The organism is Hydrogenoanaerobacterium saccharovorans (assembly GCF_016901815.1).
Lineage (GTDB): Bacteria > Bacillota > Clostridia > Oscillospirales > Ruminococcaceae > Avimicrobium > Avimicrobium caecorum.
In genome coordinates, this window is the sequence record NZ_JACSNR010000003.1 from 57,400 (window position 1) to 115,070 (window position 57,671).

The window sequence follows — 57,671 nt, forward strand, 5'->3', positions numbered from 1 at the left end:
ACCTCCATACCAGCTCTCTCAAGAGCAAGGTCAATACCACCAATTCCACTAAAAAATGAGGCAACCTTCATGTTGCAGTCCCCTTTCCCTGACTGTTTTCTCTGATGATACGGGACGCCTCCATAAGGGCTGTTCGACGTACAAATTCACTGTATGAGGAGTACTCTTGAAGAGCGGCAGCTCTTTTAAGTTTATCGAGCTCTTCCTCGCTTACCCGAATACTCATAGAAATTGTCTTCTTCATAGGATCACCTCCCAGGGTATATTACTGCTTCTGTACTACATTGTCAATACTTTCGGCCACGCAATAAAAATTAATACACAACAATTTCAGCTTACAAAATAAAGCTTCCTTTTTATTCTTTTGGAGAGAGCAGCCCCAGGCAGAACCCATTGAATTCCGCATGCGCTCCTGCTAAAATTTAAGTAGAGAAGCCAAACACCTCACCAATCAAATCCAGAATCATGACGGAGGGTCAGCTATGCGTTTCAAGAATCAGGAACTCCTTACATCCGCAATCCTCTATCTGTTTCCCTGGACCGGCAGCCTGTTCGGCGGCTGGTATCTGGTCGAAGGCATCCTGCCATCCCATCGCTATGAAATCCCCGCTGCCGTCCTCACCCTTCTCTGGGCCTATGGGGCTTATCCGCTCTACTGCCGCATCGCCGCCCGGAATGGCCTTGACCCGGTGCGCATGACCGCCTTTTATATCTGCCCGGGCGTCCTCGGCGTGATGATGGCCTCAGTCTGGCTGTTCGCCCGACTGCCTTTCCTGAACGCTCTCTTTTCTGTCCTGCCGCCGTTCCTTTCCCTGATCTTCTGCATCACTCTCGGCAGTCTTTGCTGGTTTGCCCCAGTGGCCCTGTTCGTCAGCCGCCGGACCGCGTCCCGAAAGGACTGACCTCCCTTTCTGAGAACACCTCTGCCTCCTTGTCTGCCGCCATATTCCTACAAAATAAAAAGCCGCTGGTCAGCGGTCTTTTTCTCACTTTATCTTTTTTCGCTCCACACCCACAGAGTTTCGCCCCAATCCACACTGTCCGGCGAGTCAAAACCGCACACCACCGTGTACCCGGGCTCCGGCGAGATGGTCAGCCGGGTACCGCCCTCGCTGTGAAGGGGTTCTTCGGTCACAGAGGCAATCCCCTCCGCCCCGGCACAGGCCGCAAGGAACTCCGCCGGCAGTCCCGGCTTCACCTTCGGCAGCAGGATCTCCCCCGGCTCCCCGGGCTGGAAAGCCTCCGGCAGCACCACTTCGGTACTTCTGGGGTATCCCTCCCAACCGGTGGTCCCGGTCACCGCAAAGCGGAGGGCAATCCTCCCATCGGTCACCTCACAGTCCCCGAAGCGGTGCCGGTACTCCACCGAATCCCCCACCATGCCGTACCGCCCCGGGACACAGAGGCTGTTTTCGGCGGTGACTTCCCCCGCAGTCAGGGAGTAGTCCACGCTGTCCGCAAAGGTGCGGGTATAGTACTCACTTCCGTCAAAGACAATTCCGTCGGTAAAGAAAATCCGCACCACTGCCGGGTCGGCAGTTTCCTGGATCTCCCGAATGCTGAGCCGCTGCCAGCAGCCCAGATCCACCAGTGAAAACTCCCCGGTTTCCTGGTTCTCCGCCAGGATCACCGACCCGATCTGATGGGGGCCGTACCAGTGATTGGCCCAGTACAGAACTGTATCCCCCAGTCTGCAGCAGCTGTACCCGTCCGCAAAGACCGGGCCATTCAGGAGATCCTGTCCGCCCAACTCCTGCAGAGCGCTGTCCAGCTGTCCGGCGGTGGAGGAAAAGTCCCCCGCCGGCTCTCCCACGCACCCGGCGCAGATCAGCACCGCCGCCAGAATCGCCAGACCCAGCCGCATATTCCGCATCATCGTCCCCGCCCCCATTCTCTGGCTCCAGTATAGCAGAAACCCTCCCCATAAAAAAGACCGCCCCCGGGAAGTTCCGGAGGACGGTCCGCAGAAGAGAGGATTTATGGAAAAAGTCAGCTGTGAATCACAGCCTGTACTTTCCGGCGAACGATCAGCGCTATGACAAAGGCCACGGCGGAAATGGCACAGACACCCCGCCGAAAATGTCCCCAGCAGGCTGTTTTTGTCTGCGCACTCCAGGGAGGGCGCTGTCTCCTGCCCCGGGAGAATCCCTCCGCACCCTCCCTCTCCCGCCAGCTTTCTTGACAGGGGTTGGGCGGGAATCCTATAATGAAGGCATCCGGAGCGTTGCCACGGGGGATTCTGTGCGCCTGAAACAGGCAGAAAGCGCATCTGCGTCCCCAGGAGAAAGGAGCTGCTATGATGAAACATCGGATTTCCGCATTTCTGCTGGCTGTCCTGCTGGCTGTGACTGCCGCGGGCTGTTCCGCCCAGGAGCCGGAGGATTCCGCCGGACTGCCGGAGAGCAGTGCCGGAACCGCTGTGCGTTCCGAAGCCTTCTATCCCGCCGAAGCCGGGTACACCGACTTTGACGGCTCGCCGATCCAGGGCTGGTCGGGCTGGAACGCTGACGGCACCTTCACCTTCCAGAACCGCAATACCCTCACCACCCTGAGCCGGGAGAATCAGGTGCTGGAGACCATCACCCTGCCGGAGGAGGCTCTCCCGGGCAGCGAATACTCCCTGGACCGGAGCGACGACTATATTCTGACTCTCAGCAATCCCGGCAAAATGAATGAATCCTATGGCGCCGTCTATTATACCGACAGCGGAACGGTCTGCCTTGCCAACCTCACTCTCTTTGACCGGCAGGGGAATCTGGTCCGGCAATACCCCCGCAGCCAGGTCTATGGCTATGACGAAAACGATCAGAAGATCTGTCTGCTGCCCTGTCCTGAAGGAGAGGAGGTTGCCGAGGTCTATGGGCTCGGCGGCGCAATGCCCATCTACTGGCTGGACGGACATACCGCCATTTTCGATTGTCATTCCTTCATTATCTTCTATGACTTTGCAGCCGATTCCGGGCAGGTCCTGGACGATATGAATGAAATCGCCGCCCAGTTCGGCAGATTCAGCACCTACTGCGGAAGCCAGATGGGCGGTGTTGTGGACGGTACCTATTACTATCTCACCCAGCGGGGGACCGATCCCATCTCCGGGTATACCCTCTGGGCAGCGGATGCCGATGGCGCCCGGGAACTGCTGGACGGGCAGCGGTTCTGGCACCTGTTCGCGGCGAAGGACGGCCTGGTGCTGGTGGACGACATCGACCCCGCCGACCCGGAATCGGACAGCCGGGTCTGGTATCTCCCCACCGGCAGTACCCAGCCCACCCTGGTCTGGAGCGGCGATTTCTCCCTGTACATTACAGAAGCGGATCAGATCGCCTTCATCAGCTGGGCCTGGTCGCTGGACAGCAGTGTCCTTTACAGCTATGACCCTGTCACCGGCACTCTCTCCTCCCGGGATCTGGGGGAGTGCATCCAGATAAACAGCCTCTTTACCCTGGTGCGGGACGGTTCCCTGCGGTACTACTACTCGCAGTACAAGGACGGGGAACGCACCAGCTGGGTCTATGATACCGCGACAGATACCACCACGCCCCTCACCCGCTTTGACGGGGGTCTGTATGTCTCATGGCTGAGCCCGGGCGGGCGGTACTGGGCCGAACAGGACCCATCCACAGATGATCCCCGGCTGCGGGTGAGCCGCTGGGAGTACTGAGCCAAAAATCCACCCCCTGCGCAAAAAGGCCCTCCGGCTTCTGCCGGAGGGCTGTTTTTTTCTGCTATTCCCGCTCACCGGCTTCCCGGCGTTCGCTGAGCTGTTCCAGGGTCTCCGGGTCCAGAATCCGGATATGACCCCGGCGGATGCGGATCAGCCCCTGGGCCTGCAGACGGGCACACACCCGGGTCACCTGTACCCGGGAGGCATTGATGGCACTGGCAATCTGCTGCTGGGAACAGTCCACCTCCGGCACTTCCTTGCCCTGGGTATAGAGCAGCAGAAAGTGAATCAGCCGGGTGGTCACGTCCCGGATGGTCTGTTCCCGGGCATCGTAGCACATCAGCCGCAGCACATTCCCCACATAGACCAGCAGATCCTGCCACAGACCCGGAGCTTCCTCCGCCAGCCGGGCAATCTCCTCCATAGTCACCGGAATGGCCCGCACCGGAGCGGCAGCCCGGGCTGTGATCACCGCCTCCTGACTGCCCATGCCGCTCAGACTGTCCAGATTGAACAGGGTGTTCACCTCATGGATGCCGATAAGCCGCACATACCCATACCGATTGGCTGTGTAGATCTCCACCGATCCCTCCACCAGGAAGTACAGGGTCCCCACCGGCAGTCCCACCATATTGAAGATGTGTCCGGTGGGATATTCCCGTACCGGCAGCCGGGCAAGGAACAGTTCCCGGTACTGCAGCAGGGAATCCCGCAGAATAAACTGGATGGAATTTTCCGCTGATCTGTCCATGACGGTCCTCCTTTGGCACTTTTCTGATTTTCATTATAAAACTTTCCCGTGGGTATCACAAGATACAGATTGACTAAAATTTAACAGATATACTGAAGACAGTGACGGGCCCAGGATAAAAAACGCAGTCCACCGCAGCCGGCCGGGGCGGTGAAGCAAAGGCCCGGAAAATCCAAAGGAAACTCAGTCAGTAAGGAGGAATCCCTTTATGTCCAAGCTCTTTCCCCATCTGTTCACACCGGGAAAAATCGGCAGTCTGACCCTCAAGAACCGTATCATGAAGGCACCGCAGTCGTCCGGCATGAGCAATATGGACGGTACTGTCAGCGAACGTCTGGTACGGTATTACCGGCAGCAGGCCGCAGGCGGCGCCGGCATGATCATTGTAGAATACGCCTATGTGGATGACATCGGTGCCAAGTCGGCGCACTGCCATCTGGGTATTTCCAATAACGAACATATCCCCGGTCTGGCCTGGCTGGCAGAAAATATCCGGGAACAGGGTGCGGTGCCCGCTATCCAGATCGAACACTGCGGACGCCAGAAGTTCCTGGGTACCCAGCCCATCTGTGCTCCGTCGGCAATTCCGTGGCCCAAGCTGTGGGATCAGTACGGTGTCCAGGCTGTGCCCCATGTCCTCACCATTGAGGAGATCCAGGACATTGTCCATGCCTTTGGCGATGCCGCTCTCCGGGCCAAGCAGGCCGGTTTTGAACTGGTGGAGATCCATGGTGCCCATGGCTATCTGCTCACCAACTTCTTCTCTCCCACCACCAACCACCGCACCGATCTCTATGGCGGCAGCCTGGAGAACCGCATGCGCATCTATGTGGAAATCGTCCGTGATGTCCGCAAGAAGGTCGGCCCCGACTTCCCGGTGACCATCCGTCTGAGCGGCACCGACTATGAGCCGGATGGCTTCCCCATTGAAGATACCATCGAACTTGCCAAGGTACTGGAAAAGGAGGGCATTGACGCCTTCCATATCTCCGGCGGCGACCATCACACCATGATCCATCAGGTATCCCCCATGGCTATTGATGTCTGCCACAATGTCTGGGCAGCCGAAGCCATCAAGAAGGTGGTCCATGTACCGGTTATCGCATCGGGCTCCATCACTCTGCCGGAATATGCCGAAGAGATCATCGCCTCGGGCAAGGGTGACTTTGTGGGTCTGGGCCGTCCGCTGTGGGCTGACCCCGAATGGCCTCTCAAGGCTATGGAGGACCGTCCTGAGGATATCCGTCCCTGCATCCGCTGCAATGAGGGCTGTCTGGAACGCACCTTCTTCAACTTCAAGGCCATCACCTGCGCTGTGAATCCCACCATCAGCCGGGAAGGCGAACTGGATCTGAAGCCCGCTGCCAAGCCCAGAAAGATCGCCGTAGTCGGCGGCGGCCCTGCGGGTATGGAAGCCGCCCGGGTCTGCAAGCTGCGCGGACATGAAGTCACCCTCTTTGAGGAAAAGGAACTGGGCGGCCTGCTGCATGAGGCATCGGTGCCCGAATTCAAGTCGGATATCCGTCCTCTGTGCAAGTACCTCATCACCCAGATTGAAAAGCTGGGCATTCCGGTGGAACACAAGAAGGCCACTGCCGCTGATCTGGCTGGCTATGACGCTGTGATCTGTGCCACCGGCAGCCGTCCGATCCTGCCCGGTGTTCCCGGCATCGACAAGCCCGGTGTCATGGACGCCCTGGAAGTGCTGAACGGCGCCCGCAAGCCGGAAGGCAGAATCGCTGTCATCGGCGGCGGTCTGGTCGGTACCGAAACTGCCCTGCACCTGGCGGAACAGGGTATGCACACCACCCTGGTGGAGATGCTCCCGAAGATCATGAACGGTGTAGCTGCCACCGACCAGCTGGCCTACTCCGAACGCATTGCCAAGGCGGATATGGAAGTCTGCACCGGCACCCGTCTGGTATCCATCGGCGACGGCGAGATTACTGTATCCGACCACACCGGTACCCATACCATTCCGGCGGACAGTGTCATCATTGCCATCGGTCTGAAGGCACAGGACAGCCTCTATGGAGAACTGTGCGCCCAGGGCAAGGAAGCCTATCTGGTGGGCGATGCTGTTCACCCGGGCAAGATCTTTGATGCCTTCCACACTGCCTATCGTGTAGCCTGGAAGATCTGAGTTGTCATATCCTCTCTTTCTCTTTCCCGGTGGAAGCGGTGCTTCTTCCCTCTTCTGCCGGACATACAAAAAAACGGAGCCAGCCGGCTCCGTTTTTTCATTTCCTCCGGGCATCAAAAAAGAGCGAAGCCGACTGGCTCCGCTCTTTTTTCTTTATGGGGCAGGGATTTACTTCATCTCAATGAGCTCATATTCCCGGCTGCCGATGCCGATCTTCTCCGCATGGGCCAGACAGGTCTTGTACTCCGATTCGGGAGTGGAGTTCTCAAAGTGATCGTGATGATCGCAGAAGCCCTCCTTGTGCATGTTGTCATAGAGCTGGCTGCCCGGCAGCGGCTGCTGACGCAGGCAGGCATCCACACAGGCCTGATCCAGAGCCAGCGGGTCAAAGGAGCAGAACATACCGATATCCGGCAGGATGGGTGCGTCATTCTCCGGATGACAGTCGCAGTTCGGGGAGATGTCCATCACCAGCGAGATATGGAAGCCCGGGCGTCCGTCGATGACTGCCTTGGTATACTCTGCCATACGGCAGTTGAGTTCCTTGGTGGCAGCGTCATTGGCAAAGGCAATGGCATCGAAGTTGCAGGCGCCGACACAGCGTCCGCAGCCCACACAGTTCTCGGTGACAACCTGCATCTTGCGGGTGGCCTCATCAAAGTGCAGACCATTGTTGGCGCACTCATGCAGGCAGCGCTTGCAGCCGCGGCAGGCATCGGCATTGATTACCGGCTTGCCGTTGGAATGCTGTTCCTTCTTACCGGCACGGCTTCCGCAGCCCATACCGATATTCTTGATGGCGCCGCCGAAACCGGTCATCTCATGGCCCTTGAAGTGGCTCAGGCTGATGAAGATGTCAGCGTCCATCACAGCACGGCCGATCTTGGCAGCCTTGACATATTCGCCGCCTTCCACCGGAACTTCCACATCATCGGTACCCTTGAGGCCGTCGCCGATGAGAATCGGACAGCCCACCGTCATGGGAGTAAAACCATTTTCCCAGGCACAGTAGAGATGTTCCAGCGCGTTTTTCCGGCTGCCGGGATAGAGGGTATTGCAGTCGGTAAGGAAGGGCTTGCCGCCCAGGGACTTGACTACATCTGCCACCGCACGGGCATAGTTGGGACGCAGGAAGCCCAGATTGCCCAGCTCACCGAAGTGCATCTTGATGGCGACAAACTTGCCTTCCATATCGATCTGATCGATACCGGCAGTGCGGATCAGACGCTGGAGCTTGAGCGGGAGACCTTCTCCGAGCTTGGCCCGGAAGTCGGTATAATAAACCTTGGATTTTTCCATTGTGATCCTCCTTTTACAGGAACAGAACAGTATTGAGTACAGGAAATAGTATAGCATAAATTTTGCCAAATCTCAAATTCTTCCCATTCGACAAACGGGGTTTTCCCATGGTACAATAGAGCCGGAAAAACCCCTCCCGACCGCCCATTCTGAAAGGAGCAGACCCCCATGCGGATTCTCATCTCCCCCGCCAAACAGATGATTCCCGACCCGGATACCCTGGCGCCGGTTTCCCAGCCCCGGTTTTTACCGGAGGCCCGGCTTCTATTGGAAACCCTCCGGCAGAAATCTGACCGGGAACTGCAGTCCCTCTGGAAGACCAATGATGCCCTCACCGCCGAGAATATCCAGCGGGTGCGCACCATGGATCTCACCCGGAACCTGACTCCGGCGCTGTTCTGTTACCATGGCATCCAGTATCAGTATCTGGGGCCATCGGCACTGGAGGACGCTCCCCTTGCCTGGCTCAGCGAACATCTGCGCATCGGCTCAGGCTTTTATGGGCTGCTCCGGCCCCTGGATGGGATTGTGCCCTACCGGCTGGAGATGCAGGCCCGGCTCCGGGTGGAGGACAGCCGGGATCTCTATGCCTTCTGGGGAGATCGTCTGGCCCGGGCACTGGCAGAGGAAACCGACACGGTACTGGACCTTGCCTCCCGGGAGTACAGCCGGGCGATCCTCGATCCTCTGCCCGCTTCGGTGCGTGTGATCCGGTGTGTTTTCCTCAGCCGGAAGCCGGACGGCACCCTGGCGGAAAAAGCTACCCTCTGCAAGATGGCCCGGGGACGGATGGCACGGTTCCTGGCAGAGGCGGGACAGGCGGACCCGGACACCCTCCGGGCCTTTGACGGCATACACTGGGAATATGCGCCTGATCTCTCGGAGCCGGACCGGCTGGTCTACCTGGAAAAGCCCTCCCGCCCCGGCACACGCCCCGCCTTTGAATGGTAGCCCCTGCGGGGAGCAGTTCCTTGGCAATCCCCGAAACTGAGGGGGATGCCTTGGTTTTTATGCCCCGCATAATTTTCTGACCCAGCCGCGTGCATATGACCCGTGCATTTCCCCTGGTTATGCGCGCGATCTGCGTCCAGGCTCAGCCTGGGGCGGCGATTCCCTGGCGATCCCCGGAACTGAGGGGGTATGCCTTGGTTTTTCACCCTCGCACAGCTTCGGGTGAAAAAAAATGAATAGTGAAAAGTGAATAGAGAATAGTTTCGGTGTGCCTGCGGCACGGATTTGAAATATCCTCTTCGAAGCGGCGCCTCTCTGCGCAAAAAAGCGGCAGGAAATCCTGCCGCTTTTTTGTTCTGCTGTTGCGCCCACTGGAATGATCTGGTAGAATACAGACAGGCGTTGCCATACGGTTGGCGGTTTTCCCCCTTTGATTCCTGAAGGGGTGATGCTTTTTGCCCCTTCTTTCTTGGGAGGGGGTGATGCTGTGGAATACATAACCTTAATCCTGATTATCGTTCTGTATACCATTATTGCAATAAAAAAGTAACCGCCCAATCTCCCCAGATCACGGTTACTTTTTCATAAAAACCTAAGGGGATAACCGTCACCGGCAACGCCCTTCTTTATATTTATTATACACCCCTGAGCAGATTTATGTCAATCGCTGGAACATCTCCATAAAGTAAAAGCGGCGGTACAAAACCGCCGCTTTTTATTGTTATTCTCCGGAATTGCCGCCCAGTACAATTTCCCCGTGTTCCTTTTCATAGGCCTGAATCGCATCACGAATCAAAATCAGCACCTGACTGTTGGCGCTGCGTCCTTCATAATCCGCCAGAACATGGAGTTTATCCAGCATTGTTTCATCAATTCGTATGGAAAAGCTCTTTGTAGCCATAATAAACCTCAAATGCAGTTATTTTGCATTCATTTTATATCTATTATGTGCTATAATAGGGAAAATAGATACATAATGCGTTCAAAATATGTTTATGAGGTTTGTAATGAAAGTGGCAGTTGTAGGGTCAAGAGGACTGCATGTGGAAGATCTGGGGCGTTATCTGCCTGCGGATACCACCGAGATCGTTTCCGGCGGAGCCGTCGGAGTGGATACCTCTGCCCGGGAATATGCACTGGCGCACGGACTTTTGCTTACCGAGTTCCGCCCGGACTATTCCCGTTACGGACGCAGTGCGCCCTTGCGCCGCAACCGTCAGATTGTAGATTATGCCGACCTGGTACTCCTTTTCTGGGACGGTTCTTCCCATGGCACCCGTCATGTGCTGAACCTCTGCCGCTCCCTCTCCAAACCGCATCGGTTGTTTTCCCCTGCGAAGCTGGGGCAAGTGAAGAGTGAATAGAGAATAGTGAAGAGTTTCGGTGTGCCTGCGGCACGGATTTGAAAAATCCTCTTCGAAGCGGCGCCTCTCTGCGCAAAAAAGCGGCAGGAAGTCCTGCCGCTTTTGGTTTATGGAAATGCCCTGCCCATTGACATAAATCCATTCCGGAGTGTATAATGGGTATAAAGAAGGGCGTTGCCGGTGACGGTTATCCCCTGCTGTTTACGGAAAAAGTAACCGTTGTCTTGCAGGATGGGCGGTTACTTTTTTATTTCTACAATGGTGTATAACACAATGATAAGAATCAAAGCTATGTACTCCATAGTATCCACCCCCTCTAAAATGCGGCGCCAGGGGTTTGTGGATGGCATAGCCTGTGCAGCCGCATTTTTCCACAGGGGGCTTTGCCCCCTATGTGGCGGAGGCTTCCGCCGCTGCCGCTCTGAAAGCCTCCTGTTCACCCCCGCAGAGGAAGGCGGCAGATGCCCTCCGGCCTGCCGCCTGCGGCACGGACTTGGGAAGTCATATCGGAAAGCCTTCACAGAATCGCACATCAGTACGCAAAAAAGCGGCAGGATTTCCTGCCGCTTTTCGCTTTCTATCAGAACCGCCCCGCGGGCACAAATCCCGGGCATCATTTCCCACTGTGCGCGCGGAACTGCGTCCAGGCTCAGCCTGGTTAGGCCTTGTAGACTTCGCCGCCCTTCATAACGAAGCAGCAGCGGGTCATGGCAGTGATGTCCTCCATGGGATCGCCGTCAAAGGCAACCACATCAGCAAACTTGCCGGCCTCGATGGAACCGATGTCGTCCCACTTGCGCATGAGCTGGCTGGCGGTCTTGGTGGCAGCGGTGATCGCCTGAGCCGGGGTCATGCCGTTTTCACACATGAGCTGGAACTCATAGGTCTGCTTGCCGTGGAAGTTGAAGGGAGTACCCGAGTCAGTACCAAAGGCGATCGGGATATTCTCCTCCAGGCAGCGGCGGAAGTTATGGCAGGCACGGTCATAAACCTGCTTGGCCTTGGCAATCATCCAGTCGGGAGAACCGATCTCCTTGCCCTTGGTGATGATGCGCTCGGCAGCGATCAGGGTGGGAACCAGGGTGGTGCCATGCTCCTTCATCAGCTCGATGCCCTCTTCGTCCATAAGCATGCCGTGCTCCACCGAAGTAACACCGGCACGGATGGCATCCTTGATGCCGCTGGTGCCATGGGCATGGGTGGCAATGGTCATGCCGTACATCTTGGCAGTATCGCAGATGGCCTTCATCTCCTCGAAGCTCATCTGCTGGGCGCCTACGGTAGTACCCAGGCTCATAACGCCGCCGGTGGACATGTACTTGATGAAATCCGCGCCGTGCTTGATGTTGTAACGCACAGCCTTCATCATCTCAGCCGGGCCGTCGGCAGCATAGCCGCTCATGAAGGCATCGGCTTCGATGTAGGGGTTGTAATGGCTGTCCGCATGACCGCCGGTGGACGAAATGGCACAGCCGCTGACCATCATACGGGGGCCGGGGATCTCGCCGCGGTCAACCGCATTGCGGATGGCCACATCCAGGAAGCCATGGTCGCCGCAGGCACGGATGGCAGTAAAACCAGCCATCAGATCGCTCTTTACATTGTTGACGGCACGCAGGGTGGCATCACCCGAGGTCTGGTAGGGAGCAGTACCCATGGAGCTGCCCTCGCCGTTGGAAGCCAGATGCATATGGCAGTCGCAGAGGCCGGGAGTGACAAACTTGCCGGTGAGATCGATGACCTCACAGCCGTCAAACTTGGCTTCGGCAGCGGGCAGGACCGCTTCAATGCGTTCGCCGTCGGTATAGATCACAACATTTTCCCGGACAGTGCCGGTGGTGGAGTCAAACATCTTGGAGCACTTGATTGCTTTTTTAGCCATGGTGGATTACCCTTTCCTTTCTATCTCAAAAAGCGGGAACTTGCCGCTCTGGTTGTATCTCTTCCAAAAAACCGGTCTTACTTGACGCAGGGCTGACCGTCCTTCTTGTAAACCTCGCCGCCCTTCATAACAAAGGTGCAGCGGGTCATGGCGGTGATGTCCTCCATGGGATCTCCGTCAAAGGCTGCGATGTCGGCATACTTTCCGGCTTCGATGGAACCGATGTCTGCCGACTTGCGCATCAGCTCACTGCCGGTCTTGGTGGCAGCGGTGAGAGCCTCAGCCGGGGTCATGCCGTACCGGCACATCAGCTCAAATTCATAGGCCTGCTTGCCATGGAAGTTGAAGGGAGTACCCGAGTCGGTACCGAAGGCAATCGGGATCTTCTCCTCATTGCAGCGCTTGAATACGCCGGTGGCATGGGAGAATACGGTGTTGGCCTTGGCAATGGCCCAGTCGGGAGTACCGATTTCCTTGCCCTTGACTACAATGCGTTCGGCGGCGATGAGGGTGGGTACCAGGGTGGTGCCGTATTCCTTCATCAGCTCGATGCCTTCCTCGTCCATCATCATGCCGTGTTCTACCGAGGTAACACCGGCACGGATGGCGTCCTTGATGCCGCTGGTGCCATGGGCATGGGTGGCAATGGTCATGCCATAGAGCTTGGCGGTATCACAGATGGCCTTCATCTCCTCGAAGCTCATCTGCTGGGCGCCTACGGTAGTACCCAGGCTCATAACGCCGCCGGTGGACATGTACTTGATCATATCAACGCCATGCTTGATGTTGTAGCGCACAGCCTTGACCAGTTCGTCCGGGCCATCGCCGATGGCAGGAGCGGTGTTCATCTCATCGTTGAGATAGGGGCTGTAATGGTCGTCCGCATGACCGCCGGTGGTGGAGATCGCCGCACCCGAAGTCATCAGACGGGGGCCCCAGTGTTCGCCGCGGTTGATGGCGTCACGGACAGCCTCATCCGCAAAACCGTTGCCGCCTACTACACGCAGGGAGGTAAAACCAGCCATCAGATCGAGATGCGCTGTCTTGAGGCTCTTGAGAGTCCAGTCCGCGATGGTTTCATAGGGCTTGGTGACAGCGGGATTGGCTTCGCCGTTCATCGAAAGATGTACATGGCAGTCGCACAGGCCGGGAGTGACAAACTGACCGGTGAGATCAATGACCTCATAGCCATCAAATTTTGCTTCCGCGGCGGGCAGAACGGCTTCAATTCGTTCGCCGTCGGTGAAGATGACTACATTTTCCCGGACGGTGCCGGTGGTGGAGTCGAACATTTTCGAGCATTTGATCGCTTTCTTTGCCATAGTAATACAGACTTCCTTTCCCTGGTTCCGATGAATCGGCACATAAATTTCTGATTAAAAAAAGAGGCCCAGCCGGCAGGTTTTTCTGCCAGATGGTCCTCTGATTTCCGGATATGGGTTTGACGAGAGCCCCGGTTCTGAACTGAAACCGGACTTTGGGGATTGCTGCGATGCGGGTAAAGCAATAAAAAACAGCTGCCTGACGGGAGTGTGAGGTACTTTCCCCATGGGAAAGAGACCTCCGGAACATCTCCGTGAAGCTGCTGCCGCGGTAGTTTCATAGAATAATCGGAGCTGTCCGCCCATCGAACCGGGGGGGACAGACGGTATGGCTTTACCGGCAACCTTCGTCAGAGAACCTATTCAGTTTGGGACAGCTTCTCACTCGTAGAGCCAGCCCTGTGACGACGACGATAATGTCAGTAATGCCGCTAATGTCGCTGACGCTCATGCTGTCCACCTCCTGAAAATGGGTTCTCCCGGCTAAAGACGGTTGTGTTTTTCCGCTTTATCAAGTTAAGCCGTGAAGTTTGGTTTTATTATCCGCCTATTCCGGACATTTGTCAATACAGATTTTCGGATTTGTGGGATTTTATACAATTTATGTAAATTCACCGGGCTATTTGTGAATAACTTCCGTCAATTTACTAAGTGAACTTCTGCGAAAATAAAAAAGCAGCCGCCCATCTCCCAGAAAATAGCAGCTGCTTTTTTGTAACTAACCGGGGACAACCATCACCGGCAGCGCCCCTCTTAATGCCCATGATGCACCCCGGGGCAGGTTTCTGTCAACGATCGGAATCCTGCTGATTTTGGACTTCCTCCACCGCCGCCCGCACCGCAGCCACCACAAAGGCGGAAAAGGTGGATTCTTTCCCCCGGATCAGCTCCTCCACCTGGGCAATGAGTGTATTGGGAAAGCGGATATTCTTGTTGGTAGTGGGCGGTACAGACGGGATCTGAAACGCCATGCTGATTCCTCCTTGCGGTATTTCTTCCCTGCCAGTATAGCCCAGTGAAAATAAAAAGTCTGCACTGCATTTGCAGTGCAGAGCGGTTGCGCCATAAGGAATTTTCTGGTACAATGCAGACAAGGCGTTGCCATACGGTCGGCGGTTATCCCCTTTCACAACTGAAGGGGTGATGCTTTTTTGCCCCTTCGAACAGAGGGGGTGGATACTATGGAGTACATAGCTTTGATTCTTATCATTGTGTTATACACCATTGTAGAAATAAAAAAGTAACCGCCCATCCCTCGCAAAGATAGCGGTTACTTTTCGCAACTTTTAGGGGGATAACCGTCACCGGCAACGCCCCTCTTTATGTTTATTATACACCCCGGAGCGGATTTATGTCAACGCCCAGGGCCTTTCCACAAACCAAAAGCGGCAGGAAATCCTGCCGCTTTTTTTGCATAGAGAGACGCTAAGCCGGAGAGAATTTCTGAATCCGTGCCGCCTGCGGCACACCGAAACTCTTCGTTTTTCTCTATTCCCTTTTCACTTGCCGTTAAGCAGGCAGGCGCTTGAGGGTTTCGAGCAGCACAGTGCCGGCAATCTCAGCGGCAATGGCCTCATTCTCCTTGTAGGTGTTGGTAGCCTCATCATCGGCATTGTCCGAGATGCTGCGGATATTGGCAATCGGCACACCATAGATCCTGGCGATCTGTGCCATAGCCTGGGCTTCCATATCGATGCAGGCTGCATCCGGGAAGGGCGAAAGCAGCTTTTCCTTGAGCATGGAATCGGTGATGAACATATCGCCGGTGATGGTCGGACGCACTACATACTTCCAGCTGCGGTCGGTGATGGATTCACAGGCAGCCTTGGCAGCTTCGATGACCTCGGGGTCATACTCATAGTTGGATACAAAGGGGAAGTACCGTCCCATAATGGAGGGGCCTACATCATAGGTGGTGGAGCTTACGCCGATCACCACATCACCCACATGGACATCGGGCTGAATACCGCCCGCTACACCCACATTGATCACCTTGTCCACAGCGAACTTGTCGATGAGCAGCTGTGCGGTATGTCCGGCATTGACCTTGCCTACACCGCAGGTCACCAGAACGATCTGACGGCCCTCATAGCTGCCCTCATAGAAGTGAATCTCATGGAGGACAGTTTCCTTCTCAATGGTCATATTCTGCTTGATCTTTTCGATCTCCACCGGCATGGCGCCGATAATTCCGTAACGCATACGCACAGTCCTTTCTGTCAATCAGTTGTATATATTCAGTATACCCCATAAAAGACCTCCGGCGCAAGTATTCCCCGGACGGAAATTTCCCGGGAAAAGCCTCTCCCCGCCGCTTCCTTCCCGTGATAGAATAGGAGTGGATATTTTACCAGTAAGGGAGATTCTGCGCTATGAAACATCTTGCCCCTGCCTATTATGGAGCGTTCACCTGTCTGGCGGACCGCTGCCGGGATAACTGCTGTATCGGCTGGGAAATCGGCATCGATCCGGACACTGCCGCCTTCTATGACAGCTTCCCCGGCGAAACCGGCGACTGGCTGCGCAGCGGCATCACTCCGCCGGGAACTGACCGCTGTTTCCTGCCCGATGCCGGGGGACGCTGCCGGTTCCTCAATGAAAAAAACCTCTGTACTGCCTATCTCCGGGTGGGGGAACAGGCCATGGCGGAGATCTGCCGGGAACACCCCCGCTTCCACAACTGGTACGCCGATGTGCTGGAAACCGGCCTGGGGCTCTGCTGTGAGGAAACAGCCCGGCTGATCCTCACCACCCCGGGGCCGTTTACCCTGACCGGACTCCCCGACTGCCCGGACGAAGCCGAGGAGCCCGACCCCTTCCTCACAGTACTCCGGACGGTGCGGAAGATGGTGTTCCGATTTCTGGAGGACCCGGCGCTTCCCCTTGCCGAACGGCTCCGGCGGCTCACCGGCCTGGGCTGGACACTGCAGCATCACCTTGCCGACCCCGCCGGACTGCCGGCGCTCTGCCGGGAAACCCTCGCAAAGCCCGCTGCCCTCTCCCCCCTCACCGAAGCGGACGGACGGGAACTGCTCACCGCCGCCCGGGAACTGGAACGGCTCTCGGACGAATGGGAGGCACTTCTCACCCTTGGGGAATCCACCCCGTCCGCCTTCCTGTCCCCCAGCGCCGGCCCGGAGGAGGAAGCGGAACTTTCACGCATCGGGGTGTATCTCATCTACCGGTACTTCCTGCCCCTGGCACTGGACGGCGACCTCTGCTCTCCCCTCTGCTTCCCCGAAGCGGCTCTGCGGCTGATCCGGGGGCTCTGGCAGCGCGGCGGCGCAGTCCAGCCCACCGAGCGGCAGCGCATTGCCCAGCTCTTTTCCAAGGAGATCGAATACAGTGAAGAAAACCGGGAGGAGTTCTGTCAGGCAGCGCTGAGCTGGTGTGCCCGGCAGAGCCGTCCCCATCAGGAGGTATGACCCATGGCAAATCCCAAACGACCGCCCAGCCGGGAAGTCCGGCGGCTGCGGGAGGAACTGCGCCGGCTGATGGAGCGCTGGGACGCGGTGATCCGGCGGGGCGCCGAACTGGAGCGTGATCTGGCTCGGGGGCTTGCCCAGCTCCGGGAGAGCCGGGCGGCGGAGACCCTGCGGGAGATCCCGGTGACCCAGGCGGAACACCCGGACGGCGCCATCCGCACTGCCGCCCTGGAAAAGGCGGGCATTCACACCATGGCGGAGGTGCTGGGCTATTCCCGGAAGGAGCTGGTGGAGATCCCCGGCTTCGGGGAGACCAGCGCCGAACGGATTCTGGATGCCGCCGACCGGATGCTGGAAGCGGCCCGGCAGTCGGTGCGGCTGCATCTGGGTCAGGACGACCCCGCTGCCCTGCCGGTGCTGCGCACCGTCTACCGGGCTCTGCGGGAGCGTCCCATGGCGGCGCAGGCTGCGGAACAGGCCGGGGAACTCCGCAGCCGTGCCAAGGTGCTGGAACAGGAATCCCTGCCTGCCAGCGGATTTTTCCGGTGGCTGTTTGCCTCCCGTCCCCAGCGGGAACGGGCCGCGGCGGCAGTGGAGGACATCCGGGCTCTGCTGGAGAGTGAAACCGCCCGGCAGCTTGCCCGGTGGGAACAGGAGTCGGCCCAGGCCGATGCCGCCGGGGAGAGCGAGATCCTCCGGGAGTTTGAAGAACAGGCGGCAGCCTACTATACAGCGGTGGAGGACATCACCGGCACCAGTCTGCCGGACACCGCTGCCCATGGCGCCCTGAGTGACGAACTCATCCAGGCGGTGGAATCCTTCCCGCTGGACACCTCCCGGCTCAGGGTGACCCTGCGCCGGTACCAGACCTTCGGCGCCAAATATGCCCTCTGCCAGAAACGCACCCTCATCGGGGACGAGATGGGTCTCGGCAAGACCATCGAAGCCATTGCGGTGATGGCGCATCTCGCCGCCCAGGGCAGCGGGAAATTCCTCATTGTCTGCCCGGCGGGCGTGCTCATCAACTGGTGCCGGGAGATCGAAAAACACAGCTCGGTGCCGGTGCTGCGGCTCTATGGCGATGACCGGGAGGAGCTCTGTACCCGGTGGCTCTCCGAGGGCGGCGCCGGTGTGACCACCTATGAGACCCTTCAGCGTCTGCCGCTGGAAGGGCTGGAACACCTCGACCTGCTCATTGCCGACGAGGCCCACTATGTCAAGAACCCCGAAGCCCGGCGCACTGCCGCCCTCACCGCCCTGGCACAGAAGGCGGAACGGGTGCTCTACCTCACCGGCACCCCGCTGGAAAACCGGGTGGAGGAGATGTGCTTCCTGCTCTCCACCCTCTCGCCTGAAACAGCCGCCAAAGCCCGGGAGCTCTCGGATATGGCGGGAGCGGAGCCGTTCCGGCAGGCCATTGCGCCGGTGTATCTGCGCCGGCGGCGGGAAGATGTGCTCACCGAACTGCCCGAGCTCACCGAAGTGGAGGACTGGTGCGAACAGACCCCAGCCGAAGCGGAAGTCTACCGGCAGGCGGTGCAGGCGGGCAGTTTCATGGCGATGCGTCAGGCGGGCTGGAGCAGTACCGATACCGGCAAGGCCCGGCGTCTGCTGGAGCTCTGCGAGGACGCCGAAGAGGACGGACGCCGGGTGCTGATCTTCACCTTCTTCCGGGATACCATGGCCCAGGTGCGCCGTCTGCTCGGCGACCGCTGTCCCGGCGAGATCCATGGCGGTGTTTCTCCGGAGGAACGCCAGCGGATTCTGGACGAGTTCGCCCACAGTCCGGCGGGAACGGCTCTGTGCTGTCAGGTGACTGCCGGCGGTGTGGGGCTCAATATCCAGGCCGCCAGTCTGGTGATCTTCTGCGAACCCCAGCTCAAGCCCTCCACCGAAACCCAGGCCATCTCCCGTGCCTACCGCATGGGACAGACCCGGTCGGTGCTGGTGCACCGGCTGCTCACCGAGGACACAGTGGACGAGGCCATCACCGCACTGCTGCGGCAGAAACAGGCGCTCTTTGATGAATATGCCGACCGTTCTGCCGCCGGCGATGCCCAGACCCGCACCGAACAGGAGTGGATCACCCGGACGGTCGCCGGGGAACAGGCCCGGCTGGGGCTGGTCCCCGCACCGGAATCCCCTTCTCCTTCCAACTGATCCGACATACAGAAATCCCCCGGAGTTTTTGTGTTCCGGGGGATTTTTTGACGCGGAGTTTTCCACCAAAGGCCGGGGAAAGAGTGGAAAACTGCCGGAGACTGAGCCCTCTGCCCCAGGGTCCGGAAAAAAACGGAAATTTTCCTCTTGCAATTCGGCAGAGAAGTTGTTATAATCGACTTAAAATTTTAGCGCTGTAACGCGTGAATAAATGAAGGAGGTAATAACACATGAGCGAACTGCTGAACCAGGCGAAAGCCCTTGCTCCGGAGATCGTGCGGTGGAGAAGACACATTCACGAAAATCCGGAGGTCAGTGCTGTCCTGCCCAATACCTGCGCCTATGTCACCGCCGAGCTCCGCAAAATGGGGTATGAACCCTATCCCGTGGGCGGCGGTGTTGTAGCGATGCTGGATGGGCAGCCGGATGGCAAAGTGATCCTGCTGCGTGCCGATATGGACGCGCTTCCCATGGCGGAGGAGTCAGGCGAGCCTTTTGCAAGCAAGAATCCCCATGCGGCGCACACCTGTGGACATGATACCCACACGGCTATGCTGCTGGGTGCCGCCAAGCTGCTGATGGACAATAAAGAGAAAGTCAAGGGCCGGGTAAAGTTTATGTTCCAGCCTGGTGAAGAAGGTTACAACGGCTGCAAGAATATGATTGCCGATGGTCTGCTCGAATCGCCTCATGTGGATGTTGCCTTTGGTATGCATTCCGCTTCGGCTTCGGATTACAAGACCGGAACAGTCCTGTATTCCCCCGGCAGCTATGCCGCTTCGGCAGATGCCTTCAAGGTGACGGTCCATGGCAAGGGCTGTCATGGCGCCCGTCCCGAAGAGGGTATTGACCCCATCAATATCATCACCCATATCCATCTGGCGCTCCAGACCATCAACAGCCGGGAACGCAATCAGAAGGAACCGCTGATCCTCACCATCGGACAGATCATTGCCGGTGATGCCTGCAATATCATTCCGGAACGGGGGTATTTCACCGGTACTATCCGTACCTTCAATCAGCAGGTACGGGAACATGCCAAGCGCCGGTTCATCGAAATCGTCAACGGCATGTGTGCCACCTTCGGCGGTCACGCGGATATTGAGTGGACCACTGAAATGGCGCCCACCATCAATGATCCGGCTGTGACTCCGGAACTGCTCGGCTATATCCGGGAACTGGTGGGTGAAGAGAATATGGCGGAAGTTCCGGCTTCCATGGGTTCGGAGGACTTCTCGGAGGTACTGCTCAATGTACCGGGCAGCTATCTGAACCTGTCCTTCGGCTCAAAGGAGGAAGGATACCTGTTCGGCGGACATCACCCCAAGATCCGCCACAATGAGGACGCTCTGCCCATTGGTTCTGCCATCTATGCGCAGGTAGCCATCGAATGGCTCCAGCACAATAACTGAGCGGGATTTTTCCCCTTGAATTCCCCTGGTACTCCTGCTATAATAAAGTAGCTGACGCAGAGCATCGGAACCTGTTCCGGTGCTCTGATTATGGGCCTGTAGCTCAGATGGGAGAGCGTACGGTTCGCATCCGTAAGGTCGCCGGTTCGATCCCGGTCAGGTCCACCAAAAACGCGGCGCACAGATTTCGATTAGCGAAGTTTGTGCGGCCGCGTTTTTTTCATAGGGGGATTATCCCCCTCTTGACGCTGTTTTTCTCCGCCTTCGGCTCACAAAAAACAGCTGTCACCCCCTTAGAGGATAGCGGCAGATGCCTTTCGGCCTGCCGCCCCTGCGGGGGGATCAGTTTCCTGACGACCCCCGATGGCTGAGCGGGCAGGCGGGCATCTTTTTCCCTCTCACAGCTCAGTTCCAGAGGAATCTCACACCCCGGCAAACCCACCTCACTTTCCGGGATTGCCAAGGAATTGCTCCCCGCAGGGGCGCTTCGCTCAAATGTGGTAGGAACCTACGGTTCCCCCACAAACGCCCCCTCCCTGAAATGCAGTGCGGGGGTCTGGTGATTGGCTCTGTCTGTGCGGCCGCGTTTTTTTCATAGGGGGATTATCCCCCTCCTGACGCCGTTTTTCTCCGCCTCCGGCTCACAAAAAACAGCTGTCACCCCCTGCGGGGGATCAGTTCCCTGGCGTCCCTCGTTAATCACGAGGGCAAGCGGAAGCTTTCTTCCCCCACATAGCCCCACCCACCGGGCACAAGTCCGCTCTGAATTCCTGCCGCAGGGGCACACCGCACCCCGGCAAACCCGCCCCGCTTCCTGGGAACGCCAGAGAACTGCTCCCCGCTAGGGGGGTTGCGTCTTGTCCGCTTTTTACTATAATAAAAGTATCAGTCGTTTTATCCATTTGTATTTTCACAGGAGAGCTCGATATGGCCTATATTTCCCTCAATCATGTAGTCAAGCGGTATCAGATGGGCGAAGTCACCATCACTGCCGCCGATGACATCACCTTTGATATTCATAAGGGACAGTTTGTGGTGATCGTCGGCCCTTCCGGCGCCGGCAAAACCACCGTCCTCAATATCCTGGGCGGCATGGATTCCTGTGACGGCGGCGAGATCTGGGTGGACGGACGGGAGATCAGTCAGTATACCCCCCGGCAGCTCACCGAATACCGCCGGCATGACATCGGCTTTGTATTCCAGTTCTATAACCTGATCCAGAACCTCACTGCCCTGGAAAATGTGGAACTGGCTGCCCAGATCTGCCGCAATCCCCTCCCTGCCGAGGAAGTGCTCCGGCATGTGGGACTCGGGAATCGGCTGGGCAATTTCCCGGCCCAGCTCTCAGGCGGTGAACAGCAGCGGGTCGCCATTGCCCGTGCCCTGGCAAAGAATCCCAAACTGCTGCTCTGTGATGAGCCCACCGGCGCCCTGGATTATGTCACCGGCAAGGCGATCCTGGGGCTGCTTCAGAATACCTGCCGGCAGCAGGGTATGACGGTTGTGGTCATCACCCACAATTCTGCCATTGCCCCTATGGCGGATCAGGTGATCCATATCAAGAATGGTCGGGTGGATCATATCGAGGAAAATCCGGTCCCCCGTCCGGTGGAAGAGATCGAATGGTAATTTCCGTTCTGTACGGAAAGGAGGTGCGTCCATGAAGCTGTTTTCCCGGTTCACCCACAACCGGCTGATTACCGATGCCCTGCGGGAAATCCGTGCCACCCGCAGCCGGTTCCTGTCCATTCTGGTGCTGTCTGCCCTGGCGGTGTGTTTTCTGGCGGGACTGCGTGCCACTGAACCGGATATGAAAAACAGCGCTGACCGCTATCTGGACAGTCTGCGGCTCATGGATCTGCGGGTGGCTGCCACCCTGGGACTCACCGATGAGGATATCGCCCTATTGTCCGAACAGCCGGGAGTCCAGCTCTGTCAGGGCGCCTATACCATTGACGCCATGGTGAAAACCGGCGAAAAGGATTCCAATGCCAAGGTGCTCTCCTATACTGAGGAGATCAACTGTCCCGAACTGCTGGAAGGCCGCCTGCCCCAGACCCCGGAAGAGTGTCTGGCAGAACCCCGGTTTTTGCAGGAAACCGGGCTTTCCATCGGGGATACCATCACACTGGATACCGGCACCGGCGACTATGAGGACGCCCTCACCGGCACACAGTTCACCATTGTGGGCACTGCCAATTCCCCGCTCTACATCGGCGTGGAGCGGGGCTCGTCCACTCTGGGCACCGGCAAGGCGGAATACTTCCTGCTGCTGCCCATGGAGTCCTTTGCCATGGAGAGCTATACCGATGCCTATCTGCTGGTGGACGGCGCTGCGGATCTGATGACCTATTCGGACGAATATGACCAGCTGATCCAGTCGATGACCGACCAGCTCGAACCTCTGGGAGAAGAGCGGGCGGCCCTGCGTGCCCAGACGGTACGGCAGGAGGGTCAGGAGAAGATTGACGAGGCCCGGCAGGAGCTGGCAGATGCCGAACAGGAACTGGCGGACGCCGAACAGGAGCTGGCAGATGCCCGGCAGGAACTGGACGACGGCTGGGCGGACTATGCCCAGGGCCAGCTGGATTATGAGGACGGCCTGCAGGAGTACCGGGACGGCGAACAGGAGTACCAGGACGGCCTGGAGGAATACAGGGACGGAAAAGAGGAACTCAAGGACGGCGAAGAGGAGCTGGAATACGGCTGGGAGCAGCTGCAGGACGGAGTCCGGCAGTACAATGACGCCCTTGCGAAGTTTGAGGCGGGCAAGGCGGAACTGGAAGCCCGGGAAGCTGAGTGGGAAGCGGGGCTCACCCGCCTGCGGGAAGAACTGCTTCCGGCGCTGGAACAGCTCCTCCCGGGAACCGACCTGCCCGACTACCCGGACAATGCCGCCCTGCTGGCGGGACTGGCGGGAAGTGACGGCGCTGTCATCGACAGTGCCCTGGACAGTGCCCGGGATCAGATCTCGGCGGGGATCACCGCCCTGGAAGCCCAGCTCGGGGAACTGGCCCAGAGCGATTCCCAGACGGTACAGCAGCAGCTGGACGCTCTGACAGCGCAGATTGACGAACTGAATGCCCAGCTTGCCGCCCTGGACCCTGCTTCTCCGGAATATGCGGAGCTCTTTGATCAGATCACCGAGCTCACCGGACAGGCGGCGGCCCTGGAAGAGGCACTTCCCTGGCTGCGGCAGCTGGAAGGCCTCCGCAGTCAGCTGGAACAGCTCTGTACCACCGATCCCGAGGGCAATTCCGTGCCCATCTCCTCGGCAGTGATCCTCACCGGGGACGCGGCGCTCACCGCGGCCCGGCAGGAACTGGCAGCCGGTGAAGCCGAGCTGGCAGCTGCCAAGGAAAAGCTGGACAAATCCTATGACAAACTCATCGAAGGCGAAGAGGAGCTGGAACTGGGCAAGGAAGAACTCAAGGACGCCTGGGATCAGCTTCAGGACGCGGAACAGGAGCTCATTGACGGCTGGGCGGAACTGGAGGACGGACGGCTGGAACTGGAGGACGCCAATCAGGAGCTCCTGGACGGCGAAGCGGAATACGCCGATGGTCTGGCGGAATATCTGGACAAGAAGGCCGATGCGGAAACCGAGATCGCCGATGCCAGAGCCGAACTGGAGGACGCCCAGTATGAACTGGACCATCTCCGGGAAAGCGAGTGGTATATCCTCGACCGGGATACCAATATGGGCTTTGTAAGCTTCTCCATGGACGCCGACCGCATGGGCAATCTTGCCAGCGTCTTTCCGCTCATCTTCTTCCTGGTGGCGGCCCTGGTCTGCCTCACCACCATGACCCGTATGGTGGAGGAACAGCGCATTGCCATCGGCAGTCTCAAGGCACTGGGCTATTCCAAGGGCGCCATCGCCATCAAGTATGTGGGCTATGGCTTCCTTGCCAGCACCCTGGGATCACTGCTGGGTCTGGCAGTGGGTCTCACCCTGCTGCCCTGGATCATCTGCACCGCCTGGAAGATCATCTATAACTTCGGCCCCATCTATTACGGCCTGGAACCGGCTTCCTCCATCACGGCCTGTCTGGCGGCGGTGGGTACCGTCACCCTGTCGGCCCTGGGAGCCTGCTTCAGCACCCTTGCCGCTGTGCCGGCCCAGCTCATGCGTCCCAAAGCCCCGCCCATGGGACGGCGCATTCTGCTGGAACGCGTTACCCCCCTCTGGCGGCGGCTCTCCTTCAACTACAAAATCACCCTGCGCAACCTCTTCCGCTATCAGAAACGCTTCTGGATGACAGCAGCCGGCATCGGCGGCTGCGCGGCGCTCATTGTCACTGCCTTCGGCCTGCGGGATTCCATCATGTCCATCATGGAGCTGCAGTACAATGAAATCTATCATTACGATGCCATTGCCGGACTGGATCACCCCACCGGGGAACAGTGGGACGAGATCTCTGCCCTGCTGGACAGCCATCCGCTGGTCTCCGACTGGACTTCGGAGCACACCGAAACGGTCACCGCCGAATCGGATGCCTATACTGCCGATGCCTCCCTGGAAGTGGTAGCGGACAGCGAAACCCTGGAACGGTTTGTGGATCTCCGGCACCGCACCGATTCCGATCCGGTCACCCTGCCGGACAGCGGAGCGGTCATCACCGAAAAACTGGCTCAGCTGCTGGATGTGGAGCCGGGGGATACCATGATCCTGGACGGCGACAGCCGGGTGGAAATACAGGTGGCAGACATCACCGAGCACTATATCCAGCACTATGTATATCTTTCGGAGTCGGCCTATGAGGAGGTATTCGGACAGGAGCCGGAACAGAATGCCCTGCTGATCCGCTATGCCGGGGACGATGCCTCCGAACTGGATCAGGAACTGGTGGCGCTGGACGGCATCTCCTCCCTGACCCGTACCGAGGATACCCGCCGCACCTTCGGCACCAGCCTGGAAAGTGTGGACTATGCCGTGGCACTGATTATTGTCTGCGCGGCGGCCCTGGCCTTTGTGGTGCTCTATAACCTCACCAATATCAATATCACCGAGCGGCTCCGGGAGCTGGCTACCCTCAAGGTGCTGGGCTTCTATGACGACGAACTCTCGGCCTATATCTACCGGGAGAATGTGATCCTCACGGTGCTGGGTACTCTGCTTGGCATGGTGCTGGGCAAACTGCTGCACCAGTGGCTGATCCTCACCGTGGAGATCGACCTGCTCATGTTCGGACGCACCATCTCTCCCACCAGTTATCTGTGGGCAGCCCTGCTCACAGCAGTCTTTTCCCTGACGGTGAACCTCTTTGCCCACCGCAAACTCAAGAAACTGGATATGGTGGAGTCGCTCAAAACGGTGGAATAATCCCCATTCAGATTGCCCAGATACGGAGGAACCTGCCATGACAGTATCAGAATATCCCATTGCCTTTGCCGGGGCGGAGGCCTATACCCCGGAGATTATTTTCCCGGCGCTGACCCGTGCGGTGGAGGCAAGCGGCTTCACCCGGGAGATGGTCGCCGGACGGCGGGTGCTCCTAAAACCCAATCTCCTGATGAAGCGCCGTCCCGAGGAGGCCACCACCACTCACCCCCTGGTGGTGGAAGCGGCAGCCCGTCTGCTGCTTGACTGGGGCGCCAGTGAAGTGATCATTGCGGACAGTCCCGGCGGGCCCTATACCCGTCCGCTGCTGCACAGCATCTACGAAACCTGCGGCATGACCGCGGCAGCCCGGCAGAGCGGCGCCCGGCTCAATGAGGACACCGGCTTTACCACCCTGCGCCGGGAGGAAAACCGGCTGGTGCGGGAATTTTCCATCATCAACCCGGTGATGGAGGCGGATCTGGTGGTGTCGGTGTGCAAGCTCAAAACCCACAGCATGACCACCCTGTCCGGCGGTGTGAAGAACCTGTTCGGGTGCATTCCCGGCCTGCAGAAGCCGGAGCTGCATCTGCGCTTCCCGGAAAAGACCGACTTCGGCGAAATGCTGGTGGATCTGGCCCTTACAGTGAAACCGGCCCTCACCATTGTGGATGCGGTGGTGGGCATGGAAGGGGACGGCCCCTCGGGCGGCAGTCCCCGGAAACTGGGCTTCCTGGCTGCCTGCCAAAATCCCTTCCTGCTGGATCTGGCCCTCTGCCGGATCATCGGTGTCACCCCGGAAAGCGTCCCCACCATCGCCGCCAGCCAGCGCCGGGGGCTCTGCCCTGAGGACGCCGACGCCCTCTCCCTGGCGGGCGAGGTGCAGTTTGCCCGGCCGGTGCCGGGATTTGTGCCGCCCCATGCCAAGTCGGTGGACTTCCTCAGCCATACGCCCCGGCTGCTGCGCCCGGCGGTGAGCCGCCTGTGGGATCATCTCACCCCCCGCCCGGTGATCCGCCGGAAGGACTGTGTCGGCTGCGGACGCTGTGCCGAGAGCTGTCCGGCGCATACCATCACCATCGTAAGCGGCAAGGCGCAGATCCGGTACGACCGGTGCATCCACTGCTACTGCTGCCATGAGATGTGCCCGGTGCGTGCCATCGATATCCGCCGCACCCGGTTCTTCGACCTCTGACGCCAACCAGAAAAGCGGACGCCCCTCCCGGGACGCCCGCTTTTTTCATGGGGCGGAGTTTTCCACCCCTTTCCCCTTTTCCACCGGGAAAGGCGCCCGATAACTTTATCGCATAAAAGCGATAAAATTTGTGCTTGCATTTTGCCCCGGAGGTTGCTATAATGTTCCCATACCCAATACCACAGTTTTTCCGGAAAGCGGAGCTGTGGTTATAAAAATCCCGGTTGCTTTCGCGATTTTAATTGCTAAAGCACCACGACAAAACAGGAGGAACCAACCATGAAAGAACTGCTGGAACAGGCCGAGGCTCTAAGCGGCGAACTGGTGCGCTGGCGCCGTCATATCCATGAAAACCCCGAGGTAGGAGCGGATCTGCCCGATACCTGCGCCTATGTCACCGAGGAACTGAAGAAGATGGGATATGAGCCCTATCCGGTGGGCGGCGGTGTGGTAGCCATGCTGGACGGTGATCCGAATGGCAAGGTGATCCTTCTGCGCGGCGATATGGATGCCCTGCCCATGGAGGAGCAGTCCGGCGAAGCCTTTTCCAGCAAGCGTCCGGGCAGGATGCATGCCTGCGGACATGATACCCATACTGCCATGCTGCTGGGTGCGGCAAAGCTGCTCATGGACAACAAGGACAAGGTCAAGGGCCGGGTCAAGTTCATGTTCCAGCCCGGTGAAGAGGGCTACAAGGGCGCACTGCACATGGTCGAGGCAGGTCTGCTGGAGAATCCCCATGTGGATGCTGCCCTGGGTATGCATTCCCAGTCTGCCAGTGACTATCCCACCGGCACCATCATGCACACCACCGGCCCATCGGCAGCTTCGGCAGACGGCTTCAAGGTGATTGTCCATGGCAAGGGAGCCCATGGCGCCCGCCCCGAGGACGGCATCGACCCGGTGAATATCCTGGCGCATATCCTCATTGCGCTGCAGACCATCAACAGCCGGGAACGCAACCAGCAGGAGCCGCTGATCCTCACCATCGGACAGCTCATTGCCGGCACAGCCGAAAATATTATCCCCAATGACGGCTACCTCACCGGTACCATCCGGGCGTTCAATCAGGAGGTGCGGGTGCATGCCAAGCGCCGTCTGGAGGAGATTTCCAAGGGAATTGCCGCCACCTTCGGCGCCACCGCGGAGATCCAGTGGTACACGGAATTTGCCCCCACCATCAATGACCGTGCGCTGATAGCAGAACTGGACGGCTATGTCCGGGAACTGCTCGGGGACGACCGGGTGAAGATCACCGAGCCCCAGATGGGTTCCGAGGACTTCTCGGAAGTGATGCTGCGTGTACCGGGTGCCTTCTTCAACCTGAGCACCGGTTCCAGAGAGGAGGGCTACCTCTTCGGCGCCCACAATCCCCAGGTGCGTCACAACGAAGCAGCCCTGCCCACCGGCAGTGCCGTCTATGCCTACACTGCCATGCGCTGGCTGGAAGAAAACTGCTGATCACCCCCTTTCCGATTCTATATAAGTCCGGGGATTCTCCTTGCCCCGGGCGCATCAGCGGCTGTCCGTTCTGCGGACAGCCGCTTTTCTGTTCCCCGGGCATATAAAAAACCGCCCTGCATCGTGGCAAGGCGGCAGTCTCTCCCCCTTGCGCATGGGCGGTCACCGGAACCGCCTGTCACACGCTCTCCGGCGCTTTAAGCTGCGAAATTCTCCCCTTTTTTCCCGCTCTTTCGCTTTCATGCGTGAAAAACGCAAGATGTATTCTGTCCAAAAATTCCCCTGTCCGTCCGGTACTATTGCATCAGCTTTGAAAATCGTCCCAAAACCCATTGACAACCCGCGCCGGGTGCTTTACAATGCTACTATGCTACTACGCTAAAGCAAATCCACAAATCAGGAGGAATCAGTTATGAAAAACGCAATGTCCAAACGCCTGACCGCCCTATGTCTGGCGCTCTGTCTGGCACTGCCGCTGGCAGGATGCTCTTCCAAGGAGGAGTCCTCGGCTGCCAACCGGCTGGAAGCCATCAAGGAGCGCGGTTATATCGAAGTGGTCACAGAACCCTATTTTGCTCCCATGGAATTCATCGACCCCACTAAGGAGGGGGACGAGAAATATGTGGGTGCGGACATTGAACTGGCTCACCATATTGCGGACGAACTTGGCGTAGAATGTCACATTATCCCGCTGGATTTCACATCGGTGCTGTCGGGTGTTACCACCGGCAAGTATGATATGGCGATTTCCGCTCTGGCCTACACGCCCGAACGGGCGGAGGCCATGGAGCTTTCGGACGGCTATTACTACGGCACCGAAGATACCGGCTATGGTCTGATGGTACGCACCGAGGACCTGGCTGCCATCACTTCGGCGGACGACCTCGGCGATAAGACGGTCGTTGTCCAGAGCGGCTCCATTCAGGAGAGCTTCCTCAATGAACAGGTGCCGGCTGTGGGCGAAACCAAGCGTGTTTCCGCCACCACCGACGGCTTCCTGATGGTACAGGAGGGCAAGGCGGATGCCATTATCACCGCCATCAACACCGCCCAGCTCTATCTGGATGCCAACCCGAACTGCGGCATGAGCATTGTGCCGGACTTCCGGTTCGTGGAGGACGAATCCACCAAGGGCACCCGGATCGGCGCAGCCAAGGGCGAGACCGAACTCATTGAGGAGGTCAACCGCATCATCGGCGAAGTCCGGGAAGAAGGGCTTTACGATCAGTGGTATGAGCAGTATACCGAGTACGCCCGGAGCCTGGGCATTCAGTAATCAAGGAAAGCGGTAACAATCCATGTGGGAAAATATACTGAAAATTTTGCAGAGATACGGCGATGTCTATCTGGAAGGACTGGCAGGCACGCTGTGGATCGCCGCCCTGACCGTGGTAGCCGGTACAGTCATCGGCATTATCCTGGCGGTGTTCCGTCTGGGCAAGTGCCGCCCCTGTGAATGGTTTGTCCGGTTCTATATCTGGATTATCCGGGGCACTCCCAGCCTGCTGCAGCTCTATTTCTTCTATCTGTTCCTGCCCAAGGTGCTGCCCATCGAGATCTCCGAGACCGAAAGCGTTGTGATCGCGCTCATTATCAGTGCCGGCGCCTATGTCAGCGAGATTATCCGGGCGGGCATCCAGGCAGTGGACCCCGGTCAGACCGAAGCCGCCAGCTGTCTGGGACTCTCCCGGGCACAGACCCTGCGGTTCATCATTCTCCCCCAGGCGGTAAAGAATATCCTGCCGGCTCTGGGCAATGAGTTTGTAAATATGATCAAGCAGGCGTCCCTGGGCTCCATCTTCTTTGTCAATGAGCTCACCACGGCGTACCGTACTGCTTCGGCTGCCACCTTCCTGCCCATCGAATCGCTGATTATCTCGGGTGTGATCTATCTCTTTGTCACAACCCTGTTCACCTGGGTGGTTCAGCTGGCGGAACGCCGGATGGCGGTTTCCGCTGCCTGATCCCCCCCTTCCAAGTCGAAATACCCGGAGGAATTTTTCTCCGGGATTTTTCGGAGTGTAATAAAAATTCAGAAAATAAGCAACAATCCGCCGCAAAATCTGCAATTTCCGGCGGTAGAATGAAACCAAATCAAAGGAGCTGACTGTATGACTGATCTGGAACTGATCCGGGAATCGGTGGCAAAACACGCCGCGAAGATTCTCGACGCCAACGACCGAATCTGGGATTATGCCGAGCTTGCTTTCCATGAGCACAAGTCTGCCGAGCTGCTCTGCCGGCTGCTGGAAGAGGAGGGCTTCACTGTCCAGCGCGGGCTGGCGGAGATCCCCACCTGCTTTACCGGCACCTACAAGAAGGGCACCGGCAAACCGGTGATGGGCTTCCTGGGGGAATTTGACGCCCTTTCGAGCCTGAGCCAGCAGGCAGCCCTGCCGGAGAAATCCCCGGTGACTGCCGGAGCTCCCGGACATGGCTGCGGACACTGTGCCCTGGGCACCGGGTCGCTGGCAGCTGCCTTTGCCCTCAAGGACTATCTGGACGCCACCGGCGAGGACGGCACTGTAATTTACTTCGGCTGTCCGGCTGAGGAAGGCGCCGGCTCCAAGCAGTTCATGGCCCGGGCCGGACTCTTTGACGATGTGGACTTTGTCTACACCTGGCACCCCTCCACCATCAATGGGGTGGAATCGGTGCAGTCCAATGCCATCATGGGCGCCAACTTCCGCTTCAAGGGACGCACCAGTCATGCGGCAGCTTCGCCCCATCTGGGACGCAGCGCCCTGGACGCCGTGGAACTCATGAGCGTGGGCTGCAACTACCTCCGGGAGCATGTGATCCCCGAGGCACGCATCCACTATGCCTATATTGACGCCGGCGGCACTGCCCCCAATGTGGTGCAGGATCATGCCACTGTGCGGTATGAAGTGCGCACCCCGTTCGTAAAGGATCTGCGGGAACTCTTTGACCGGGTGGTAGATGTGGCAAAGGGCGCTGCCCTGATGACCGGCACCACCCTGGATGTGGAACTTGCCATGGCCTTTACCGAATATGTGCCCAACAAGGCACTGGGCGCCATTGCCAGTGAAGCCATGCAGGAGGTGGGCGCTCCCAGGTGGGACGAGGCCGATTTCCAGCTGGCACGGCAGTTCCTCCTGAGTTATGACCCCGAGACCCGGGCTGCCATTGAGGCAGAGATCCGCCGCACCTATGGCGACCGGGCCGAGGCAGTGCTCCAGCGTCCGCTGGCCACCGATGTGATCCCCTTTGACCCCTCTGCCATCCGGCTCCAGGCCGGCTCCACCGATGTGGGTGATGTGGGCTATGCCGCTCCCACCCTCAACCTGCTGGTTGCCACTGCCTGTGTGGGCAATGTGGGTCACTCCTGGCAGATGACTGCCCAGGCCTGCAGCCCGCTGGCACACAAGGGCCTGCTCACCGCTGCCGAAGCCATGGCGCTGTCGGCAGTGCGTACCAAGCACCGTCCCGATGCCATCGCCGCTGCCAAGGCGGAAGTCCTGGCCCGCAACGGCGGCAAGTATACCTGCCCGCTGCCTGACTCGGTCAAGCCGCCTCTGGATACCTATTGATTTTCCCTGATATGTTCTGAGCGGGGGTTTTTCTTTCCTTTCTTTTTTCTCACCCGCTTTTTGTCCCGCACCGCAGGTCCGGTTCCTTTTGGCAGGGCCTTACCTCTCTGCCCCTTCGCTTCTCCGGTTCTGCGGTGCTTTCTCTTCCCTTTACCAGACCGTCCCATTCTATACCCGGGGACGGTCTGTTTTTTATGCCCGGTGACTGTCCGGCAGGGTCAGCAGAGTGATCCGCCGCCGCTCCACCCGGAGAATCCCCTCCTTCTGCATTTTGCCCAGTTCCACCGTCATGGCACTGCGGTCCACCGCCAGATAGTCCGCCAGCCGCTGCCGGGTGAATCCCAGCTCGAAACTGGCACTCCCCGCTGCCCGGGCCCGGTCCGAGAGGTATTCCATCAGCCGTCCCCGGATGCTGCGCTGGGACAGGATCGCTGCCTTGCGGCTCATCTCCCGGGTACGGGCTGCCAGCAGGGCCAACAGATTCCGCTGCAGCCGCTGATGGAATCCACAGGCCTCACAGCAGCCGGTCATCAGACGGTCGGGACGCAGCCACAGGATACGGCAGTCCTCCGCTGCCACCAGGTCATAGGGCAGTTCCACCCCCTGCCCCGCAAAGACCTCCCCGAACAGCTCACCCGGTCCCAGCCGGGCCATGAGCGTTTCACTGCCCCAGTAGTCGGTGCTGAGAATATCCACCCGGCCTTCCAGCACCAGTCCCATGGCGGCAAGTTCCTCCCCGGCATGGGCCAGCAGTTCCCCCTTCTGTGCCGGACTTTCCCAGCCGCCGACGCACCCCAGCACCGCCTGACATTCCTCCTCGCTAAGCCCCGCAAAGAGCCGGTATTCCGATAACATTCGGTTTTCCATGACAGTTCTCCGCTTTTTGTTGGAATTCCAACAGAATTTCTATAATAATTCTACTATACTGAAACTGCACCAATCAAGGGAAAGGACGGATTTTATGCGCAGAAAAGACCGTGAAATGCCCGAAGCCTTCGGCTGGGCGGTAGCAGACAAATGTGAGTGGGCGGTTCTGGGATTGATCGACGCCGATGGCGAAGTCTATCCGGTACCGGTCACCATTGTCCGGGAGGGCAGCCGGGTGTATTTCCACTCGGCCCAGTCCGGCGAAAAGGTGGAGTGTCTGCGCCGGCACCCCCGGGTGAGCCTGTGCTGCATCGGGGATACCAACCGGGGCGCATTCGGGAATTTCACCACCGAGTATGAATCGGCGATCCTCCGGGGTCAGGCGGCGGAAGTCACCGACCCCGAAGAAAAACAGCGGATTCTGCGGCTGCTCTGTGAGCGGCATACGCCGGAGCTCATGGAGAAATTTCCGTCCGAAGCGGCCCGGAGTCTTGGGCGCACCGGAGTATGGTGCATTGAAACCGAAACCATCACAGCCAAACGCAAGCGGTACGACAGTGCCGGCGTGGAGCTCAAATACCAGAGAGAGGAATAGATTCTATGATACGCAAGATCATTACCATTGATTCCGAACGCTGCAACGGCTGCGGCCTGTGTGCGGCGGCCTGCCATGAGGGAGCCATCGGCATGGTGAACGGCAAAGCTGTGCTGCTCCGGGAGGATTACTGCGATGGTCTGGGGGATTGTCTGCCGGCCTGTCCCACCGGAGCCATCACCATGACCGAACGGGAAGCCCCGGCCTATGATGAAGCGGCAGTGGCAGCGCATCTGGCAGCCCGCAAGCCGGCGGGAGGCTGTGCCGGAGGCGGTTGTCCGGGCAGCCGCAGCCAGACTTTTGCCGCACCGGCAGCGGAAGCTCTTCCGGCAGAGACCTGTCTGGGACAGTGGCCGGTGCAGCTGCGTCTGGTTTCGCCGATGGCAGGGTTCTTTGACGGAGCGGATCTGCTGCTGGCAGCGGACTGTTCTGCCTTTGCCCGGGGGGATTTCCATGCCCGGTACATGAAAGGCAAGGTGACCGTCATTGGCTGTCCCAAGCTGGACCCGGTGGATTACAGTGAAAAGCTCACCGAGATCTTCCGGCTGCACAATATCCGCTCGGTGACCCTGGTGCGGATGGAAGTGCCCTGCTGCGGCGGCCTGGAGCGGGCGGTACAGAAGGCGCTGGCTGCCTGCGGACGCCCGATCCCCTTCGAAAGCGTCACCCTTTCGGTACGGGGCGAGATCCTCTGATAAAAAAAGGAGCCTCAGGGCTCCTTTTTTTGCTGGGACGGGGAAAGATTCCGCTATGCAGCCGGGCGCATTTGGGCTATAATAGCCTTGGAACCAAAGAACCGAAAGGAGAATTCCCCATGACTGTAAAAGAACTGGAAGCGGCGTTCACTGCCGCTGCGGAAAATACCATGCAGAAAGCCGAGGCCCTGGGGCTGGATTCTGCCTCGCTGCGTGCCCAGTGTGAAAAGCACGGTGCGGCTGCCTGTCTGAAGCGGTGTATCCAGCGGGGCCAGGAGATCCCCCTCTCCCGGGAGCTCACTGCCGCCGGTCAGACCGGCCTGCGCCTGGAAGCCCTGGCAGTGGAGAGCCGCTTTGCCGAGCTCTTCACCGATGAGGAGATCAATGCCTGCCTGGAACGCCTGATCGAAGCCGGCTACTACAAAATCTAACCCCTGGCGGGGAGCAGTTCGCGCGCTTGGGCTGTGCGGATGCCTCACTCTGGCGCACGCAGCCGGGTTGCGATAGCATGCCGGGGTTTCTCTGGTGCCCTGGCGGGGAGCAGTTCGCGCGCCGCAGGCTGTGCGGGTGCCTTACTCTGGCGCACGCAGCCGGGTTGCGATAGCATGCCAGGGTTTCTCTGGTGCCCTGGCGGGGAGCGCTGCAAGTGAATAGTGAAGAGTGAACAGTGAATAGCTGCGGTGTGCCGCAGGCGGCACCGATTCAGATACTCTCTCCCCCATACAGACGGCGGGCCGGATGGCTTTGCCGTCTTTTTCTATGGGGAACCTAGCTGTGCGAGTGCCTCTGGTGCATGCAGTTGGGACAGCAGAACTGTGCGGGACCAGGAAATGTCTGCCTGTTTCACACAGCTATCAGGGGTCGCCAGAGAACTGATTCCACCGCAGGTGGCGCCAGAGAACTGCCTCCACCGCAGGTGGCTTTACCGCTTTTTATCGACAAAATCTTTGGATGGGTGTATAATAATACTGTCTGCTGCCGGGGATTCCCGGCTCTTGATTCCAAACAAAGGAGTGTCACGCCATGAAGTTTTCCATCTCCCCTGCTGTATTTGAAAAGCTCCCCACTGCCTGCTTCGGTGTAGTGGCTGTGCTGGATGCTGTCCCCTCGCCTGAGGCTGACGCAGCCATTGCCGCCCGTCTGGCTGAGGCAGTCACCGACTGCCAGGCTGCCCTTGCCGGCGTTGCCCTCAAGGAATCCCCGGAGATCCTGCCCTATCGGGAGGCCTTCCGTGCCCTGGGACAGAACCCCAACAAATACCCCTGTTCCATCGAAGCCCTGCTCACCCGGATTGCCAAGGGCAAGGGTATGCCCTCCATCAATACGCTGGTGGATCTGGGCAATGCGGTATCGCTGCGGCACCGTCTGCCCATCGGCGCCCATGACATCGCCACCTTCCGGGACGGTGTACTGGAGGTGCGTCCGGCGGTGGAAGGTGACCGGTTCCTGCCCTTTGGCGGCGGCGAACCGGAACTCCCCGATCCCGGCGAAGTGGTCTATGTATCGGGCGGCGAAGTGCGTACCCGGCGCTGGACCTGGCGGCAGAGCGAAACCGGCAAGATCACGCCCGAGACCCGGTCGGTACTCTATCCGGTGGATGGCTTCCTGGATCACAACCGGGAAGAAGTGCTGGCAGCCCGGGACGAACTGGCAGAGCTGGCAAAGACCCTGCTGGGTGCGTCGGTGACCGTGGGCTTCATTGACCGGGACCACCCCGAGTTCTCATTCTGATTTACCCCTCCCAAACACGATCCCCTGTCCCGGACTGACCGGACAGGGGATTTTTTGTGTCCGGCACACTTTATCACTGCACTGTGTCAAAATATCCGGCAGCTGTGCTATAATAAAGAAAAGGAGGGATTTTCATGCCCCTATGGATTCTGTTCTTTACAGCGCTGACTCTGGCGCTGCACAGTGTTCCTGCCGAAGCTCCCGAGCCGGAGCCGTCCGCCCCGGGAGCCAGTGTTCCGGCGATCCGGGCAGAGCCATCACCCCGCTGGGCGGAACCTCTCCCCGCCGTCCGTCTGCCACACAAAAAAATCCCCCGCCTGCCGAAAAGCCCGGTCAAGGCGGGGGATTTGGTTTTTTATAAAAGTGCGGGGGTTACCGGTGCAGATGGCGGCGCATCCAGGCCCGCAGGGAAATGGCGGTATCGGTGAGCTTCTTGCGCAGGGGGCTGTAAATGTAGTCAAACTCTCCGGCGAGTTCGTCCATACTGCCCCGGAAGCCGCTCTTGAAGCGATAGAGCCCATACATATGGGAATTGGGGTCCAGATTGCCCGAAACGCCCTGGAAGTCATAGACAGTACAGCCGGTTTCCACTGCCCAGCGGATCATCTCCCACTGCATCAGATAGTTGGGCATGACCTCCCGGTCGCTGTTGTCCGAAGCGCCGTAGACATAGCAGGTCTTGCCGGCATAGTTGGTGCAGACCGCTCCGGAGATCATCTTGCCCTGATAGTATCCGGCATAGAGGCGGACATTCTCTCCCAGTCCCCGGAGGAACTTCACAAAGTAACTCCTGGGGCGGGTGGAAAAACCGTCCCGTTCTCCGGTGACCTGCATGATGCGTACAAAGTCATCGAGGGCTTCTTCCCCGACTACCTTCACTTCCACACCTGCCTTTTCCGCCTTGCGGATATTCCGGCGTACCCCCTGGGAGAAGTTTGCCAGAAGGGCAGCTTCGTCCCGGCCCTCCAGATAGAGCCGGTAATTGAACCGGGCCTGAATCCCCTCAAAGCCATCCGGGCCATAGCTGTGCCGGAAGCCCAGCTTCTTCATCTCGGCGATGAATTCACTGTCTGCCATGGGAATATCCGGGTCCATTTTGAACTCATGGGCATGGACCTGTTTTGCCAGCTGATCCACTCCCGCCTTGAGGTCGGCAATGGTCTCCCAGTCATGGGGGTCACAGATGGGGCCCCGGGGCGCATAGAGCAGCGCGGTATGCAGCACCGGGATCTTCTGGATCAGCACTCCCATCGAACCCTTGATCTTTCCGTCTGCGTCCCGGGATACCACCGCGGCATAGTCCCAGTTCTCCTTTACCAGCCGCCACCGGGGGGATTGGGTAAACTCTCCCCGGGGGTGATGGGCTACAAATTCTTCCAGTTCTTCATAGCGCTCCGGCGCCAAGATCTCCACTGCCGATCACTCCTGTCCCATTGATACACTCTATTCTATCATATTTTGCCGGGTCTGGGAACTGGTTTCCCCGGTCCGGCCCGATGCAGGTTTTGTAATATTTTATCGGAATATTACAAATTCACAGGATATTCCCTGCGCTTCCCGCATTCCAATCTGTATTATAATTCTATTATATTCTGATTTGTATGGTTTGGTGACCCTTGTTCTGTATTATTTCACTGGAATATTCCGATTCGTTATGAAAAGATCCCCGCCTGCTGGAACAGAGCTTTTGCCTCCTCCAGACGCAGGTTCCGTACCCGGTGCCGCCGCCGTCCCTGGGAATGGGTGTCCAATAACAGGTCGCAGTTCCCACGGAATGCCTGGAACAGACTCTGCCGGAAGGTCACTCCCACCACGCTTGCCCCGGGAATCACCACCGTGTGAAGATAAAACCGTTTGGAATATCGCAGCGTAAAATCACCATTTGTATATCCGATCCCTGAGGACTGCCAATCCAGCACCCGCACGATCAAGAACCAGATTGACGGCAGCAAGGCCGCCAGGGTGAGCCAGCCGGTCAGGGGCTGCCATTCCCTCCAGAGCTGTCCCAGCAGCCAGCCTCCAACGACCGAACCGGTCATGGCAGCCAGAGCCGGGCCGGTGAACCGCAGAAAGGAACGCTCAGCCGGACGCACGGTGAGCGGGCCGGGCAGAAACTCCGGGAGCAGTCCCCGGAGCAGAGTCGGGAGCTGTTCGGTGCGCACCACCGGGATCACCGGCAGGAGGTCCTCCTGTTTCCGGGACACCCCCACCGCATGGAGATACACCGCCCCCAATCCCAGCAGACGGGACGCGGCAGTTTCCCGGATCTGGACGAACCGGATGCGGTCCGCCTGCACCAGACAGCTGCGCAGGGTAAAGAGTCCCCGGTGCACTTCCAGTACCCGTCCGGTGCGGACGGTGAGGAAGTTCTTGTTGCGGAGGAACTCACTGAGAAAGGCCACACTCCACCCCAGGGCGGCAGTGATTGCCAGCATGGCAGCCGCCGGCGGTACACCAAAGGCCAGCAGTTCGCCCAGGGCACCCAGTTGGTTCATCAGCCGGTGGCTGAGGTCCTCCCCCACTATGCTGCCCAGGTTCTGGAGGATCGCCGCCAGGAGGATCAGTCCCATGAGCGAATTGGAGGTAAAGAGCGAGAGCAGCAGCACACTGACATTGCGGGGACGGTACTGCTGCTGTTCGGGCAGGTCGATGTCCCCATCGGAATGGGTGTGAAACAGCGCCCGGGTATCCGCCGCCGAAAGATAGAGCCGGAAATCCGCCCTCCCCCGGCTGCCCGCAGGGGTGTCCGCTTCAATGAGACATACCCCGAAGGGACGCAGCAGAAAAGGCCGCACCGACGCCACCACCGAGATCCGGTCCGCCGGAATGGCGGTGGTTTTCCAAAACCAGATCCCCTCCCGGATGCGCAGCACTTCCCCGTCCAGGGCATACCGCAGAGCACTCCACCGCAGCAGGGTATAGCCGATCACTGCCGCCAGCACACAGAGGTCCACCCAGGTGGAGCGCAGCCAGGCGGTCACACCCAGGGTGACAATCAGGGTCAGGCCCTTGAGCAGCAGCGGCACCAGTACCACTGCCGGACGGGGCAGATAAAAGAGCGCGTTCACCAGGTTGGTATGGCGCAGGCGGGTCATGGACGGTCACCGCCTTCCAGCAGCACTTCCGCCAGCCGGACTGCCTCTGAAGCGGTGAGCCCGGGCAGGGTGAGCTGACTTCCGGCGGCAGTCAGACGGAGGGTACGCAGTCCGCAGAGCCGCTGGAGCGGGTCGGCGGATACGGCAGCAGTCTGGAGAGCCGCCAGAGGAAAGATGCGCGCCGTGGGAAACAGAACGCCGTCAGTGACCAGCAGACGGTCGGCTTCCAGCTGATAGCCCAGCCGGAAAAAGCGTACCGGCAGCCAGACTGCCAACCGGAGTCCCCACAGGATCACCCACAGGACAGTTGCCAGCTTCCAGAGGAGGGTACCGGGAGTCCACAGCAGGGAAACGGTGAGGGACGGTACCAGAGCAGCCAGGAGGGTCCACCCCTGCCAGATGAACAGCTGTGCCAGACGGGGCCGGCTTGACATGGGACAGCACTCCTTTCTGCCGTGGTAAAATCAGGATTTGGATAAAGAAAAAAGGACAAGCAACAAAGCTGCTCGTCCTTCTCTTTTTATTCTGGTGACCCGTGCGGGAATCGAACCCGCGTTACCGCCGTGAAAGGGCGGTGTCTTAACCGCTTGACCAACGGGCCAGAGAATAATAAAAAAGAGTGGTAGCGGCAATTGGACTTGAACCAACGACACTTCGGGTATGAACCGAATGCTCTAGCCAGCTGAGCTATGCCGCCATATATCACTCCACACCTGATTTATCAGGCGAATTTTATTATACCGTATGAGTGGGGAGTTGTCAAGTCTGTTTTTCCAAAAAGTTTCGGGATTTTTTCATTTTTTCTCCGAAATTTGCATTGGCTGTGTCAGCTGATTCCGTCCGGACAGTTTCAGTTTCCCCAGTCAGAGCTGTTTTATGCGTTTGTTTCGTGTGAAACAGTCTTGTCCAGCTTTTTCGCCATGCGGAAATTCTCGAGTTCCTCGCCATCCACCGGCACCAGCTGGGCTGCTGCCACCTGATACCCCCGCCGCTCAAAAAAGCCCCGGGCAGTACGGGAAGCCTCCACCCGCAGAAGCTCCTCCCCCTGCCGCCGGGCCTCGGCTTCCAGGGCGTCACAGAGCGACGCTGCCACTCCCCGGCGCTGGCTGTCCGCTGCCGTGTACAGGCAGTCCAGATGTCCGTCCGGCTCCAGATTCCCAAAGCCCAGCAGACGCCCCTCCTCCTCTGCCACCAGGGTATAGCAGTCCAGCAGACGCTCGGCGGTGATGCGCCCGGCCCGGTTCGCCCAGGCCTCCAGTTCGGCCGGGGTATAATCCCCCCGGCAGACAGTGCGGATGCTCCCGGCAAACAGCTCCTGTACCGCCGGCAGATCCCCGGCCTCAAACTGTCTGAGATGCATGATGATCCCCCTCCTTTTCCTACCGCCTATTATAGCATGAAACGGAGGACTTGCGAAGTGAAGAGTGAAAAGCGAATAGTGAATAACTGTGGTGTGCCGCAAAGCGGCACGGATTTTGGAAAGGCGGCAAGGCACGCTACACTGCCCCTGCGGGGAGCAGTTCCCTGGCGTCCCCGGTAAGCCGGGTCAGTATGCCAGAACCCCTTTTCCCCAGCACAGCCCCCACGCAAGCGGATTTCCCGCCGCACTTCCCGGAAAAGCAAAAACACCCCAGGTTCACCGGGGTGTTCGTTTTTATTATGCCGCACAGCCGCGTGTGCAAAAGGAAGGGATCTCCTCTTCCCTTGTGCGCGAACTGCGTCCAGGCTCAGCCTGGTTAGAAACTTGCCGAATAGTTCGGAGCTTCCTTGGTGATGTAGATGTCGTGAGGATGGCTCTCCTTCAGACCAGCACCGGTGATGCGGACGAACTGAGCCTTCTCATGCATATCGAAGATGGTGCCGCAGCCCACATAACCCATACCGGCACGCAGACCACCGATGAGCTGGAATACAGTATCGGAAACCGGGCCCTTGAAGGGTACACGACCCTCAACGCCTTCGGGAACGAGCTTCTTGTTATCCTGCTGGAAGTAACGGTCCTTGGAGCCCTGAGCCATAGCACCCAGAGAGCCCATGCCGCGGTATACCTTGAAGCTGCGTCCCTGATAGATTTCCACTTCACCGGGAGCCTCTTCACAGCCAGCCAGCAGCGAACCGAGCATTACAGTGTTGGCACCGGCAGCCAGAGCCTTGACTACATCGCCGGAGTACTTGATACCGCCGTCAGCGATGACCGGAATGCCATACTTGGAAGCAGCACAGGCAGCGTCATAGATGGCAGTGATCTGCGGTACACCGATACCGGCTACTACACGGGTAGTACAGATCGAACCAGGGCCGATACCTACCTTGACAGCATCCGCACCGGCTTCGATCAGAGCCACAGTAGCCTCAGCAGTAGCGACATTGCCGGCGATGAGGTCTACATTCGGGAAGGCAGCCTTTACCTTCTTGACACAGTCGATGATGCCCTTGCTGTGACCATGAGCGGAATCCAGTACCAGCACATCCACATGGGAATTTACCAGGGCAGCGGCACGATCCAGTACATCACCCGTTACACCGATGGCAGCGGCACACAGCAGACGACCGTTCTTATCACGGGCGGAATTGGGATACTGAACAGCCTTTTCAATATCCTTGATGGTGATGAGTCCACGCAGATTGCCGTCCGCATCCACGATGGGGAGCTTTTCAATCTTATGAGCGGACAGGATCTTCTGGGCTTCTTCCAGGGTAGTACCGACGGGAGCAGTTACCAGATTCTCCTTGGTCATCACTTCCTTGATCTTCATATTGTAATCAGACAGGAAGCGCAGGTCACGGTTGGTGATGATGCCCACCAGCTTGCCCTTTTCACAGATCGGCACGCCGCTGATGCGATACTTGCTCATCAGTTCATCGGCATCAAAGACAAAATGCTCCGGAGAGAGATGGAACGGATCTACAATCACACCGTTCTCACTTCTCTTGACCCGATCCACTTCTTCCACCTGCTGTTCGATGCTCATATTCTTATGAATAACACCGATACCGCCTTCCCGGGCAATGGCAATCGCCATATCCGCTGTGGTAACAGTATCCATGGCAGCTGTCATGATGGGGGTGTTGAGCTTGATATTCTTGGTCAGCCAGGTAGATACATCCACCTGATTGGGAAGTACCTCCGATGCAGCCGGAATCAGCAGAACATCGTCAAAGGTCAGACCTTCCTTGCAGAATTTCTCAGTGAAGTTGGTATTGAGCATATTCTTGTTTCTCCTCCCGTTTCTCATTTTTTCCTGTTTGCGGTTAATCCCTGTTTTGAAATCTATTTTTATACTCCTATGATCTGAAAGTCATATCCCGGTCTGATCCGGCTCCTGTTTTCCGTTTCTGACCAATGACCCCCAGGAAGTACAAAAATTTATTTTTTCTATTCTATCACTATTCCCCGGACAGTTCAAGATGGTTTTCCGGCTTTCCCGCCAAAAAATCTCTCTTTTTTTATGGGAAATGAAGATTTTTTCGTTTGCTTCACTAAATTAAATTGTGAAAGTTTGCCGAAACCAGTCAATTTACCGGACGGAATCCTCACTCTGTTCTGTGTCGTTCAGCACCACCTGGGCTTCAAAACACGGGCCGTCCGCACGGTGTCCGGTCACATACCAGCAGTCCTCTTCCCGGTCGTGGAACAGCTGCAGCCCGAGTTCTTCCCCATACCGGGCCTCATGCCGGAATACAATCCGGAATTCCCGGATGCCCCGGTTCACCAGCTCCTCAAAGGGCAGCACATCACACACCAGATCCCCATAGACCGTATTGTTGAGATGCCCGTTCACATCCAGATGGCTGTACCGCACTGTAAAAGCCTGTTCCCCGCATTCCTCCCCGGTCACACGGAACCGGGCCGCGCCAAAGGGTTCCATGGCCTCCTCAGGCGGAATGGTGGGCAGCGGATGGGTGAACTTCTCCGGACGCAGGATCTTGCGCTCCACCGGGTCTGCCATGAACCATACAGTATGGATCTCCGCCAGCAGTTCGCCAGGGCCGCCATTTTCCTCGGCATAGACCCGGATCTCCCGGTTATACTGTGCCCCACGGACACTTTGCGGGGAAGTTTCCACCCAGAGCAGATCGGCGGCTGTGGGACACCGGTGAATCCGTACCCCGGCTTTGGAGAGCAGAAAGACAATCCCCTCCTGATACAGCCGGTCATACGGGAGTCCCAGATGTTCCAGATGTTCTCCGGCAGCCCGTTCCATCACTTTCAGCAGCCAGGACAGTTTCATCTTGCCGCTGAGATCACACTGATAATAGGGCACCTCGGTGGTAAAACAATAGGTATATGGATTTTTCATCTGCGGTTCAATCATCAGAATTTCTTCGCTCCTTCCCCCCAATTTTCAGGGTCTGTCCCCCGGCTCTGCCGGATTCGGGACGGTATGAACACAGGGAGACCCGTTACCCGGGTCCCCCTGTCCAGTTGCGTTTTTATTCACAGAGCTGTCGGGCCAGTTCGGTGAGATCTTCCCGGGAGAAGAAATCCACCGTCAGAGTGCCTTTTCCGTCCCGTCCCACCTTGATCTTCACCTTGCGGTGCAGACTCTCTGCCATGGCAAGTTCTGCTTCCTTCCAGAAGCTGTCCTCTCCCCAGTCGGATTTGGGCGCGGCTGCCTTGGGTGCTGTCCCGGTGACCTTACAGCCAGCTACCAGCCGTTCGGTCTCCCGCACCGACAGTCCCTCCTGACAGATACGCTCTGCCAGAGCGGGGATCATACCGGCTTCCGGCAGGCCCAGCAGAGCCCGGGCATGACCCGAACTGAGCTTTCCGTCCCGTACCAGACGGGCAGTTTCCTCAGGCAGCGCCAGCAGACGCAGGGCATTTGCCACTGCCGGACGGGATTTGCCCACCCGCTTGGCAACCTGCTCCTGGGTATATCCATGCTGCTGCATCAGTTCCTGATACCCCATGGCTTCTTCCATGGGATTGAGGTCACTGCGCTGGAGGTTTTCAATGAGTGCCACTTCCATGGCGGCTGCTTCGTCCAGATCCCGGATAATCACCGGCAGTTCGGTGAGCCCGGCCATCCGGGACGCCCGCCACCGGCGTTCTCCCGCGACAATCTGATACTTCCCGTTCGGCATGGGCCGTACCAGCAAGGGCTGGAGTACCCCATGTTCCCGAATGGAATCCGCCAGTTCCGCCAAAGCTGTTTCATCAAAATCATGACGGGGCTGTCCACGATTGGGTTCAATCTCCCCGATCTTCAGAGTGGACGGGGTGATCTCATCGGTTTCATTCTCTACAAAAAGTGCTTCCAGACCTTTTCCAAGGCCGCCTTTGCGTGTTGCCAACTTTAACTTCAGCCCTTTCTGTTCTTATCCAGGATCTCCGCTGTCAAGGCTTCATATGCCTGCGATCCCCTGGAACTGCGGTCAAAATACAGCACCGGCTGTCCGAAACTCGGCGCCTCCGAAAGCCGTACATTCCGGGGTATTACATTCTTGAATACCTTTTCCGGGAAATATTTCTTTACTTCGTCCACAACCTGCAGCGTGAGATTGAGCCGTCCGTCATACATGGTGAGCAGTACGCCTTCAATCTCGATGCCGGGATTGTAGAGCCGTTTTACCTGCCGGACGGTGGTCACCAGCTGGCTCAGGCCTTCCAATGCATAGTATTCACACTGGATCGGGATAATCAGCGAATCACAGGCCGACAGCGCATTGAGGGTCACCATACCCAGCGACGGCGGACAGTCAATGAGTACAAAGTCATACTCTCCTTTGACCCGTACCAGTTCTTCCTTCAGCCGCATGACCCGATCCCGCATATCTGCCAGTTCCAGTTCCGCTGCTGCCAGTGCCATACTCGACGGAATCACTTCCACTCCCTTGAACGGAGTGGTGAGAATGGCGTCCCGGGCACTGCACTGACCCAGCAAAACCTCGTATGTACTGCGGTCAACGGTGCGTTTCTGTATGCCGAAACCACTGGTGGCATTCCCCTGCGGGTCTGCGTCCACCAGAAGCACCCGGTATCCATAATACCCGATGGAAGCCGCGATATTCACCGCCGTGGTAGTTTTACCCACGCCGCCTTTCTGATTGGCTATGGCTATGATTTTCCCCATCGTTTGCTTCTACTCCCAATCTATATCCAAAGTATTCGTCCGTACCTTGCCGTTTCGAAAACGGTCGATATAGATTTATTGTACCATAAGAAGCCAGGGTTTTCAACGCCTGTCCCCGGTCAATTCCCTGGCTTTGGGGGAAAATTCACCCCTTTATGACGATTTTCCGGCTGCTGAACCGGGGTGTGTGTGATGTTTCATGTGAAACAATCGGGGAAACGCCCATAAAAATGCCCCTGACACTGCTGCCAGGGGACAATAAGATCAGCGTTTTGCCGCCAGGGGATCGCCTGCATGACGGGCCGGGACCGGCTGACGATAGGCCTGGACTTTGGGCACCCGGATGCGGTACTCCACATATTCGCCCTCTTCCCGGCTCTCCTGTTCCACCCGGATACCGGCCTGCGCCATGGTCTGGACAGCCCGGTTGAGGGTATTGACAAACAGCCGGTAATCCCGGAGCAGGACAATGCGGGTGGCAGGCTCCTTGGGGGCGGACAGACAGTCGTTCACCAGGGCTTCGGTCTGTTCCACCGTGAGGTTCCGGCGGCGCACCTGATCCAGTACCCGGCGGAGGTCCTCTTCCCGTTCCAGCCGGAGCAGAGCCCGGGCATGGCGCTCCGAAAGCTGACCCTCCTCCACAATTTCCTGTACCCAGCCGGGCAGGCGGAGCAGCCGCAGCTTATTTGCCACCGCAGGCTGGCTTTTGCCCAGACGCCGGGCAGCTTCCTGCTGGGTCATGCCGGTGGACTCGATGAGACCGGCGATGGCCCGTGCCTCCTCCATGCAGTCCAGATCCCGCCGCTGGATATTCTCCACCAGGGCCAGCACTGCCGATTCGGTGTCGGTACGGTTCTCCACAATGGCCCGGATGGTGGGCTGCCCCAGCTTCCGGACTGCCATCCACCGGCGGTGCCCGGCGATGAGCTCATAGTCGCCATCCAGCAGCTGGCGCACCAAGACGGGCTGGATCAGGCCGTTTTCCCGGATGCTCTCCGCCAGTTCCTCTAAGGCGCCCGATTCATAGCTCAGCCGGGGCTGGGCGGGATTGGGCCGGATGCTCTCCACCGGAATCTCCCGGATCACCGGAAGTTCCGGCTTTTCCGCCTGTTTTTTGCCTTTGTCCCAGAATCCGCCCCGTTCCAGCCAGCTTGTCTTCATGTCCGCTTTCCCCTTTCCTGCCGGTTTTTGTTTCCTTTTCCAGCATACCACCCCTTTTGCGAGAAATTTGCCTCTTTTTAGCCCCTGGCCCCCCTGCGGGGGAAGCAGTTCTCTGGCGACCCCCGAGGGTGGGGCAGGTATGCAAAGCCTTTTTGCCCTCTCACAATATCAACCCTATGGAGGCTCACTCCCGCAATACGCAAAAAAGCGACGGCATAGCCGTCGCTTTCAATCCGTGCCGCAAAGCGGCACACCAAAACTATTCTCTATTCTCTCTTCCCTATTCACTGCGCAAAGCAGCCCCTTACAGCGGCTGCTTTGATATTTTCCCCCCATGCCGGGGATACTTCGCCGGGGTGGGTTGTACCTTGCGGATCACCGCCACAGTCCGGGCCTGCTGTCCGGGCAGTGTGAAGGACTTCACTGCCTCCACCTTTCCCCCGAGCAGACTGATGGCCTTCTTTGCGGCTTCCACTTCCGCCGGGCCGTCCGGTCCCTTCAGAGCGGCAAACACCCCGCCCACCTTCACAAAAGGCAGGCAGTATTCCGCCAGCACCCGGAGATCCGCCACAGCCCGGGCAGTTGCCAGGTCAAACTGTTCCCGGAGCTCCCCCCGGGCTGCTTCCTCTGCCCGGGCATGGAGAGCGGTGTTCTCCTGTCCCAGACGGCGGCTCAGTTCGCCCAGAAAGACAATCCGCTTGTTAAGCCCATCCAGCAGAGTGAGCCGCAGATCGTCCCGGACAATCTTAGCCGGCACCGATGGGAATCCCGCTCCGGTCCCCACATCGATCACCGAAGCCCCCTCGGGCAGCGCCACTGCCTTGAGCAGCATCAGGCTGTCCAGGAAGTGCTTCACTTCAATGCCTTCCGGGTCGGTAATGGCAGTGAGGTTCACTTTTTCATTGTATTCCACCAGAAACTGTGCATACTGGTCGAACTGTTCCAGCTGCCGGGCTGTGAGTTCAAAACCCTCCGCTGCCGCTGCTGCACTGAAACGCGCGGTATCGATCATGCCTGCTGCCTCCCCTGCTGTTCCAGATAGATGATGAGCACCGAAATATCCGCCGGACTGACACCCGAGATCCGGGACGCCTGTCCCAGACTGTGAGGACGCACCCGGCTGAGCTTCTCTCTCGCCTCCAGACGCAGTCCCTGAATGGCACTGTAATCCAGATCCTCTTCCAGGCGGGTCTGTTCCAGCTTCTGCATCCGCTCTACCTGATCCAGCTGCTTTTTGATATAGCCTTCATATTTGATTTCCGTTTCCACCTGCTCGGCAATGCGGTCAGGCAGATCGGGACGCTCCGGGTCAAAAGCTGCCAGTTCCCGGTATCCCAGCTGGGGACGCCGGATCAGGTCAGCCAGTTTGGCTCCTGTGGAGAGCGGTGCCGTTTCACGTGAAACAAGCCAGGTATTGAGCGCCTCAGACGGAGCCAGGGTCAGAGCCTTTACCCGGGCAATTTCCTTGTCCCGGAGGGCACAATCTTCCAGGAATTTCCTGTACCGTTCCTCACTGATAAGCCCGATCTCATGTCCCAGCGGGGTCAGACGGGTATCGGCATTGTCCTGCCGGAGCAGCAGACGGTATTCGGAACGGCTGGTCATCATACGGTAGGGATCGCTGCACCCCTTGGTGACCAGGTCATCGATGAGGGTGCCGATATAGGACTGGGACCGTGCCAGGACGATGCCCTCCTTCCCCTGGACTGCCCGGGCGGCATTGATGCCCGCGATCAGTCCCTGGGCGGCGGCCTCCTCATAGCCGGAGGTGCCGTTGAACTGTCCGGCGCCATAGAGCCCTTTCACCGACATGAATTCCAGCGTGGGCCGAAGATCCAGCGGGTCGATGCAGTCATATTCGATGGCATAGGCATTGCGCATGAATTCGGCGTGTTCCAGGCCCTCCACCGTGTGGTAGAGAGCGATCTGCACCTGTTCGGGCAGCGATGAGGACATACCCTGGATATACATCTCCTCGGTATTTTCGCCCATGGGTTCGATGAAGATCTGATGCCGGGATTTATCGGCGAACTTCACCACCTTATCCTCGATGCTCGGACAGTACCGGGGGCCGACACCCTCGATCTTGCCGCTGTACAGGGGCGAATACTGCAGGTTTTCCCGGATCACCTGATGGGTGCGCTCATTGGTGTAGGTCACATGGCACACCTGACGGTTCACAAGCCCGCTGGGATCGGTTTCAAAGGAGAAGGGCACAATGGGTTCGTCCCCCTCCTGGACTTCCAGGTTGGTAAAGTCAATGGAACTCTTCTTGATCCGGGCCGGGGTACCGGTCTTGAAACGCCGCAGCTTGATGCCCGCGGCCCGCAGGCTTTCGGAGAGCTGTGCCGCAGGACGCTGGTTGTCCGGGCCGGCTTCATAGGTCACATCGCCCACATAGATCCGTCCCTTGAGGTAGGTACCGGTGGCCAGGATCACCTTCTTTGCACGGAATACCGCACCCAGGGCAGTGACAACCCCGGTCACTTCCCCATTTTCGGTGAGCAGTTCCACAATTTCCGCCTGTTTGAGGGTCAGGTTCTCCTGAAGCTCCACCTTGTGCTTCATATACTGGGTGTAGGCCGGACGGTCGATCTGAGCCCGGAGGGAATGCACCGCCGGTCCCTTGCCCCGGTTGAGCATCCGGCTCTGGAGGAAGGTCGCATCGGCAGCCTTGCCCATTTCGCCGCCCAGGGCATCGATTTCCCGCACCAGATGTCCCTTGGCAGTACCGCCGATGGAGGGATTGCAGGGCATATTGGCCACAGCGTCCAGTGAGAGGGTAAACAGCATGGTACTGCACCCCAGACGGGCAGCGGCAAGGGCAGCTTCCACACCGGCATGACCGGCGCCGATTACCGCCACATCAATGGTTCCGGCTTCGTAACGCAAAATAACATCGCTCCCTTTTTTCCTGACAAAAAACACACAGCTGCCGGCAGAACCAGACCATCAGCAGCCGAAAAAACCTGTATAATAGTTCATTGTACCACACGAATCCCTGTCCCTGCAAGGCATCGCCGGGGAAAAACAATGCGGCATGGTTCCCCGATCCGGAAAAAAGAATCCCGGAGCGACGAACCATGCCGCAGTACAGAAAAAAAGAGAGAGAATTATCCTTCCGCCGGTCAAAAGCCACCGAGCGGAAGCAACAGAAAAAAGAAAGGATTGCAAGAATTATAGTACCATACCTTAGGTGAAAAAGCTGTCATATTTCGTATCCGATCTCTGAACATTCTATGACCAAGGCCCCGGAAATCCGGCTTTCCCGGTTCTGTTCCCCGTGAAACAAAAAAGTCCGCGCCATGCGGGGGGGTGCATGACGCGGCAAAGGAAAGAAGTATTCAGTTGAAAGTTTACATGGTGTGGCGTTTCCAGGCGCCGGAGTTGTACCGGAGCAGAACCAGCAGCGACCGGAGGATCTGGTCAGTCACCAGCGCATACCAGGCGCCTTCCAGACCCATACCCAGTACATTGATGGCGAAGATCGCCAGAGCGGGACGCACCAGGAGTACGGTGATGAAGGTGATGGCAGCAGTGACCTTGGTATCACCAGCACCGCGCAGGGCACCGGCGAGGATCAGCTGGGAGGACTGGAACGGCTGAACCACGGCGACGAACATCATGATGACAGCGCCCAGTTCCACCAGGGACTGATCACCGCCCGAGTAGAGGGCAACGATCTGACCGCCGAAGAAGAAGAATACAACGCCCAGGAAGATGGAGACGCACATACCCAGTTTCCGGGTACGGGTGGTATAGGCCTGAGCCATATCATGGCGTTTCTTGCCGAGGCTCTGACCGGTAAGGGAGGTAGCCGAAACGGCGAAGGCCTGACCGTTCATGAACGAGAGCGACTGGATATTCAGGCAGACCTGATGAACGGCATAGGGCAGGGTACCCAGACCGGCAACGGTACGGGTGTAGATGATCAGACCGATCCGCATAACCACCTGTTCCACCATGGCAGGGGCGCCGATGTCAACGATCTTCTTGATCTCTTCCTTATTGGGCTTGAAGCCGTCACGGAAGCGGAGGATAATATACTGCTGACCGTTCATGACAGCATAGAAGGCCATGAACATAGCGCAGTACTGACCGATAATGGTAGCCAGCGACGCACCGGCAACTTCCATTCTGGGAGCGCCGAAGTTGCCGTAGATGAGCATATAGTTGAAGATGACATTGATGATATTTGCCATAGCGTTATAGATCATCGCAGTCTTGGAGTTGCCGACACCGCGGAGGGTAGCAGTGATGGTAGAAGTCAGAGCCAGACCCGGCAGACCGATCATCTGGATGCGCAGATAATCCACACCGCCCCGGAGGACATGATCCTCACTGGCGCCCATGAATTTGATGAGCCAGGGAGCGGCAATAAAGCCGATCACCGCAAAGACGCAGCCCAGAACGAAGGTCATCAGCAGAGCCTGCCGGAGGACCTCATCGGCTTTTTTCTGATTGCCGGCGCCCTTGTACCGGGCAACCATGGCAGTAGCACCCACATTCATTGCCATGAACATGGTCATGAGCAGGAATTTGGGCTGTGTAGTCAGACCCACGGCAGTCAGGGCCCAGGGACCCAGCTGACCTACCATCATCAGGTCGACCATGGAAGCGAGCTGTGTGAGGGTCAGCTCTACGAGGGAAGGCCAGGCGATATGGATAATATCGCTGTACAGCATTTTGGATTCGATCCCTTCCGGGAGTGTCTTGTTGACTTTCAGATCCGCCATGCGATTTTCTTCATCCGAGCCCATCGGCACCAGATCCAGAGCCAGGGAGCGCATTTTTACCTTGCGTTCACCGGATTCCCCGGTGGCGACGGCACTGTTTTTTGTTTCCAGATCCGCCATCTGTCAAAACCCCTTTTCGTCAAAAATCAGCGCCGGACCCGACCCAGTAAATCCCCCTTGGCCGACCAGACACGCTGTACCTTCTCAATTCATTGCAGTTGACTTAGCTGTAATAAAATTTTAACATGGTTTCCAAAAAAATTCAATCATTATCCATCAAAACTGTTTGCTTTTCTAAGGAAATTCATAAAATACCATAGTCTGTTTGTAGGATTTACAAATAAATAAAAATAAATTAACTAAATAATCTTATTTTTTTAGTAATAAAGTATCTTTTCTTTTCCTATTTTGTGAATTAGAATAATAACTGGGATCGATCTCCAAAAATAGGATTTTTTACATTTAAAGGGAAGGTTGAGAATTATGAAGAAAAAAATCTTCGCATTGGCACTTACAATGTTGGCAATTTCTGCGTCCGTTTCTGTTACTTCCTTCGCTAATTCTGTCCCGTATAAAGCACCAGGAGATGCTGAAACTTATGTTATTTTTGGATCTGATAACCGTGTAAAAGTCAGCGACACTTCTGCAAAAGGCTCAAACGCAATTTGCAACCTCACATTGACATTTGTACATCCCAAAACTGGTGCATCGAAAACAGTGTATGGAACCGGTTTTATGTATTCTGATTTGACTATGGGGACTGCAGGTCACTGTATCTACGATCTTACTTATGATACTAAAGCTCAAAGAATTAAAATCGTACCTGGTGATAGCCCCAGCGGCGGCTTGGATAGTGTGACAATTAGTAATCGGAATAATATGCATGTGCTTCCAGAGTTTGAAACAACTCATGACTGGAAATTGGATTATGGATGTGTCACTCTGGATGAGCCGTTTTCATCAGATGTGAAGCCTATGTCCCTGAATCCGGGTTTGAGCAACTCGGAATATAAGAGCGAATACCTCACACTTTCCGGGTACGATTGGAAATCTGCTCAGCTCTATAAGCAGAGAAGCAACAAACTGGTCACAGCTGTCACAACTGAGGACTTTAGCTTCAAGTATGATACTCTTTCTGGAATGAGTGGTTCCCCTATCTACACTGATGACTATGAGGTTGTTGGCATTTACAACTATGGTCCGAATGGTGTTACTGGAGATTATGTCGATGATGACTACTCAGATGGATACAATTCGGCCCAGAGAATGAATAGTGACTGCTATGACTATTTGATGAGCTTTGTCGAATAACTATAATTTCTCATGCAAAAGGGAGGTTTTCTCCCTTTTTGCATTTATACAGCATAAACCTTATAAAATACGAAAGGAAGTACCCTGCAATGAACAAGATATGCCGTTTTCTGGCGGCTGGAATTCTTCTCCTGCTGCTCCTTTCCGGCTGTGCTGGCCCCAATTCGCCCTCTGCTCTGGAATCCTCCTCTTCCGGCAGCTCCTCTTCTGAGCCTGGCTCCTCCATCGAATCCAGTTCCGAGCCGGAACCCTCCTCTCAGGAGGAATCCTCTTCCCAGACAGCTTCTTCGACGCCCGAGGCGGCCCTCCCCCAGACCTTCACCGTCCAGGTGGTCAATGAGGAGGGCGAACCTGAGCCGAATCTGGATGTATATATATGGTATTCCGCTCCCACTCCCAAGCAGCCTGACCTCTATGATCTATTTACTGCCGGCTTAACCGATCAGCAGGGGCTCACACGCCAGTTCAGCGATGTCCCTGCCACCAACCTGATTCTGGAGGTCTACAACCACTCCATCAATTCCGGAAACGATGAAGAGAGCGCCGAGGAGTACCCGTTTACACCGGAAGAAATACAGGCCCAGAACGGCAAGGTCACGCTGGTCTGGCACAAGCAGAGCTACCGGGAGGCCTCGGAGGCAAACGCGATCAAGATTGCCTTCCGCGTGGTGGATCAGGATGGCAATCCGGTTCAGAATGCCAGCGTTGATTTTATCTGCACCAAAAATCCCAGCCTGGACAACACCGGCAAACAGATCGAAAAACCGGAAAATGACGAGCCTCTCCCGATGGGTGGCTACACTGACGCAGATGGGTACTACTTCTACTCCTTCCCCTCCAATACCGAGGAGCACCAGCGGGACGGCTTCCAATACCGCGGCACCGCAACAGCCCCGGACGGTCGGACTGCCGAAGGGGAGCTGACGATTGATGGTGGCTACACCGAAATCACCCTGACACTGGAATAACTGGTATACGCCTAAGCAAAAAAGGACTGCCCCGCACAGGAGCAGTCCTTTTTGTAGTATTCTGTCAGATTATAGCAGAGTGTTATTCTTCCACAGGGGATTCGGTGCTGTCCGCAGTCTCCTCAGCGGGAGTTTCTGCCTCAGCAGGAGCTTCGCTCTCAGCGGCAGCTTCCTCCTCGTCCTCATGGGGAGCCCGGCAGAGGGATACCAGACGGCTGCCTTCCCCGATGCGCATGACACGCACACCGCCGGCATACCGGCTCTGGGTGGAGATCTCTGCCACCGGGATACGGATAATGATGCCGTCATCGCTGATGAGGATCACATCGTCCTCTTCCCCGACTGCCAGAACGCCCGCTACCGGCCCGTTCTTCTGGGTATCATAGTTCTTGATGCCCTTGCCTCCACGGCTCTGCAGACGGTATTCTGCCGGGTCTGTGCGGCGTCCCTGTCCGTTTTCGGATACAGTCAGGACGGTGGTGTTCTCCATCACCGGCACCATGCCCACCACAATATCGTCCTCTTCCAGATTCAGCGCACGCACGCCCCGGGCAGTACGGCCCAGAACGCGGGCATCGGTTTCATTGAAGCGGATGGCCATACCCTGACGGGTTGCCACAATGAGCTGATCCTCACCGCTGGTGAGCCGTACCCAGGCCAGACGGTCGCCCTCGTCCAGGGAAACAGCGATCAGGCCCATCTTGCGCACATTGCGGTAAGCCGACAGCTCGGTACGCTTGATAACGCCCTGTTCGGTGACCATGCATACAAACTTGCCCTCGTCCTCGGGACGCACCCGGATCATGGAGGTGACCTTCTCGCCCTTCTCCAGCTGGAGGAGGTTGACAATATTGGAACCAACACTGGCACGGCTGCTCTCACCGATCTCATAGCCCTTGAGCCGGTATACACGGCCCCGGTCGGTGAAGAACAGGATATAGTCATGGGTGGAGCAGAGGAACAGTTCTTCCACGAAGTCCTCGTCCCGCTGGCTCATGCCCGAAATACCCCGTCCGCCCCGGCGCTGGGTCTTGTAGGTATCAGCCGGCTGACGCTTGATATACCCCAGATGGGTCAGGGTGATGACACAGTCGCCTTCGGGGATCAGATCCTCGATGTCCACTTCACCGCTCACAGCCTGTACCTCGGTACGGCGGGGATCGGCATACTTCTGACGGACGGCGTTCATCTCACTCCTGACAATGGCCTTGAGCTTCTGCTCATCGCTGAGAATGCTCTCCAGCTCGGCAACCTTTTTAAGGATCTCAGCCAGTTCTTCCTCGATCTTGATGCGTTCCATGCCGGACAGCTGGCCCAGACGCATGGCTACAATGGCGCTGGCCTGCTCATCGGTGACACCGAACCGCTCGCCGAGGTTCTTCTTGGCATCGGTCTGATCCTCGGAGTGGCGGATAATGTGGATCACTTCGTCGGTGTGATCCACAACCAGCTTCATACCCTCGAGAATGTGTTCCCGTTCCCTGGCCTTGCGCAGGTCAAACTGGGTACGCCGGGTGATGACCTCCTCCTGGAAGTCGATGTAATGGGTGAGGATCTCCCCCAGGGTCATGACCTTGGGCTGACCGTCATGGAGAGCCAGCATGATAACGCCCACTGTATCCTGGAGCTGGGTATAGTTATACAGCTGGTTGAGCACCACCTGGGCATTGGCGTCCCGCTTGAGCTCGACTACAATGCGCATGCCGTCCCGGTCGGATTCGTCCCGGAGGTCGCTGATGTCGGTGATGCGCTTCTCCTTGACCAGACCGGCGATGGATTCGATCAGCCGGGCCTTGTTGACCATATAGGGGATCTCGGTGATGACGATCTTTTCCCGGCCGTTCTTGTGTTCCTGGATCTCGGCACGGCCCCGGAGGGTGATCTTGCCCCGTCCGGTGCCATAGGCGGCACGGATACCGCTCCGGCCCATGATGATGCCGCCGGTGGGGAAATCGGGACCCTGAATGCAGGTCATGATCTCATCCAGACCGGCATCGGGGTGATCCAGCAGCAGATCCACCGCGTCAATGACTTCGCCCAGGTTATGGGGCGGGATATTGGTTGCCATACCAACGGCGATACCGGTGCTGCCGTTCACCAGGATATTGGGGAACCGGCTGGGCAGAACCGAAGGCTCCTTCAGACGGTCATCGTAGTTGGAGCCGAAGTCGACCGTTTCCTTGTCGATGTCGGTGAGCATCACAGTGGAGATTTTGCTCATCTTGGCTTCGGTATATCGGTATGCTGCCGGCGGGTCGCCGTCCACCGAACCGAAGTTGCCGTGTCCGTCCACCAGCGGGTAACGCATGGAGAAGTCCTGTGCCAGACGCACCAGGGCATCATAGACCGAAGCATCACCATGGGGGTGGTACCGTCCCAGTACAGCACCGACTGTATCCGCGCATTTGCGGTAAGCCTTCTCCGGAGAGAGGCCGTTTTCATACATGGTATAGAGAATCCGGCGATGGACCGGCTTCAGGCCGTCCCGCACATCGGGCAGGGCACGGCTCACGATTACCGACATCGAATAATCCAGGAAACTCTTTTTCATCTCCTGTTCGATGTCGACCGTGATGATCTTATTGTTTTCCTGTTCCATTCCAGTCACCAATTTCGCTCCTTACTTGTTCTTTTGGATCTTCTTTGACACAAAATGTTCGCCCAGTTCCTGCTGGAGCTTTTCCCGCAGGGCCCGATAGGAGGCACTGCCCTCGTCCCGCTTGATATGCAGAGCCGAGTTCTTCACAGTCACCAGCGAGAGATAATCCTCGGTTTCATAGGCGGCCTTGAAGAAGGAATAGGGCATCAGCGAAGCCTTGTTGACCATATCACTGACCTGCAGGCCATGCTTTTTCGCCTCGATGGAGAACTTGATGCCCCGGGGATTCATCTGCTTCATAGCGCCCCGGGCGGCACGGCTGGTAATGCCGTGAATCCAGAAACCGAGCGCCACAGCCGCAAAGGCAGCGATCATCGAGAATACACTCCGGGTCAGGATAAAGTCCGCTGCCGGTACCAGCGCGAATACACACATCACATAGGCGGCGATGGTATACATGCGGTAGCGTCCCTTGGCTTTTTCCAGTGCCAGCATGGCTTCCCGCATATCGTCCTGCTTCATCACCCAGCGGTATTTGCCCGGCTTGCGGCGGCTCTCTTCAATCTCCGCCTGTTCCCGCTCATAGGCTTCCCACTGGGCATTCTCGTCCTCTTCCTCGTCCGGAACAGCTTCCGCCGCAGAGGCTTCATCAGCCGATGCAGTTTCTTCTGCACCAGCACTCTTTGCGCCTGCGTCAGCCGATGCAGAATCTACCACATCAGCAGTTTCTGCGATTGAGGCCGGCGAAGCCGAATCGCCCGCCGCAGGCGCCGCAGGGGCAGACTCTGCGCCTGCATCAGCAGACTTTGTGCTTGCGTCAGTCGATGCAGTATCTACCACATCAGAAGTTCCTTCGATTGGCGCCGGCGAAGCCGAGCTGCTCCCCGCAGGGGAGGTTTTCTTTTCAGTTGATTCTTCGATGGGGGCATTGCTCCCCACAGGGGTTTTCTCTTCCATGGGATTTTCCTCCTGTATCGATCAATAGGTGGTGTCCAGCGGCAGTTTGTATTTGCCGCAGACCGTACGGATCAGTTCGTCCAGGAGGAATTTTTCTTCTTCCAGGGCGTGCCGGGGAATGAGCAGGGTACGGCCGCCCTCTCTCAGTTCCAGCATATAGATATCCTCCTCCAGCACCACACGACTAAACTGCTGCCAGCGGAAGGACAGGGTATTCTGTTCGCTCTCCTCATCAAAGCCGGTGGAGTAGAACCGCAGTCTGATGGGATTCTGGAGGTACGAGGAGTTCTTGTAGCCGCTGCGGGCATACTTCTTCACCAGATAGGGGAAGATCCACCGGTAATAGGAGAAACAGTACACCCCATAACCAAAGATCACCACAGCCAGCACCAGTACCACTTCATTCATCAGCGGGGACTGGATCATGGCAGTCTGCCGGGCATAGATCACATACCCCAGCACCAGAATGCCCACCAGCAGCTTGAGAATGCCGGTGAAGTTGGTCTTTTTGGCCCGGGCCGCATACTGCCGGTTCATCGACCGCACCGAAAAGGTATAAAAATCCTCCGGGGAAATGCGGTAGTCCAGTTCGAGAATGATCTCTTTTTCAGCCATGCCGCACCTCCTTAAATATCCAGATTGGAAACATACTTGGCGTTCTGTTCGATGAACTCCTTACGGGGAGCCACCTTGTCACCCATGAGAATGGTGAATACCTCATCGGCCTTCACAGCGTCCTGCATGGTGACCCTGATCATGGTCCGGGTAGCCGGATCCATGGTGGTTTCCCAGAGCTGTTCGGGGTCCATCTCACCAAGACCCTTGTACCGCTGTACTTCCGCCTTGCCGCCGTTTTCGGTGAGCTCGGCGATGTAGCGGTCCCGTTCCTCGTCCGAGAAGGCATAGTATACCTTCTTGCCCTTGGCTACCTTGAAGAGCGGCGGCTGGGCGATATACACATGGCCCTCCTCGATGA

At 57.7% G+C, this 57,671-nt stretch carries 48 protein-coding genes and 3 tRNA genes (2 of these 51 only partly in view); 22 read left to right on the forward strand and 29 right to left on the reverse strand.

Features of this window, described 5'->3' with window-relative positions; translation table 11 throughout:
- Together H9X81_RS03925 and H9X81_RS03930 are read right to left on the reverse strand one after the other, a co-directional pair.
- Window positions 1-71: the 5' portion of a DNA cytosine methyltransferase gene (locus tag H9X81_RS03925; protein ID WP_204720004.1), read on the reverse strand. Its footprint begins 835 nt before the window's first position; only the first 71 of its 906 coding nucleotides appear in the window; the start codon lies at window positions 69-71; its stop codon lies beyond the left edge, outside the window.
- The gene (locus H9X81_RS03930; RefSeq protein ID WP_204720006.1) at window positions 68-244 is read right to left on the reverse strand and encodes a DUF1778 domain-containing protein; all 177 of its coding nucleotides are present in this window, start codon (window positions 242-244) and stop codon (window positions 68-70) included. Before H9X81_RS03930 ends, H9X81_RS03925 begins: the two co-directional genes overlap by 4 nt.
- Window positions 245-482: 238 nt before the next feature.
- Here H9X81_RS03930 and H9X81_RS03935 point away from each other — a divergent pair, with 238 nt between their 5' ends.
- Window positions 483-902, forward strand: coding sequence for a hypothetical protein (locus H9X81_RS03935; protein ID WP_204720008.1), 420 nt, complete (start codon window positions 483-485; stop codon window positions 900-902).
- 89 nt (window positions 903-991) lie between these two features.
- Here the strand turns inward: H9X81_RS03935 and H9X81_RS03940 are convergent, their stop codons facing one another.
- Entirely contained in the window at window positions 992-1,876 is an 885-nt protein-coding gene (locus H9X81_RS03940) for a hypothetical protein (RefSeq protein ID WP_204720010.1), read from the reverse strand.
- 420 nt (window positions 1,877-2,296) lie between these two features.
- On the opposite strand from H9X81_RS03940, the gene H9X81_RS03945 reads away from it, so the two are divergent.
- Complete coding sequence (locus tag H9X81_RS03945; protein ID WP_204720012.1) at window positions 2,297-3,661, forward strand: hypothetical protein; 1,365 nt, start codon at window positions 2,297-2,299, stop codon at window positions 3,659-3,661.
- 64 nt (window positions 3,662-3,725) lie between these two features.
- Here the strand turns inward: H9X81_RS03945 and H9X81_RS03950 are convergent, their stop codons facing one another.
- The gene (locus H9X81_RS03950; protein WP_204720014.1) at window positions 3,726-4,415 is read right to left on the reverse strand and encodes a Crp/Fnr family transcriptional regulator; all 690 of its coding nucleotides are present in this window, start codon (window positions 4,413-4,415) and stop codon (window positions 3,726-3,728) included.
- A gap of 208 nt (window positions 4,416-4,623) precedes the next feature.
- On the opposite strand from H9X81_RS03950, the gene H9X81_RS03955 reads away from it, so the two are divergent.
- On the forward strand, window positions 4,624-6,558 hold the full coding sequence (locus H9X81_RS03955) for an FAD-dependent oxidoreductase (protein WP_204720016.1): 1,935 nt from the start codon (window positions 4,624-4,626) through the stop codon (window positions 6,556-6,558).
- Window positions 6,559-6,726: 168 nt separating this feature from the next.
- On the opposite strand, the gene H9X81_RS03960 is transcribed toward H9X81_RS03955, so the two are convergent.
- Window positions 6,727-7,857: a DUF362 domain-containing protein gene (locus tag H9X81_RS03960; RefSeq protein WP_204720018.1), complete on the reverse strand. Its 1,131-nt coding sequence runs from the start codon at window positions 7,855-7,857 to the stop codon at window positions 6,727-6,729.
- A 168-nt stretch (window positions 7,858-8,025) separates the two neighbouring features.
- On the opposite strand from H9X81_RS03960, the gene yaaA reads away from it, so the two are divergent.
- Window positions 8,026-8,808: a peroxide stress protein YaaA gene (yaaA, locus tag H9X81_RS03965; RefSeq protein WP_204720020.1), complete on the forward strand. Its 783-nt coding sequence runs from the start codon at window positions 8,026-8,028 to the stop codon at window positions 8,806-8,808.
- A gap of 721 nt (window positions 8,809-9,529) precedes the next feature.
- Here yaaA and H9X81_RS03970 read toward each other — a convergent pair.
- The gene (locus H9X81_RS03970) at window positions 9,530-9,709 is read right to left on the reverse strand and encodes an Arc family DNA-binding protein (protein WP_191391955.1); all 180 of its coding nucleotides are present in this window, start codon (window positions 9,707-9,709) and stop codon (window positions 9,530-9,532) included.
- A 94-nt stretch (window positions 9,710-9,803) separates the two neighbouring features.
- Between H9X81_RS03970 and H9X81_RS03975 the strand changes: the two genes are divergently transcribed.
- The gene (locus tag H9X81_RS03975; RefSeq protein ID WP_243424002.1) at window positions 9,804-10,172 is read left to right on the forward strand and encodes a hypothetical protein; all 369 of its coding nucleotides are present in this window, start codon (window positions 9,804-9,806) and stop codon (window positions 10,170-10,172) included.
- A gap of 658 nt (window positions 10,173-10,830) precedes the next feature.
- On the opposite strand, the gene H9X81_RS03980 is transcribed toward H9X81_RS03975, so the two are convergent.
- From H9X81_RS03980 to H9X81_RS03995, 4 genes are all read right to left on the reverse strand, one after another.
- Window positions 10,831-12,054 (reverse strand): metal-dependent hydrolase family protein, encoded by a 1,224-nt coding sequence (locus H9X81_RS03980; RefSeq protein WP_204720022.1) that lies wholly within the window; start codon window positions 12,052-12,054, stop codon window positions 10,831-10,833.
- A 77-nt stretch (window positions 12,055-12,131) separates the two neighbouring features.
- Window positions 12,132-13,376: a metal-dependent hydrolase family protein gene (locus tag H9X81_RS03985; RefSeq protein WP_204720024.1), complete on the reverse strand. Its 1,245-nt coding sequence runs from the start codon at window positions 13,374-13,376 to the stop codon at window positions 12,132-12,134.
- Between the two features lie 788 nt (window positions 13,377-14,164).
- Window positions 14,165-14,347 (reverse strand): YlcI/YnfO family protein, encoded by a 183-nt coding sequence (locus H9X81_RS03990; protein ID WP_204720026.1) that lies wholly within the window; start codon window positions 14,345-14,347, stop codon window positions 14,165-14,167.
- 538 nt (window positions 14,348-14,885) lie between these two features.
- Entirely contained in the window at window positions 14,886-15,578 is a 693-nt protein-coding gene (locus H9X81_RS03995) for a 5'-methylthioadenosine/adenosylhomocysteine nucleosidase (protein ID WP_204720028.1), read from the reverse strand.
- 170 nt (window positions 15,579-15,748) lie between these two features.
- Here H9X81_RS03995 and fliB point away from each other — a divergent pair, with 170 nt between their 5' ends.
- The 11 genes from fliB to H9X81_RS04050 all read left to right on the forward strand — a co-directional run bounded on the left by fliB (window position 15,749) and on the right by H9X81_RS04050 (window position 31,903).
- Complete coding sequence (gene fliB / locus H9X81_RS04000; protein WP_204720030.1) at window positions 15,749-16,801, forward strand: flagellin lysine-N-methylase; 1,053 nt, start codon at window positions 15,749-15,751, stop codon at window positions 16,799-16,801.
- A gap of 3 nt (window positions 16,802-16,804) precedes the next feature.
- A complete protein-coding gene (locus H9X81_RS04005; protein WP_204720032.1) occupies window positions 16,805-18,961 on the forward strand; it encodes a DEAD/DEAH box helicase in 2,157 nt (718 codons plus the stop codon).
- A 230-nt stretch (window positions 18,962-19,191) separates the two neighbouring features.
- A complete protein-coding gene (locus tag H9X81_RS04010; protein ID WP_204720034.1) occupies window positions 19,192-20,373 on the forward strand; it encodes a M20 metallopeptidase family protein in 1,182 nt (393 codons plus the stop codon).
- A 92-nt stretch (window positions 20,374-20,465) separates the two neighbouring features.
- Window positions 20,466-20,541: transfer RNA gene (locus H9X81_RS04015), tRNA-Ala, on the forward strand.
- 759 nt (window positions 20,542-21,300) lie between these two features.
- Window positions 21,301-22,002 (forward strand): ABC transporter ATP-binding protein, encoded by a 702-nt coding sequence (locus H9X81_RS04020; RefSeq protein WP_191392598.1) that lies wholly within the window; start codon window positions 21,301-21,303, stop codon window positions 22,000-22,002.
- A gap of 31 nt (window positions 22,003-22,033) precedes the next feature.
- Entirely contained in the window at window positions 22,034-25,699 is a 3,666-nt protein-coding gene (locus H9X81_RS04025) for an ABC transporter permease (RefSeq protein WP_204720036.1), read from the forward strand.
- A 37-nt stretch (window positions 25,700-25,736) separates the two neighbouring features.
- The gene (locus H9X81_RS04030) at window positions 25,737-26,891 is read left to right on the forward strand and encodes a DUF362 domain-containing protein (protein ID WP_204720038.1); all 1,155 of its coding nucleotides are present in this window, start codon (window positions 25,737-25,739) and stop codon (window positions 26,889-26,891) included.
- A 279-nt stretch (window positions 26,892-27,170) separates the two neighbouring features.
- Window positions 27,171-28,352: a M20 metallopeptidase family protein gene (locus H9X81_RS04035; RefSeq protein ID WP_204720040.1), complete on the forward strand. Its 1,182-nt coding sequence runs from the start codon at window positions 27,171-27,173 to the stop codon at window positions 28,350-28,352.
- A gap of 412 nt (window positions 28,353-28,764) precedes the next feature.
- Window positions 28,765-29,628, forward strand: coding sequence for a substrate-binding periplasmic protein (locus H9X81_RS04040; protein ID WP_204720042.1), 864 nt, complete (start codon window positions 28,765-28,767; stop codon window positions 29,626-29,628).
- A 22-nt stretch (window positions 29,629-29,650) separates the two neighbouring features.
- Window positions 29,651-30,316 (forward strand): amino acid ABC transporter permease, encoded by a 666-nt coding sequence (locus tag H9X81_RS04045; RefSeq protein WP_177503951.1) that lies wholly within the window; start codon window positions 29,651-29,653, stop codon window positions 30,314-30,316.
- Between the two features lie 147 nt (window positions 30,317-30,463).
- Complete coding sequence (locus H9X81_RS04050) at window positions 30,464-31,903, forward strand: amidohydrolase (RefSeq protein ID WP_204720044.1); 1,440 nt, start codon at window positions 30,464-30,466, stop codon at window positions 31,901-31,903.
- A 192-nt stretch (window positions 31,904-32,095) separates the two neighbouring features.
- Here the strand turns inward: H9X81_RS04050 and H9X81_RS04055 are convergent, their stop codons facing one another.
- Window positions 32,096-32,770: a Crp/Fnr family transcriptional regulator gene (locus H9X81_RS04055; protein WP_204720046.1), complete on the reverse strand. Its 675-nt coding sequence runs from the start codon at window positions 32,768-32,770 to the stop codon at window positions 32,096-32,098.
- Between the two features lie 94 nt (window positions 32,771-32,864).
- Here H9X81_RS04055 and H9X81_RS04060 point away from each other — a divergent pair, with 94 nt between their 5' ends.
- From H9X81_RS04060 to H9X81_RS04075, 4 genes are all read left to right on the forward strand, one after another.
- Window positions 32,865-33,365, forward strand: a complete 501-nt coding sequence (locus H9X81_RS04060; RefSeq protein WP_177503945.1) for a pyridoxamine 5'-phosphate oxidase family protein — start codon at window positions 32,865-32,867, stop codon at window positions 33,363-33,365.
- 5 nt (window positions 33,366-33,370) lie between these two features.
- Window positions 33,371-34,060 carry an ATP-binding protein gene (locus H9X81_RS04065; RefSeq protein WP_204720048.1) on the forward strand — a complete coding sequence of 230 codons (690 nt, stop codon included), beginning with the start codon at window positions 33,371-33,373 and terminating at the stop codon, window positions 34,058-34,060.
- 119 nt (window positions 34,061-34,179) lie between these two features.
- Complete coding sequence (locus tag H9X81_RS04070) at window positions 34,180-34,491, forward strand: hypothetical protein (RefSeq protein ID WP_177503939.1); 312 nt, start codon at window positions 34,180-34,182, stop codon at window positions 34,489-34,491.
- 592 nt (window positions 34,492-35,083) lie between these two features.
- Complete coding sequence (locus H9X81_RS04075) at window positions 35,084-35,791, forward strand: B3/B4 domain-containing protein (RefSeq protein WP_204720051.1); 708 nt, start codon at window positions 35,084-35,086, stop codon at window positions 35,789-35,791.
- A gap of 372 nt (window positions 35,792-36,163) precedes the next feature.
- On the opposite strand, the gene H9X81_RS04080 is transcribed toward H9X81_RS04075, so the two are convergent.
- The 14 genes from H9X81_RS04080 to H9X81_RS04145 form a co-directional block, all read right to left on the reverse strand.
- Window positions 36,164-37,204 carry a peptidoglycan bridge formation glycyltransferase FemA/FemB family protein gene (locus H9X81_RS04080; protein WP_191392609.1) on the reverse strand — a complete coding sequence of 347 codons (1,041 nt, stop codon included), beginning with the start codon at window positions 37,202-37,204 and terminating at the stop codon, window positions 36,164-36,166.
- A 239-nt stretch (window positions 37,205-37,443) separates the two neighbouring features.
- Window positions 37,444-38,886 (reverse strand): PH domain-containing protein, encoded by a 1,443-nt coding sequence (locus H9X81_RS04085; RefSeq protein ID WP_204720053.1) that lies wholly within the window; start codon window positions 38,884-38,886, stop codon window positions 37,444-37,446.
- Complete coding sequence (locus H9X81_RS04090) at window positions 38,883-39,320, reverse strand: PH domain-containing protein (RefSeq protein WP_204720055.1); 438 nt, start codon at window positions 39,318-39,320, stop codon at window positions 38,883-38,885. The genes H9X81_RS04085 and H9X81_RS04090 overlap by 4 nt, the downstream gene beginning before the upstream one ends.
- A 92-nt stretch (window positions 39,321-39,412) precedes the next feature.
- A tRNA-Glu gene (locus H9X81_RS04095) sits at window positions 39,413-39,487 on the reverse strand.
- 19 nt (window positions 39,488-39,506) lie between these two features.
- A tRNA-Met gene (locus tag H9X81_RS04100) sits at window positions 39,507-39,583 on the reverse strand.
- A gap of 177 nt (window positions 39,584-39,760) precedes the next feature.
- The gene (locus tag H9X81_RS04105; RefSeq protein ID WP_204720057.1) at window positions 39,761-40,246 is read right to left on the reverse strand and encodes a GNAT family N-acetyltransferase; all 486 of its coding nucleotides are present in this window, start codon (window positions 40,244-40,246) and stop codon (window positions 39,761-39,763) included.
- A gap of 376 nt (window positions 40,247-40,622) precedes the next feature.
- Window positions 40,623-42,095 carry an IMP dehydrogenase gene (gene guaB / locus H9X81_RS04110; RefSeq protein WP_177504511.1) on the reverse strand — a complete coding sequence of 491 codons (1,473 nt, stop codon included), beginning with the start codon at window positions 42,093-42,095 and terminating at the stop codon, window positions 40,623-40,625.
- Window positions 42,096-42,404: 309 nt separating this feature from the next.
- A complete protein-coding gene (locus tag H9X81_RS04115) occupies window positions 42,405-43,187 on the reverse strand; it encodes an acyl-[acyl-carrier-protein] thioesterase (protein ID WP_204720059.1) in 783 nt (260 codons plus the stop codon).
- Window positions 43,188-43,320: 133 nt separating this feature from the next.
- Window positions 43,321-44,184, reverse strand: coding sequence for a ParB/RepB/Spo0J family partition protein (locus H9X81_RS04120; RefSeq protein ID WP_177504515.1), 864 nt, complete (start codon window positions 44,182-44,184; stop codon window positions 43,321-43,323).
- Window positions 44,185-44,192: 8 nt separating this feature from the next.
- Entirely contained in the window at window positions 44,193-44,963 is a 771-nt protein-coding gene (locus tag H9X81_RS04125) for a ParA family protein (RefSeq protein ID WP_204720061.1), read from the reverse strand.
- Between the two features lie 264 nt (window positions 44,964-45,227).
- On the reverse strand, window positions 45,228-46,124 hold the full coding sequence (locus H9X81_RS04130; RefSeq protein WP_204720063.1) for a ParB/RepB/Spo0J family partition protein: 897 nt from the start codon (window positions 46,122-46,124) through the stop codon (window positions 45,228-45,230).
- A gap of 304 nt (window positions 46,125-46,428) precedes the next feature.
- Entirely contained in the window at window positions 46,429-47,136 is a 708-nt protein-coding gene (gene rsmG / locus H9X81_RS04135) for a 16S rRNA (guanine(527)-N(7))-methyltransferase RsmG (protein ID WP_204720065.1), read from the reverse strand.
- Complete coding sequence (gene mnmG, locus H9X81_RS04140) at window positions 47,133-49,016, reverse strand: tRNA uridine-5-carboxymethylaminomethyl(34) synthesis enzyme MnmG (protein ID WP_204720067.1); 1,884 nt, start codon at window positions 49,014-49,016, stop codon at window positions 47,133-47,135. The genes rsmG and mnmG overlap by 4 nt, the downstream gene beginning before the upstream one ends.
- A gap of 464 nt (window positions 49,017-49,480) precedes the next feature.
- Window positions 49,481-50,980 (reverse strand): MATE family efflux transporter, encoded by a 1,500-nt coding sequence (locus H9X81_RS04145; protein WP_243424003.1) that lies wholly within the window; start codon window positions 50,978-50,980, stop codon window positions 49,481-49,483.
- A gap of 363 nt (window positions 50,981-51,343) precedes the next feature.
- On the opposite strand from H9X81_RS04145, the gene H9X81_RS04150 reads away from it, so the two are divergent.
- Complete coding sequence (locus H9X81_RS04150) at window positions 51,344-52,171, forward strand: trypsin-like serine peptidase (RefSeq protein ID WP_177504525.1); 828 nt, start codon at window positions 51,344-51,346, stop codon at window positions 52,169-52,171.
- Window positions 52,172-52,260: 89 nt separating this feature from the next.
- Complete coding sequence (locus H9X81_RS04155; RefSeq protein WP_177504527.1) at window positions 52,261-53,139, forward strand: hypothetical protein; 879 nt, start codon at window positions 52,261-52,263, stop codon at window positions 53,137-53,139.
- Window positions 53,140-53,221: 82 nt separating this feature from the next.
- Here the strand turns inward: H9X81_RS04155 and gyrA are convergent, their stop codons facing one another.
- The 4 genes in view from gyrA to gyrB are tightly spaced (at most 21 nt apart) and all read right to left on the reverse strand, a layout consistent with a single transcriptional unit that may run on beyond the window.
- Window positions 53,222-55,738 carry a DNA gyrase subunit A gene (gene gyrA, locus H9X81_RS04160; RefSeq protein WP_204720214.1) on the reverse strand — a complete coding sequence of 839 codons (2,517 nt, stop codon included), beginning with the start codon at window positions 55,736-55,738 and terminating at the stop codon, window positions 53,222-53,224.
- A gap of 21 nt (window positions 55,739-55,759) precedes the next feature.
- Window positions 55,760-56,695 carry a hypothetical protein gene (locus H9X81_RS04165; RefSeq protein ID WP_204720069.1) on the reverse strand — a complete coding sequence of 312 codons (936 nt, stop codon included), beginning with the start codon at window positions 56,693-56,695 and terminating at the stop codon, window positions 55,760-55,762.
- A 21-nt stretch (window positions 56,696-56,716) separates the two neighbouring features.
- Window positions 56,717-57,310, reverse strand: a complete 594-nt coding sequence (locus H9X81_RS04170; protein WP_204720071.1) for a YcxB family protein — start codon at window positions 57,308-57,310, stop codon at window positions 56,717-56,719.
- A gap of 11 nt (window positions 57,311-57,321) precedes the next feature.
- Window positions 57,322-57,671: the end of a DNA topoisomerase (ATP-hydrolyzing) subunit B gene (gene gyrB / locus H9X81_RS04175; RefSeq protein ID WP_204720216.1), read on the reverse strand. Its footprint extends 1,633 nt past the window's final position; only the last 350 of its 1,983 coding nucleotides appear in the window; its start codon lies off the right edge, out of view — the gene reads right to left on this strand; it ends in the stop codon at window positions 57,322-57,324.

Bases quoted from the DNA above. Each gene is read 5' to 3' on its own strand.
- H9X81_RS04130 (WP_204720063.1), bottom strand. From the start codon at position 46,124: ATGAAGACAAGCTGGCTGGAACGGGGCGGATTCTGGGACAAAGGCAAA.
- H9X81_RS04005 (WP_204720032.1), top strand. From the start codon at position 16,805: ATGGCAAATCCCAAACGACCGCCCAGCCGGGAAGTCCGGCGGCTGCGG.
- H9X81_RS03985 (WP_204720024.1), bottom strand. From the start codon at position 13,376: ATGGCAAAGAAAGCGATCAAATGCTCGAAAATGTTCGACTCCACCACC.
- H9X81_RS03990 (WP_204720026.1), bottom strand. From the start codon at position 14,347: ATGGCGTTTCAGATCCCGTCTGTACCGCCCACTACCAACAAGAATATC.
- H9X81_RS04040 (WP_204720042.1), top strand. From the start codon at position 28,765: ATGAAAAACGCAATGTCCAAACGCCTGACCGCCCTATGTCTGGCGCTC.
- H9X81_RS03995 (WP_204720028.1), bottom strand. From the start codon at position 15,578: ATGCGTTACGGAATTATCGGCGCCATGCCGGTGGAGATCGAAAAGATC.
- H9X81_RS04090 (WP_204720055.1), bottom strand. From the start codon at position 39,320: ATGTCAAGCCGGCCCCGTCTGGCACAGCTGTTCATCTGGCAGGGGTGG.
- H9X81_RS04035 (WP_204720040.1), top strand. From the start codon at position 27,171: ATGAAAGAACTGCTGGAACAGGCCGAGGCTCTAAGCGGCGAACTGGTG.
- H9X81_RS03935 (WP_204720008.1), top strand. From the start codon at position 483: ATGCGTTTCAAGAATCAGGAACTCCTTACATCCGCAATCCTCTATCTG.
- H9X81_RS04060 (WP_177503945.1), top strand. From the start codon at position 32,865: ATGCGCAGAAAAGACCGTGAAATGCCCGAAGCCTTCGGCTGGGCGGTA.
- H9X81_RS03975 (WP_243424002.1), top strand. From the start codon at position 9,804: ATGAGGTTTGTAATGAAAGTGGCAGTTGTAGGGTCAAGAGGACTGCAT.
- H9X81_RS04165 (WP_204720069.1), bottom strand. From the start codon at position 56,695: ATGGAAGAGAAAACCCCTGTGGGGAGCAATGCCCCCATCGAAGAATCA.
- fliB (WP_204720030.1), top strand. From the start codon at position 15,749: ATGAAACATCTTGCCCCTGCCTATTATGGAGCGTTCACCTGTCTGGCG.
- gyrA (WP_204720214.1), bottom strand. From the start codon at position 55,738: ATGGAACAGGAAAACAATAAGATCATCACGGTCGACATCGAACAGGAG.
- H9X81_RS03980 (WP_204720022.1), bottom strand. From the start codon at position 12,054: ATGGCTAAAAAAGCAATCAAGTGCTCCAAGATGTTTGACTCCACCACC.
- H9X81_RS04125 (WP_204720061.1), bottom strand. From the start codon at position 44,963: ATGGGGAAAATCATAGCCATAGCCAATCAGAAAGGCGGCGTGGGTAAA.
- H9X81_RS04155 (WP_177504527.1), top strand. From the start codon at position 52,261: ATGAACAAGATATGCCGTTTTCTGGCGGCTGGAATTCTTCTCCTGCTG.
- H9X81_RS04085 (WP_204720053.1), bottom strand. From the start codon at position 38,886: ATGACCCGCCTGCGCCATACCAACCTGGTGAACGCGCTCTTTTATCTG.
- H9X81_RS04150 (WP_177504525.1), top strand. From the start codon at position 51,344: ATGAAGAAAAAAATCTTCGCATTGGCACTTACAATGTTGGCAATTTCT.
- H9X81_RS03970 (WP_191391955.1), bottom strand. From the start codon at position 9,709: ATGGCTACAAAGAGCTTTTCCATACGAATTGATGAAACAATGCTGGAT.
- H9X81_RS04020 (WP_191392598.1), top strand. From the start codon at position 21,301: ATGGCCTATATTTCCCTCAATCATGTAGTCAAGCGGTATCAGATGGGC.
- H9X81_RS04050 (WP_204720044.1), top strand. From the start codon at position 30,464: ATGACTGATCTGGAACTGATCCGGGAATCGGTGGCAAAACACGCCGCG.
- yaaA (WP_204720020.1), top strand. From the start codon at position 8,026: ATGCGGATTCTCATCTCCCCCGCCAAACAGATGATTCCCGACCCGGAT.
- H9X81_RS04055 (WP_204720046.1), bottom strand. From the start codon at position 32,770: ATGGAAAACCGAATGTTATCGGAATACCGGCTCTTTGCGGGGCTTAGC.
- H9X81_RS04105 (WP_204720057.1), bottom strand. From the start codon at position 40,246: ATGCATCTCAGACAGTTTGAGGCCGGGGATCTGCCGGCGGTACAGGAG.
- H9X81_RS04010 (WP_204720034.1), top strand. From the start codon at position 19,192: ATGAGCGAACTGCTGAACCAGGCGAAAGCCCTTGCTCCGGAGATCGTG.
- H9X81_RS04045 (WP_177503951.1), top strand. From the start codon at position 29,651: ATGTGGGAAAATATACTGAAAATTTTGCAGAGATACGGCGATGTCTAT.
- rsmG (WP_204720065.1), bottom strand. From the start codon at position 47,136: ATGATCGATACCGCGCGTTTCAGTGCAGCAGCGGCAGCGGAGGGTTTT.
- H9X81_RS03940 (WP_204720010.1), bottom strand. From the start codon at position 1,876: ATGATGCGGAATATGCGGCTGGGTCTGGCGATTCTGGCGGCGGTGCTG.
- H9X81_RS03950 (WP_204720014.1), bottom strand. From the start codon at position 4,415: ATGGACAGATCAGCGGAAAATTCCATCCAGTTTATTCTGCGGGATTCC.
- H9X81_RS03960 (WP_204720018.1), bottom strand. From the start codon at position 7,857: ATGGAAAAATCCAAGGTTTATTATACCGACTTCCGGGCCAAGCTCGGA.
- H9X81_RS04025 (WP_204720036.1), top strand. From the start codon at position 22,034: ATGAAGCTGTTTTCCCGGTTCACCCACAACCGGCTGATTACCGATGCC.
- H9X81_RS03930 (WP_204720006.1), bottom strand. From the start codon at position 244: ATGAAGAAGACAATTTCTATGAGTATTCGGGTAAGCGAGGAAGAGCTC.
- H9X81_RS04030 (WP_204720038.1), top strand. From the start codon at position 25,737: ATGACAGTATCAGAATATCCCATTGCCTTTGCCGGGGCGGAGGCCTAT.
- H9X81_RS03955 (WP_204720016.1), top strand. From the start codon at position 4,624: ATGTCCAAGCTCTTTCCCCATCTGTTCACACCGGGAAAAATCGGCAGT.
- H9X81_RS04145 (WP_243424003.1), bottom strand. From the start codon at position 50,980: ATGGCGGATCTGGAAACAAAAAACAGTGCCGTCGCCACCGGGGAATCC.
- H9X81_RS04170 (WP_204720071.1), bottom strand. From the start codon at position 57,310: ATGGCTGAAAAAGAGATCATTCTCGAACTGGACTACCGCATTTCCCCG.
- H9X81_RS04065 (WP_204720048.1), top strand. From the start codon at position 33,371: ATGATACGCAAGATCATTACCATTGATTCCGAACGCTGCAACGGCTGC.
- H9X81_RS04070 (WP_177503939.1), top strand. From the start codon at position 34,180: ATGACTGTAAAAGAACTGGAAGCGGCGTTCACTGCCGCTGCGGAAAAT.
- H9X81_RS04115 (WP_204720059.1), bottom strand. From the start codon at position 43,187: ATGAAAAATCCATATACCTATTGTTTTACCACCGAGGTGCCCTATTAT.
- H9X81_RS03945 (WP_204720012.1), top strand. From the start codon at position 2,297: ATGATGAAACATCGGATTTCCGCATTTCTGCTGGCTGTCCTGCTGGCT.
- guaB (WP_177504511.1), bottom strand. From the start codon at position 42,095: ATGCTCAATACCAACTTCACTGAGAAATTCTGCAAGGAAGGTCTGACC.
- H9X81_RS04075 (WP_204720051.1), top strand. From the start codon at position 35,084: ATGAAGTTTTCCATCTCCCCTGCTGTATTTGAAAAGCTCCCCACTGCC.